Annotated in this window: 57 protein-coding genes, 5 tRNA genes, 1 other RNA gene and 1 riboswitch (2 of these 64 only partly in view); of the genes, 21 read left to right on the top strand and 42 right to left on the bottom strand. The window is 54.5% G+C overall.

Annotated elements, in window-relative coordinates:
• From dusC to EHV07_RS07095, 3 genes are all read right to left on the bottom strand, one after another.
• A protein-coding gene (gene dusC / locus EHV07_RS07105; RefSeq protein ID WP_147196421.1) for a tRNA dihydrouridine(16) synthase DusC crosses the window boundary here: on the bottom strand, positions 1-314 show its start. Its footprint begins 649 nt before the window's first position; the window shows 314 of its 963 coding nt (coding positions 1-314); it begins with the start codon at positions 312-314; the stop codon falls past the left edge of the window.
• Positions 315-377: 63 nt separating this feature from the next.
• Entirely contained in the window at positions 378-1,814 is a 1,437-nt protein-coding gene (rhlE, locus tag EHV07_RS07100; RefSeq protein WP_147196419.1) for an ATP-dependent RNA helicase RhlE, read from the bottom strand.
• Between the two features lie 203 nt (positions 1,815-2,017).
• On the bottom strand, positions 2,018-2,407 hold the full coding sequence (locus EHV07_RS07095; protein ID WP_147196417.1) for a YbhQ family protein: 390 nt from the start codon (positions 2,405-2,407) through the stop codon (positions 2,018-2,020).
• A gap of 181 nt (positions 2,408-2,588) precedes the next feature.
• Here EHV07_RS07095 and EHV07_RS07090 point away from each other — a divergent pair, with 181 nt between their 5' ends.
• From EHV07_RS07090 to EHV07_RS07080, 3 genes are read left to right on the top strand one after another with little or no spacing between them, the layout of a single operon-like run.
• Entirely contained in the window at positions 2,589-3,350 is a 762-nt protein-coding gene (locus EHV07_RS07090) for an endonuclease/exonuclease/phosphatase family protein (protein ID WP_147196415.1), read from the top strand.
• Positions 3,347-4,597, top strand: coding sequence for a cardiolipin synthase ClsB (clsB, locus tag EHV07_RS07085; protein WP_147196413.1), 1,251 nt, complete (start codon positions 3,347-3,349; stop codon positions 4,595-4,597). The genes EHV07_RS07090 and clsB overlap by 4 nt, the downstream gene beginning before the upstream one ends.
• Positions 4,597-5,565, top strand: coding sequence for a lysylphosphatidylglycerol synthase domain-containing protein (locus tag EHV07_RS07080; protein ID WP_147196411.1), 969 nt, complete (start codon positions 4,597-4,599; stop codon positions 5,563-5,565). The genes clsB and EHV07_RS07080 overlap by 1 nt, the downstream gene beginning before the upstream one ends.
• 222 nt (positions 5,566-5,787) lie before the next feature.
• On the opposite strand, the gene EHV07_RS07075 is transcribed toward EHV07_RS07080, so the two are convergent.
• On the bottom strand, positions 5,788-6,498 hold the full coding sequence (locus EHV07_RS07075) for a Bax inhibitor-1/YccA family protein (protein WP_147200553.1): 711 nt from the start codon (positions 6,496-6,498) through the stop codon (positions 5,788-5,790).
• 226 nt (positions 6,499-6,724) lie between these two features.
• Between EHV07_RS07075 and EHV07_RS07070 the strand changes: the two genes are divergently transcribed.
• Complete coding sequence (locus tag EHV07_RS07070) at positions 6,725-8,668, top strand: methyl-accepting chemotaxis protein (protein WP_147196409.1); 1,944 nt, start codon at positions 6,725-6,727, stop codon at positions 8,666-8,668.
• Between the two features lie 192 nt (positions 8,669-8,860).
• On the opposite strand, the gene EHV07_RS07065 is transcribed toward EHV07_RS07070, so the two are convergent.
• From EHV07_RS07065 to moaA, 6 genes are all read right to left on the bottom strand, one after another.
• Positions 8,861-9,949 carry a DUF1615 domain-containing protein gene (locus EHV07_RS07065; protein WP_147196407.1) on the bottom strand — a complete coding sequence of 363 codons (1,089 nt, stop codon included), beginning with the start codon at positions 9,947-9,949 and terminating at the stop codon, positions 8,861-8,863.
• An 83-nt stretch (positions 9,950-10,032) separates the two neighbouring features.
• Positions 10,033-10,485: a molybdopterin synthase catalytic subunit MoaE gene (moaE, locus tag EHV07_RS07060; RefSeq protein WP_147196405.1), complete on the bottom strand. Its 453-nt coding sequence runs from the start codon at positions 10,483-10,485 to the stop codon at positions 10,033-10,035.
• Between the two features lies 1 nt (position 10,486).
• On the bottom strand, positions 10,487-10,732 hold the full coding sequence (moaD, locus tag EHV07_RS07055; RefSeq protein ID WP_147196403.1) for a molybdopterin synthase sulfur carrier subunit: 246 nt from the start codon (positions 10,730-10,732) through the stop codon (positions 10,487-10,489).
• Positions 10,729-11,205: a cyclic pyranopterin monophosphate synthase MoaC gene (gene moaC / locus EHV07_RS07050; protein WP_147196401.1), complete on the bottom strand. Its 477-nt coding sequence runs from the start codon at positions 11,203-11,205 to the stop codon at positions 10,729-10,731. Before moaC ends, moaD begins: the two co-directional genes overlap by 4 nt.
• 4 nt (positions 11,206-11,209) lie before the next feature.
• On the bottom strand, positions 11,210-11,725 hold the full coding sequence (moaB, locus tag EHV07_RS07045; protein WP_147196399.1) for a molybdenum cofactor biosynthesis protein B: 516 nt from the start codon (positions 11,723-11,725) through the stop codon (positions 11,210-11,212).
• Positions 11,726-11,742: 17 nt separating this feature from the next.
• Positions 11,743-12,732 (bottom strand): GTP 3',8-cyclase MoaA, encoded by a 990-nt coding sequence (moaA, locus tag EHV07_RS07040; protein WP_147196397.1) that lies wholly within the window; start codon positions 12,730-12,732, stop codon positions 11,743-11,745.
• Positions 12,719-12,853: riboswitch (molybdenum cofactor riboswitch) on the bottom strand. It overlaps the preceding gene by 14 nt.
• A 180-nt stretch (positions 12,854-13,033) precedes the next feature.
• Between moaA and yvcK the strand changes: the two genes are divergently transcribed.
• Complete coding sequence (yvcK, locus tag EHV07_RS07035; protein WP_147196395.1) at positions 13,034-13,957, top strand: uridine diphosphate-N-acetylglucosamine-binding protein YvcK; 924 nt, start codon at positions 13,034-13,036, stop codon at positions 13,955-13,957.
• 70 nt (positions 13,958-14,027) lie between these two features.
• On the opposite strand, the gene uvrB is transcribed toward yvcK, so the two are convergent.
• Positions 14,028-16,052, bottom strand: coding sequence for an excinuclease ABC subunit UvrB (gene uvrB / locus EHV07_RS07030; RefSeq protein WP_147196394.1), 2,025 nt, complete (start codon positions 16,050-16,052; stop codon positions 14,028-14,030).
• Between the two features lie 918 nt (positions 16,053-16,970).
• Between uvrB and EHV07_RS07025 the strand changes: the two genes are divergently transcribed.
• Complete coding sequence (locus tag EHV07_RS07025) at positions 16,971-17,690, top strand: ABC transporter ATP-binding protein (protein ID WP_147196392.1); 720 nt, start codon at positions 16,971-16,973, stop codon at positions 17,688-17,690.
• A 30-nt stretch (positions 17,691-17,720) separates the two neighbouring features.
• Here the strand turns inward: EHV07_RS07025 and bioD are convergent, their stop codons facing one another.
• From bioD to bioB, 4 genes are read right to left on the bottom strand one after another with little or no spacing between them, the layout of a single operon-like run.
• Positions 17,721-18,395, bottom strand: coding sequence for a dethiobiotin synthase (bioD, locus tag EHV07_RS07020; protein WP_147196390.1), 675 nt, complete (start codon positions 18,393-18,395; stop codon positions 17,721-17,723).
• The gene (gene bioC / locus EHV07_RS07015; RefSeq protein WP_147196388.1) at positions 18,388-19,143 is read right to left on the bottom strand and encodes a malonyl-ACP O-methyltransferase BioC; all 756 of its coding nucleotides are present in this window, start codon (positions 19,141-19,143) and stop codon (positions 18,388-18,390) included. The genes bioD and bioC overlap by 8 nt, the downstream gene beginning before the upstream one ends.
• Positions 19,127-20,278, bottom strand: a complete 1,152-nt coding sequence (bioF, locus tag EHV07_RS07010) for an 8-amino-7-oxononanoate synthase (protein WP_147196386.1) — start codon at positions 20,276-20,278, stop codon at positions 19,127-19,129. The genes bioC and bioF overlap by 17 nt, the downstream gene beginning before the upstream one ends.
• Positions 20,279-21,310 carry a biotin synthase BioB gene (bioB, locus tag EHV07_RS07005; protein ID WP_147196384.1) on the bottom strand — a complete coding sequence of 344 codons (1,032 nt, stop codon included), beginning with the start codon at positions 21,308-21,310 and terminating at the stop codon, positions 20,279-20,281.
• An 88-nt stretch (positions 21,311-21,398) separates the two neighbouring features.
• On the opposite strand from bioB, the gene bioA reads away from it, so the two are divergent.
• The 4 genes from bioA to EHV07_RS06985 all read left to right on the top strand — a co-directional run bounded on the left by bioA (position 21,399) and on the right by EHV07_RS06985 (position 25,021).
• Entirely contained in the window at positions 21,399-22,688 is a 1,290-nt protein-coding gene (gene bioA / locus EHV07_RS07000) for an adenosylmethionine--8-amino-7-oxononanoate transaminase (protein ID WP_147196382.1), read from the top strand.
• A 107-nt stretch (positions 22,689-22,795) separates the two neighbouring features.
• Positions 22,796-23,839 carry an NADP-dependent oxidoreductase gene (locus EHV07_RS06995; protein ID WP_147196380.1) on the top strand — a complete coding sequence of 348 codons (1,044 nt, stop codon included), beginning with the start codon at positions 22,796-22,798 and terminating at the stop codon, positions 23,837-23,839.
• Positions 23,840-23,849: 10 nt separating this feature from the next.
• Positions 23,850-24,530, top strand: a complete 681-nt coding sequence (locus tag EHV07_RS06990; protein ID WP_147196378.1) for a type 1 glutamine amidotransferase domain-containing protein — start codon at positions 23,850-23,852, stop codon at positions 24,528-24,530.
• 14 nt (positions 24,531-24,544) lie between these two features.
• On the top strand, positions 24,545-25,021 hold the full coding sequence (locus EHV07_RS06985; RefSeq protein WP_147196376.1) for a kinase inhibitor: 477 nt from the start codon (positions 24,545-24,547) through the stop codon (positions 25,019-25,021).
• Positions 25,022-25,210: 189 nt separating this feature from the next.
• Here the strand turns inward: EHV07_RS06985 and pgl are convergent, their stop codons facing one another.
• Positions 25,211-26,206: a 6-phosphogluconolactonase gene (gene pgl / locus EHV07_RS06980; RefSeq protein WP_147196374.1), complete on the bottom strand. Its 996-nt coding sequence runs from the start codon at positions 26,204-26,206 to the stop codon at positions 25,211-25,213.
• 147 nt (positions 26,207-26,353) lie between these two features.
• On the opposite strand from pgl, the gene EHV07_RS06975 reads away from it, so the two are divergent.
• Entirely contained in the window at positions 26,354-27,172 is an 819-nt protein-coding gene (locus tag EHV07_RS06975; RefSeq protein WP_147196372.1) for a pyridoxal phosphatase, read from the top strand.
• On the opposite strand, the gene modC is transcribed toward EHV07_RS06975, so the two are convergent.
• The 4 genes from modC to EHV07_RS06955 form a co-directional block, all read right to left on the bottom strand.
• Positions 27,173-28,231, bottom strand: coding sequence for a molybdenum ABC transporter ATP-binding protein ModC (modC, locus tag EHV07_RS06970; protein WP_147196370.1), 1,059 nt, complete (start codon positions 28,229-28,231; stop codon positions 27,173-27,175).
• The gene (modB, locus tag EHV07_RS06965) at positions 28,219-28,920 is read right to left on the bottom strand and encodes a molybdate ABC transporter permease subunit (protein ID WP_147196369.1); all 702 of its coding nucleotides are present in this window, start codon (positions 28,918-28,920) and stop codon (positions 28,219-28,221) included. The genes modC and modB overlap by 13 nt, the downstream gene beginning before the upstream one ends.
• On the bottom strand, positions 28,917-29,687 hold the full coding sequence (gene modA, locus EHV07_RS06960) for a molybdate ABC transporter substrate-binding protein (protein ID WP_147196367.1): 771 nt from the start codon (positions 29,685-29,687) through the stop codon (positions 28,917-28,919). Before modA ends, modB begins: the two co-directional genes overlap by 4 nt.
• 144 nt (positions 29,688-29,831) lie before the next feature.
• Positions 29,832-29,987 carry an AcrZ family multidrug efflux pump-associated protein gene (locus tag EHV07_RS06955; RefSeq protein ID WP_147196365.1) on the bottom strand — a complete coding sequence of 52 codons (156 nt, stop codon included), beginning with the start codon at positions 29,985-29,987 and terminating at the stop codon, positions 29,832-29,834.
• A 142-nt stretch (positions 29,988-30,129) separates the two neighbouring features.
• Here EHV07_RS06955 and modE point away from each other — a divergent pair, with 142 nt between their 5' ends.
• From modE to gpmA, 6 genes are all read left to right on the top strand, one after another.
• Positions 30,130-30,909: a molybdenum-dependent transcriptional regulator gene (gene modE / locus EHV07_RS06950; protein WP_147196363.1), complete on the top strand. Its 780-nt coding sequence runs from the start codon at positions 30,130-30,132 to the stop codon at positions 30,907-30,909.
• Between the two features lie 75 nt (positions 30,910-30,984).
• Positions 30,985-32,442: a molybdate ABC transporter ATP-binding protein ModF gene (gene modF, locus EHV07_RS06945; RefSeq protein ID WP_147196361.1), complete on the top strand. Its 1,458-nt coding sequence runs from the start codon at positions 30,985-30,987 to the stop codon at positions 32,440-32,442.
• A 248-nt stretch (positions 32,443-32,690) separates the two neighbouring features.
• Entirely contained in the window at positions 32,691-33,743 is a 1,053-nt protein-coding gene (galT, locus tag EHV07_RS06940; RefSeq protein WP_147196359.1) for a galactose-1-phosphate uridylyltransferase, read from the top strand.
• Complete coding sequence (gene galK / locus EHV07_RS06935) at positions 33,740-34,888, top strand: galactokinase (RefSeq protein ID WP_147196357.1); 1,149 nt, start codon at positions 33,740-33,742, stop codon at positions 34,886-34,888. Before galT ends, galK begins: the two co-directional genes overlap by 4 nt.
• Entirely contained in the window at positions 34,882-35,919 is a 1,038-nt protein-coding gene (galM, locus tag EHV07_RS06930) for a galactose-1-epimerase (RefSeq protein WP_147196355.1), read from the top strand. Before galK ends, galM begins: the two co-directional genes overlap by 7 nt.
• A 157-nt stretch (positions 35,920-36,076) precedes the next feature.
• Positions 36,077-36,829: a 2,3-diphosphoglycerate-dependent phosphoglycerate mutase gene (gene gpmA / locus EHV07_RS06925; RefSeq protein ID WP_147196353.1), complete on the top strand. Its 753-nt coding sequence runs from the start codon at positions 36,077-36,079 to the stop codon at positions 36,827-36,829.
• Between the two features lie 61 nt (positions 36,830-36,890).
• Here the strand turns inward: gpmA and aroG are convergent, their stop codons facing one another.
• Positions 36,891-37,943, bottom strand: a complete 1,053-nt coding sequence (gene aroG, locus EHV07_RS06920; protein ID WP_147196351.1) for a 3-deoxy-7-phosphoheptulonate synthase AroG — start codon at positions 37,941-37,943, stop codon at positions 36,891-36,893.
• A gap of 294 nt (positions 37,944-38,237) precedes the next feature.
• Here aroG and EHV07_RS06915 point away from each other — a divergent pair, with 294 nt between their 5' ends.
• Positions 38,238-38,594 (top strand): protein YbgS, encoded by a 357-nt coding sequence (locus tag EHV07_RS06915; RefSeq protein ID WP_147196349.1) that lies wholly within the window; start codon positions 38,238-38,240, stop codon positions 38,592-38,594.
• Positions 38,595-38,819: 225 nt separating this feature from the next.
• Positions 38,820-39,755, top strand: coding sequence for a CDF family zinc transporter ZitB (gene zitB / locus EHV07_RS06910; protein ID WP_147196347.1), 936 nt, complete (start codon positions 38,820-38,822; stop codon positions 39,753-39,755).
• 3 nt (positions 39,756-39,758) lie between these two features.
• Here zitB and pnuC read toward each other — a convergent pair whose 3' ends face one another.
• The 3 genes from pnuC to EHV07_RS06895 form a co-directional block, all read right to left on the bottom strand.
• Positions 39,759-40,475: a nicotinamide riboside transporter PnuC gene (gene pnuC, locus EHV07_RS06905; RefSeq protein ID WP_147196345.1), complete on the bottom strand. Its 717-nt coding sequence runs from the start codon at positions 40,473-40,475 to the stop codon at positions 39,759-39,761.
• A 20-nt stretch (positions 40,476-40,495) separates the two neighbouring features.
• Positions 40,496-41,536: a quinolinate synthase NadA gene (gene nadA / locus EHV07_RS06900; RefSeq protein ID WP_147196343.1), complete on the bottom strand. Its 1,041-nt coding sequence runs from the start codon at positions 41,534-41,536 to the stop codon at positions 40,496-40,498.
• 151 nt (positions 41,537-41,687) lie between these two features.
• The gene (locus EHV07_RS06895) at positions 41,688-42,200 is read right to left on the bottom strand and encodes a methylated-DNA--[protein]-cysteine S-methyltransferase (protein WP_147196341.1); all 513 of its coding nucleotides are present in this window, start codon (positions 42,198-42,200) and stop codon (positions 41,688-41,690) included.
• Positions 42,201-42,375: 175 nt separating this feature from the next.
• On the opposite strand from EHV07_RS06895, the gene EHV07_RS06890 reads away from it, so the two are divergent.
• Together EHV07_RS06890 and EHV07_RS06885 are read left to right on the top strand one after the other, a co-directional pair.
• A complete protein-coding gene (locus EHV07_RS06890; protein ID WP_147196339.1) occupies positions 42,376-43,833 on the top strand; it encodes an AlkA N-terminal domain-containing protein in 1,458 nt (485 codons plus the stop codon).
• Positions 43,834-43,839: 6 nt separating this feature from the next.
• Positions 43,840-44,052: a hypothetical protein gene (locus EHV07_RS06885; protein ID WP_147196337.1), complete on the top strand. Its 213-nt coding sequence runs from the start codon at positions 43,840-43,842 to the stop codon at positions 44,050-44,052.
• 387 nt (positions 44,053-44,439) lie between these two features.
• On the opposite strand, the gene EHV07_RS06880 is transcribed toward EHV07_RS06885, so the two are convergent.
• From EHV07_RS06880 to sucC, 18 genes are all read right to left on the bottom strand, one after another.
• Positions 44,440-44,563: non-coding RNA, RtT sRNA (locus EHV07_RS06880), on the bottom strand.
• 31 nt (positions 44,564-44,594) lie between these two features.
• A tRNA-Lys gene (locus EHV07_RS06875) sits at positions 44,595-44,670 on the bottom strand.
• Positions 44,671-44,674: 4 nt separating this feature from the next.
• Positions 44,675-44,750 (bottom strand) — tRNA-Val (locus EHV07_RS06870).
• Positions 44,751-44,839: 89 nt separating this feature from the next.
• Positions 44,840-44,915: transfer RNA gene (locus EHV07_RS06865), tRNA-Lys, on the bottom strand.
• A gap of 58 nt (positions 44,916-44,973) precedes the next feature.
• Positions 44,974-45,049, bottom strand: a tRNA-Lys gene (locus tag EHV07_RS06860).
• Between the two features lie 31 nt (positions 45,050-45,080).
• Positions 45,081-45,156, bottom strand: a tRNA-Lys gene (locus EHV07_RS06855).
• 164 nt (positions 45,157-45,320) lie between these two features.
• On the bottom strand, positions 45,321-46,109 hold the full coding sequence (gene cpoB, locus EHV07_RS06850) for a cell division protein CpoB (protein ID WP_147196335.1): 789 nt from the start codon (positions 46,107-46,109) through the stop codon (positions 45,321-45,323).
• A gap of 9 nt (positions 46,110-46,118) precedes the next feature.
• On the bottom strand, positions 46,119-46,649 hold the full coding sequence (gene pal / locus EHV07_RS06845; protein WP_147196333.1) for a peptidoglycan-associated lipoprotein Pal: 531 nt from the start codon (positions 46,647-46,649) through the stop codon (positions 46,119-46,121).
• A 39-nt stretch (positions 46,650-46,688) separates the two neighbouring features.
• Complete coding sequence (tolB, locus tag EHV07_RS06840) at positions 46,689-47,981, bottom strand: Tol-Pal system beta propeller repeat protein TolB (protein ID WP_147196331.1); 1,293 nt, start codon at positions 47,979-47,981, stop codon at positions 46,689-46,691.
• A 121-nt stretch (positions 47,982-48,102) separates the two neighbouring features.
• The gene (gene tolA, locus EHV07_RS06835; RefSeq protein ID WP_147196329.1) at positions 48,103-49,497 is read right to left on the bottom strand and encodes a cell envelope integrity protein TolA; all 1,395 of its coding nucleotides are present in this window, start codon (positions 49,495-49,497) and stop codon (positions 48,103-48,105) included.
• Between the two features lie 29 nt (positions 49,498-49,526).
• Entirely contained in the window at positions 49,527-49,958 is a 432-nt protein-coding gene (gene tolR, locus EHV07_RS06830; protein WP_147196326.1) for a colicin uptake protein TolR, read from the bottom strand.
• 14 nt (positions 49,959-49,972) lie between these two features.
• Positions 49,973-50,650, bottom strand: a complete 678-nt coding sequence (gene tolQ, locus EHV07_RS06825) for a Tol-Pal system protein TolQ (protein WP_174822379.1) — start codon at positions 50,648-50,650, stop codon at positions 49,973-49,975.
• 5 nt (positions 50,651-50,655) lie between these two features.
• A complete protein-coding gene (gene ybgC, locus EHV07_RS06820) occupies positions 50,656-51,060 on the bottom strand; it encodes a tol-pal system-associated acyl-CoA thioesterase (RefSeq protein WP_147196322.1) in 405 nt (134 codons plus the stop codon).
• Positions 51,061-51,381: 321 nt separating this feature from the next.
• The gene (gene cydX / locus EHV07_RS06815; RefSeq protein WP_147196320.1) at positions 51,382-51,492 is read right to left on the bottom strand and encodes a cytochrome bd-I oxidase subunit CydX; all 111 of its coding nucleotides are present in this window, start codon (positions 51,490-51,492) and stop codon (positions 51,382-51,384) included.
• A 15-nt stretch (positions 51,493-51,507) separates the two neighbouring features.
• Positions 51,508-52,647 (bottom strand): cytochrome d ubiquinol oxidase subunit II, encoded by a 1,140-nt coding sequence (cydB, locus tag EHV07_RS06810; protein ID WP_147196318.1) that lies wholly within the window; start codon positions 52,645-52,647, stop codon positions 51,508-51,510.
• A 15-nt stretch (positions 52,648-52,662) separates the two neighbouring features.
• Positions 52,663-54,231, bottom strand: coding sequence for a cytochrome ubiquinol oxidase subunit I (gene cydA / locus EHV07_RS06805; protein ID WP_147196316.1), 1,569 nt, complete (start codon positions 54,229-54,231; stop codon positions 52,663-52,665).
• Between the two features lie 572 nt (positions 54,232-54,803).
• Positions 54,804-55,676: a succinate--CoA ligase subunit alpha gene (gene sucD, locus EHV07_RS06800; RefSeq protein ID WP_147196314.1), complete on the bottom strand. Its 873-nt coding sequence runs from the start codon at positions 55,674-55,676 to the stop codon at positions 54,804-54,806.
• A protein-coding gene (gene sucC / locus EHV07_RS06795; protein WP_147196312.1) for an ADP-forming succinate--CoA ligase subunit beta crosses the window boundary here: on the bottom strand, positions 55,676-55,991 show its end. Its footprint extends 851 nt past the window's final position; only the last 316 of its 1,167 coding nucleotides appear in the window; the start codon falls outside the window, past its right edge; its stop codon occupies positions 55,676-55,678. Before sucC ends, sucD begins: the two co-directional genes overlap by 1 nt.

The following is a 55,991-nucleotide window of genomic DNA, read 5'->3' as shown; positions in this document are numbered from 1 at the left end:
CCGTTAACGGTTTTGGAGGGGCAACCGCAGTTCAGATCGACGCCCCAGGAACCCAGCTCAACTGCGCGGGCTGCGTTTTCGGCCAGCCATTCGGGATACTGCCCTAACAGCTGAATACGAACCAGCGTACCAGAAGGCGTGCGGCTGGCATGAAGGAGTTCAGGGCACAGGCGATAGAAAGATTTGGCCGGCAAAAGCTGATCGACAACACGCAGAAATTCGGTGATGCAGAGATCGTAGTCATTGACTTCGGTGAGCAGTTCGCGCACCAGTGAGTCCAGCACGCCCTCCATCGGGGCAAGTAAAACGCGCATGTCAAAAACCGTTGGTAGCGTGAGGAAAGGGGATCGGGCGATCCCCCTTAGAAACTGTTACTGTCAGGCCGGATTAGAACGGCGCTGACGGGTCTTGTTGCGTGGCGCACCGTTGCTGCTGCCTTCGGTACGCGCCGCGCCGGCACCTGCGCCCTGACGGCGCTGGCCATTGCTCTGGCTACGTTCGCCCGCAGACTGGCTGCGTTCGCCGTTACCATTGCCACGGCTTTGGCTGCGTTCACCGCCACCGTTACCACGCGCGCCCTGCCCACGTTCACCACCGCGACCACGGCCTGCGCCACCGCCAGCACCGCCACCACGCTGCTGACGACCATTCTGGATCGGCTCAGCCTTGATGGAAGGGTCCGGCTCATAGCCTTCAATAGCGATACGTGGGATCTCACGCTTCAGCACGCGCTCAATGTCACGCAGCAGTTTGTGTTCGTCCACGCAGACCAGTGACAACGCTTCGCCCGTTGCTGCTGCACGACCGGTACGACCAATACGGTGTACATAGTCTTCCGGCACGTTTGGCAGCTCGTAGTTCACCACGTGCGGCAGTTCGGAGATGTCGATACCACGCGCAGCAATGTCGGTCGCGACCAGCACACGAATATTACCGTCTTTAAAATCGCTCAGCGCGCGAGTACGAGCGCCCTGACTTTTATTGCCGTGGATGGCGGCAGACGTAATGCCGTCCTTGTTCAGCTGCTCGGCAAGATGGTTAGCGCCATGCTTGGTGCGGGTGAACACCAGAACCTGCTGCCAGTTATCACGGCCAATCAGGAACGAAAGCAGTTCCCGCTTGCGTTTCTTATCAACGAAATGCACGTGCTGGGTGATCTGCTCGGAAGCGGTGTTGCGACGCGCCACTTCAACCTGCTCAGGATTGTGCAGCAGCTTTTCTGCCAGACCTTTGATCTCATCAGAGAAGGTCGCGGAGAACAGCAGGTTCTGACGTTTCGCAGGAAGTTTAGACAGCACGCGGCGGATGTCATGGATAAAGCCCATATCCAGCATGCGGTCCGCTTCATCCAGCACCAAAATTTCTACTTTAGAAAGATCCAGCGCGTTCTGATGCTCCAGATCGAGCAGACGACCCGGTGTGGCAACCAGCACATCGACGCCGCCACGCAGTTTCATCATTTGCGGGTTGATGCTGACGCCACCAAATACCACCAGCGAACGCAGGTCGAGGTATTTGCTGTAGTCATGAACGTTTTCCCCGACCTGAGCTGCCAGCTCACGGGTGGGGGTTAAGATCAGCGCACGAACCGGGCGACGACCTTTTGGATGCGGGTTAGCGCTGCTTAACAGCTGCAACAATGGCAGGGTAAAGCCGGCCGTTTTGCCCGTACCGGTTTGCGCGCTGGCCATCAGGTCACGACCTGACAGCACGACCGGAATAGCCTGGCGCTGAATTGGCGTCGGCTCGTTATAACCCTGTTCGGTGACTGCACGCAAAATATCGGCATTAAGGCCGAGAGAATCAAATGACATAAAGTTGACTGACTCCGTCCGCCCTGACCGCGACAAGCGGTGTAGTTTCCAGGGGGACAAAATGACGCCAGGCTTCGCCTGACGTTGAAAGGGAGCACAAACCACGGTGCGTAAGGTGCGGATTATAACAGATGTTATGACAATGCTGAGAAATATTCTCGCGCTGGAATAAAACAGGCCACCCGAAGGTGGCCTGTATCGCTTTAGCGATGACGCTGGCGAGCGCGGACGGGCTCTTTAGCCAGCAAGGAGACCACAGCGGGTCCGGTCAGCATCAGAACGCCCACGCATCCTAATAGCAGGTTGTTATGGATAACGCGTGAGAGCAGGTACAGCACCAGCATAGCGGCTCCGAAATAGTACGTGGTAGTCACGTCTTCCAGAAAGTCGCCAACGCGGCGCAAACGAGGCAGGCGCTGAGTCATCAGCATTACGGTGAACACGCTGGCATACATCGCCAGTAAAACCGTGCTGACCTGTAGCAGCGCCCGATGCTGCCATCCCCACACCAGTGCGGCAATCAGCAACAGGTGCAGCGCGATATGTACACAGGTTTGTCCGGTGACAATCTGGATACGGTTAGACCATTTCATTTTTATCTCCTGGCAGACCTAACGGAGGTCGCCCAGTGTTGTTACCACAGTAAGTGATAACGGATTTCCTCAGACTAACGTAGTTTTCACAAATTGCAGTAAACATCTCCGCTTCAAGGCACTCTTTTGTGACTGAGACTACACTTTGTTTTTTGCAGTCGAAAAGGAGAGCGCGCACAGTATGTCACAAAAATCACAAGGATTTTCAATAAAAGTCCTGACGATCAATACGCATATGGGTTTTAACGCTTTTAACAAACGCTTTATTTTGCCGGAACTGCGCGACGCGGTAAGAGCTACAACTGCTGATATTGTGTTTTTACAGGAAGTCATGGGCTCTCACGCCCTGCATTCCCTAAAGGTGGAAAACTGGCCGGCAAAACCGCATTACGAGTTTCTTGCCGATACCATGTGGAATGATTTTGCTTATGGCCGCAATGCAGTCTATCCCGAAGGACATCATGGGAATGCGCTGCTTTCCCGCTTTCCTATTGTTGAATATGAGAACCGCGACGTTTCTGTGGAAGGCACAGAAAAACGGGGTCTTCTATACTGTAAGATAACGATCCCCGATAAAGAGATAACGTTACACACGGTCTGCGTGCACCTGGGACTGCGTGATGCACATCGCACCGCGCAATTACATATGCTCTGCGAGCTACTCAATACTCTGCCGCCGGATGCACCGGTAGTGGTGGCGGGCGATTTTAATGACTGGCAGCAGAAAGCGAATAAGATTTTATTCCAGGGAGCCGCGATGGAAGAGGTTTTTAGCCGGAAATCCGGCCGTCCCGCACGTACATTCCCTGCCCGCTTTCCGCTGTTACGACTGGACCGTATATACGTGCGTAATGCAGGGATTAGTCACCCTCAAACGATACCGCTGCGACCCTGGTCGCACCTGTCCGATCACGCGCCTCTGGCTGTGGAGATTCACCTATGAAAACGGAATGGCGTGATGGCAACCGTCTGCGTTTGCTGGCCAATGGCGAGCAATATTTTCCGCGCGTTTTTGGCGCCATACAGCGGGCAACCGAAAGTGTGATGCTCGAAACGTTTATCCTTTTTGAAGACGATGTGGGTAAAGAATTGCAAAAAGTGATTCTTGAAGCGGCCAATCGGGGTGTTAAGGTTGAAATGCTGCTTGATGGCTACGGATCAAATAACCTTTCAGGTGAATTTATCCGCAGCCTGACCGCTGCCGGCGTGCGCTTTGTCTTTTACGATCCACGTCCGCTGGTGTTAGGCGTACGAACAAATGTCTTCCGCCGTATGCATCGCAAAATTGTGGTTTGTGATGGCGAAATTGCTTTTGTCGGAGGGATTAATTTCTCCGCTGAACATAATTCCAGCTATGGCCCGGAAGCCAAGCAGGATTATGCCGTCGAGGTCAAAGGACCCGTGGTGCAGGATATTACGCTCTACGTACAGCAGGCGATCAACAGCAAAGGATTGAACCGACGCTGGTGGAATAATCACCGAAGCCGCGTGGCGCGCAATCATGCGCCGGGCGATGCGCAAATCCTGTTTGTCTGGCGGGATAACGATCAGCATACGGATGATATTGAACAAAATTATCTGGATATGCTGCGGGAAGCGAAAGAAGAAGTGATCATTGCCAACGCCTATTTTTTCCCGGGCTATCGCGTACTGCGAGAGATGCGTTCCGCGGCCCAACGTGGCGTGTCGGTAAAACTGATTGTTCAGGGCAAACCTGATATGCCAATTGTTAAAGTGGGCGCCGAGCTGCTTTATAATTATCTGGTGGATGGTGGCGTGGAGATTTACGAATACATTCGTCGCCCTCTTCACGCCAAAATTGCCGTACAGGATAATTTCTGGTCGACGGTTGGCTCCAGCAATTTGGATCCCCTGAGCCTGTCACTGAATCTTGAGGCCAACCTGATGATCCACGATCACACCTTTAATAAGGTGATTCGTGGCGAGCTGATCCGCCTGATGTCGCAGGATTGCGAACGCGTTGATGAAAGCAGGCTCCCGAAACAGAACTGGTGGCAGTTCGGTAAAAGCGTGGTGGTCTTCCACTTCCTGCGTCACTTCCCTGCTATCGCCGGCTGGCTGCCTGCCCACACGCCAAAACTGGCGCAGGTTCCGCCTCCGGTGCAGCCCGAAATAGAAACGCAGGATCGCGTCGAGTCAGATTCCGAAAAAGAGAGGGCTAATCCCTGATGTCTGATAAACATCCGCGCTGGAAATGGGTGAAAAAAATATTCACCTGGCTGTTTTTTATTGCGGTGATTGTGTTGCTGGTGATCTACGCCCGCAAGGTTAACTGGCATGACGTCGTTGAGGTCATTGCCAATTACAATCGTACGGCAATCGGTGTTTCGATCGCGCTGGTGGTGGTGAGCTATCTTACCTATGGCGTTTATGATCTGATTGGTCAGGCCTACTGTGGCCATAAGCTGCAAAAGCGCCAGGTGATGCTGGTTTCTTTTATCTGCTACGCCTTTAACCTGACGCTCAGTACCTGGGTCGGCGGCGTAGCAATGCGCTACCGGCTCTATTCACGGCTAGGTCTTAGCGGGAGTACCATCACGCGGATTTTTTCGCTGAGCATTGCAACCAACTGGCTGGGATATGTCCTGGTCGCAGGTGTGGTCTTCAGTAGCGGGATGGTGCCGGTGCCCTCTGGCTGGTTTATCGGCGAAGGCACGCTACGAACGATTGGTGCTGGATTACTGATTTTTGTCGCGGTCTATCTTGCGCTTTGCGCCTTTTCAAAACGCCGCCGCTGGGTGGTTAAAGGCCACAAGCTGGCGCTGCCGTCGTTTCGCATGGCGATCCTGCAATTTGCCGTTTCCAGCGCCAACTGGCTGGTGATGGGCGCGATTATCTGGCTGCTGTTGGGCGAAAAAGTGGATTACCCACAGGTTCTGGGCGTGTTGCTGATCAGCAGTATTGCCGGCGTCATTATTCATATTCCTGCCGGGATCGGCGTGCTGGAAGCCGTGTTCCTTGCCCTGCTGGGTGGCGAGCATCTGGCTCACGGTAGCATTATTGCCGCCCTGCTCGCCTATCGGGTTATTTACTTTATTGCTCCTCTGCTGCTGGCGCTGGTGCTCTACCTGTGGCTGGAAAGTCAGGCAAAAGCGCTGCGGCATAAAAATCAGCAGGATATGCAGAATCAAAGCTGAGCGTGTAACAGATAAATAAAAGGGGCGAATTTTCGCCCCTTTTCAGACGGCAGACAGACTCAAAGCGCGAGGAACACAGGCCTGGAACAAAGCGTCCTGGGCCGAGCCGGCACGGACGCCGTTTTTGCGTCTTTGTGGAAGGCCTGTGTTCCTCGTGCCTGTACAATGTTAATTCACTACGAATACGAAAAAGGGGCGAATTTTCGCCCCTTTTTTTATTGCTTAACGACGGTTGCCGAAAATACGCAGCAGCATCAGGAACAGGTTAATAAAGTCCAGATAAAGCGTCAGTGCGCCCATAATTGAGTAGCGACGCAGGTTCTCTTTATCATCAACATTGATATTCTCGCCGATATTCTTCAGCTTCTGCGTGTCGTACGCCGTCAGTCCGACAAACACCAGCACGCCAATATAGGTCACCGCCCACATCAGTGCCGTACTTTTCAGCCAGTAGTTCACTACTGACGCCAGCACAATACCGATCAGCGCCATAAACAGCAGGCTGCCCATGCGGCTTAAATCGCGTTTGGTGGTGTAACCCCAGAAGCTCATCACCCCGAACATGCCGCCCGTCACCACAAAGGTACTGGCGATAGAGGAGTACGTATAAACGAGGAAAATACTGGCCAACGTCAGTCCGGTTAGCGCCGAGTAAAGCATAAACAGGCCGGTTGCGACCGCACCGCTCAGCTTATGCACCATCCCCGACAGCACGAACACCAGACCTAATTGCACAATAATCAAGCCAAAAAAGGTAATGCGGTTGGCAAAAACCAGCTCCATTACCGCTGGGGTATTTGCCGCAAACCAGGAAACAAAGGCGGTCAGCAGCAGGCCGCAGGTCATCCAGCCATAAACCTGAGCCATATAAGTTTGCAGGCCGGTTGTGGCCCCGGTCACGATTGAGCCATTCGAACGCGGATATCGATCCATCATGCTCTCCTTTTAACAAATGAATGGGTTGCGATAAGTCTGGCACAGTCCGATGAGGTTAAGCCAGTGCCGCCGGTGGCTTTTTACCTTATGAGCAGCGAGGCGCTGCACAAATAAGGTACGCCACTGCATAAAGATCGACCAGATTGTGCCGATAGTCTCACTATAGGGAGTACGCTTGACCTGGAAGTCTCAGCTTATTTTATTACTTTTCCGGGGTAGCCTGATGACCACAACAAACCACAAGCGAAAAATAAGTACTCGCACGGTGATGCTCCTGACGGGGGCTTTAACCATCACCCTCGGCTTCACTATTACAATCGGTTTGTTGAGCTGGCAGTCCAGCCAACAGCAGCGCAAGCTGGCCGAAGACTATCTGGGGCAAATTGCCGAAAGCAATGCGTTAAGCGTACAGCAAGATCTGGACTATGCCCGCACTATCGCCAGAGATGTCGGCCAGAGCATTTTAGCTTTGCCTGCGGCGGGCATTACCGATCGCAAAGTGGCTGACGAGCAGCTGAAATACTCCCTGAAACAAAATCCAGACTACCTGTCAATTTCCGTTACCTTTGAACCCAATGCGTTCGATGGTAAAGATGCAGAATTCGCTCATCAGCCAGATGCCGCGCCTGAGGGGCGTTATGCTTATTTTGTCGATCGCGACAGCAGCGGCAATTTTGCCATGCATCCGCTCACGTCCATACTGACGCCGGGCCAGGGGGATTACTATCTTATCCCACGCCAGCTAAGAAAAGATGTGCTGATTGAACCTTACAGCTACGCCTATAACGGCGTGCCGACGCTGCTCACCTCCGTTGCAGCGGTAATTATGGATGGTGACCAGCTGAAAGGCGTCGCAACGGCGGATATTTCTCTGGCATCGCTGCAAAAACGCGTGGGTGATATCAAGCCGTGGCAGGGAAGCGGCTACGCGCTGCTGCTGTCTAATAAAGGGCTGGTTGTCTCAAGCCCGGTCAAAGCCGAGGCGGGTAAACCTTATAAAGGCATAACCGACAGTTTTACTCAGGGTGTTGTTGAGCATTATGACAGCGTACTGGGCGAAGACGTGCTGGAAACCTGGCGTCCGGTTAAAATTGGCAACAGCGACCTTCCGTGGTATCTGGGCATCGTTACGCCGGTAAAAGCAGTCATGGCTGAAGCTAACCGCCAGCTGATTCATGCGCTGATTATGATGGTGCTGAGTATCGTCATCGTCTGTACGGTACTGGGCCTGATGTTTAGCCGTAAGATTTCTAAACCGGTGGGCGGCGAACCTTCGCAGGCGGCGGAAATCGCGCTGGGCGTGGCGGAAGGCAATCTGTCAGCAGATATTCCGGTCGCCGCACGGGATCGGGAAAGTATCTTCTTTGCCATGCAAACCATGCAGCAACAGCTGCGAACCATGGTGGGCGAAATCATTTCTGCCAGCGACTCGGTGCGCCAGGGCGCGGAAGAAATTGCTTCCGGCAACCTTGATTTGGCCTCGCGTACTGAACAGCAGGCTGCCGCGCTGGAAGAAACCGCAGCCAGCATGGAACAGTTAACCGCCACCGTGAAACACAACGCCGATAATGCGCATAACGCCACGGAACTGACCAACAACGCCACCGATATTGCGAAGCGCGGTGAGCAACTGGTGCAGCAAGTTGTGCAGATTATGCAACAAATCGACGACAGTTCTCGTAAGATTGGCGCCATCACCAGCATCATTAACGGTATTGCATTCCAGACCAATATACTGGCGCTGAATGCAGCCGTCGAAGCCGCCCGCGCGGGCGAACAGGGCCGTGGCTTTGCGGTGGTTGCCGCCGAAGTGCGCAGCCTGGCGCAGCGAAGTGCGAATGCGGTAAAAGATATCTCCGCACTGATTGGCGAATCCACGCAGCGTGTCGATTTGGGCGTATCACTGGTGCAGGATGCGGGCAGAACCATGCAGGAAATGACCACGGCGGTGAACTCGGTAAAAACCATTATCGGGGAAATCGTACATGCGTCCGATGAGCAGTCTCAGGGCATCGGCCAGGTAACCGTAGCGGTGAACCAGATGGATGGCGCAACGCAACAGAACTCCGCGCTGGTGCAGCAGATGTCGGCAGCAGCGGCCTCGCTGGAAGAACAGGCGAAGCAGCTGGCACAAACCGTACAGCTGTTCCGGCTGGAAGCGGTGTAACGCAGTTTACTTAGCGCAGGCAAAATTGTTCCCTGAGCGGCAAACCTACCGCCAGGGAACGAAAAACCGGCTGAAAAGACCCGTTTTCGAGGTTGTTAACATAGTGCTGGCACAAGGAACATGAGCCTTGCGCTTTGAGTGTGTTAGCAGGCTGAAAGCGGCTTACGAGGTTATTTCTTCATTCGTAACAGGCTATTTACCCCGAGCCAGACAGCTCTGGTAGCGGCCATCAACCCGTTGAGCAAACCAGGCTGTAGTCAGGTTACGAGTGATTTTCGGGCTTTCCAGCTTGATACCGGGCAGCATTTCACGTGGCGTTCGGGCATTTTTATCCGCCAGCGCAAACACCTTCTGCCACAGCTCGGTTTTTTCGAAATCCAGCGTCTCGCCCTTTTCCAGCGCGTTACGAATTTCCCGATTGCTCATATCCATGCGTTTCGCCAATGTGCGCACCGCCAGCTCGGTTGATCCTGCCGCATCGGAATCGTACTGAATCAAATCCCCATCCAGCGCCAGCTTAATGCCGGTCAGACGAGACACGGCCGCCTGAAACGCCGCGTTGCGGCTGGCGTACCAGCCTGCGTTAAAGTCGGCGAAGCGATAAATCTGTTTGCTGTAGTGAGCCGGATAGCCCAGCAGATGCATTGTGCCAAACCAGACGCCGCCGCGACGGGAAAAGACTTCACGTCGTATGCTGCCATCAATCGGGTAAGGATAGCCTTTAGCATGTGCCTCAGCGAAAGCGATACTGACCTGCATCGGCCCGCCGGTATGGATCGGGTTCAGGTTGCCAAACAGCTTCTGCCCCATCGGCACCATATTGATAAAGTCGTCGAAAATCGCGCTTAGCTCTTTCTCACTGCGCACGCTGTCGAGCCGCTCGGTATAGCTTTTGCCGTTCGGCGAGGTGATCATCAGCGCTGTACGCACCAAAAAAGAAGGGATATGCAATTTGCCTGCCCGACGGTCGATTTCGCCCCAGGCAATTTTTGGCAGGCCCGGCACGTTCGCATCGGCGCTAAAGGTAGATTCCTGGTCCGCCACGGCAATCACCGAACAGAGATTTGCCACCGACGCGTCGAGGCCCTGACCGTTAAAGGTCGCGAATATGTCATTAGTCCAGCCCTGGCGATCGCTGACTTTCGCCGGCAACAGGCGATTGATTTGCGCTTTAACATCGGCCGGACGCCGTTCAGGAAGCGGGTGCTCAGGTTGATTACTACAGCCAGCCAGCACCAGCAGAGCCAACAGCGAAACGCGCTTGAATGCAGAGTAAGTCATTACTTTCCTTGTTATTTGATGTCCTGTAAAGGGTACACAGCGCGTTGATTTTCCGCTATCGGAGTTACCTGTTTTCGGCAGAACTATTCCCAGCGCGCAGCGGCCTGCTGGTCGCTCTCTTTAGATTCCACCCAGCGATTACCTTCCGGCGTCGCTTCCCGTTTCCAGAAAGGCGCACGGGTTTTAAGATAATCCATGATAAATTCGGCAGCGGCAAAGGCGGCACCGCGATGAGCGCCACTGACGCCAACCAGCACGATTTCATCACCGGGGAACAGATCGCCAGTACGATGGATCACGGTGACCCGCTGCATTGGCCAGCGCGTGCGCGCTTCCGCCACAATCTCTTCCAGCGCTTTTTCGGTCATTCCCGGATAGTGTTCCAGCGTCAGCGCCGAAACGTCATCGCCCAGGTTATGATTACGCACCTTGCCGGTAAAAGTGACGACCGCGCCATCTTCATCACAGGCGGCCAGCCAGCGGTACTCTTCCGCCATATCAAAAGGTTCATGCCCTACCCTGATCCGCGTGGTCATCTTAACCTCCGGTAACCGGCGGGAAGAACGCCACTTCGTCACCGGCTTTAAGCGGATGATCGAAGGAGACCAGCGTTTGGTTCACCGATGCCAGCAGCTTGTCTGGCGAAAGCGCCAGCGCCCAGCGGTCGCCCTTAGCAGCCAGCACGGCGCGCAGTTCTTCCACCGTCGCGTAATCTTTCGTCATCGTAAAGCTGCCCGTGCCAACCAGCTCACGCACCTGAGCAAAAAACAGAACGTTAATCATAACGCGTTGAAATCTCCTGATTTACCGCCGCTTTTACTCAGCAGGCGACAATGTTCAATACTGATATCTTTCTGCACCGCTTTGCACATGTCATAGATAGTCAGCGCGGCAACCGATGCTGCGGTCAGCGCTTCCATCTCCACACCGGTTTTGCCGGTCAGGCGACATAGCGATTCAATGCGTACGCGGCTGTTGGCCGGATCGGCAGTCAGCGTCACCTCGACTTTACTTAACAGCAGCGGATGGCACAGCGGGATCAGTTCCCATGTGCGTTTAGCCGCCTGAATACCGGCAATGCGCGCCGTCGCAAAAACATCCCCTTTATGATGGCTGCCATCAAGGATCATTTGCAGCGTGTCGGGATGCATGACCACAAAGGCCTCGGCTCGCGCTTCACGTACGGTTTCACTTTTGGCGGAAACATCCACCATGTGCGCCTCGCCTGAGGCATTGATATGGGTAAGTTGCGGCATAACGTTAGGGCTTCTTCACATGCGAAACAAAATTACAGGGACGGGTGCGGGCATCCAGCTGATCCTGAATGATGCGTTCCCAGGCGCTCTGGCAGGCGCCGGTAGAACCGGGCACGGCAAAAATCAGCGTCTCATTTGCCATTCCGGCCACGGCCCGCGACTGGAGCGTCGAGCTACCAATATCTTCATAAGAGATCATGCGGAACAATTCGCCAAAGCCGTCGATTTCACGGTCAAACAGCGGCAACAGCGCTTCAGGCGTGCTGTTTTTGCTGTTAAAACCGGTACCGCCGTTCACGATCACCACCTGAATATCAAGGCTGGCGATCCAGCTGGAAACCACCGCGCGGATCCGGTAACGGTTATCTTTCACAATGGCGCGATCGAGCACCTGATGTCCTGCTTCGGTTAACGCTTCCCGCAGATAGTCACCGGAGCTGTCGCTGGCCGCATCGCGGCTGTCGGATACGGTCAGTACTGCAACATTTAGCGGCACAAATTCCGCCGTCGATTTTCCCATTGATCACATCCTTAGCGTTAGCCGCCGATATAAGACAGATTCTGCGTAATACCCGTATTGCCCTGATGGAGAAAATGCGTCTGCTTTTTCGTACGCAGGCTGGCGGCAATACGCGCCTGCAACGCATCCTGCTGGTCGTCATCCTGCAACAGGTCGCGCAGCGAAACGCCACCGTCGCCAAACAGGCAAAGATGGAGCTTACCGGTAGCAGAGACCCGCAGACGGTTGCAGCTGGCGCAGAAATCTTTTTCGTAAGGCATAATCAGGCCAATTTCGCCCTGGTAGTCAGGATGGCAGAAAACCTGAGCCGGGCCGTCGCTGCGCCCGCGCACCTTCCTGATCCAGCCTTGTGCCACCAGCCGATCGCGGATAACCTCGCCAGAAATATGGTGTTTACGAAACAGCTCGCCACCGTCGCCGGTTTCCATCAGCTCAATAAAGCGTAGTTGGATTGGGCGATTTCGGATCCAGTCGAGGAAGGTTTCCAGATGATGATGATTAATATCGCGCATCAGCACGGTGTTGACTTTAACCGTGCTGAAACCGGCCGTGAAGGCAGCGTCAATGCCGTCCATCACCTGGTGAAATTTATCCTGGCCGGTAATAGCATGAAACTGGCGAGCATCCAGGCTGTCGATGCTAACATTGAGCGCCGTCAGGCCTGCTTCGCGCCATTTCGCTACGTCACGTGCCAGCCGATAACCGTTGGTGGTCACGGCGAGCTGACGTATTGCGCTATTTTCACGCACGGCAGCGATGATTTCGGTAAAATCGCGTCGCAGGGAAGGTTCTCCACCCGTCAGGCGCACTTTTTCCGTCCCCGCAGCCGCAAAGGCACGGGTAACACGCCGGATCTCATCCAGCGACAGGAAACTTTTATTCGCAACGCCCTGCGGTTTATAACCGTCAGGCAGGCAGTAATTGCAACGGAAGTTGCAGACATCAGTGATCGACAGACGCAGATAATAAAAGCTGCGGTCGAAATTATCAGTAAATTGTGGCACCAGAACACCTTTCCAAAATAACGGGAGATGCAGGCATTTCTTTCTGCACCCTGGCAACTCGGGGTTGCGGCCGGGGCACCTTATCCGGAGACTTAGGCGCCAGGGCTAAGTGTGATTTACCCTTAACTGCGTAAATCATGGTGGGGAAATTCTACCGCTTATCAGGCAGCGTTGCCAGAACAGAGTTTCGCTATGTATTTTGATATATAACGTTTTTTCGCCGCATTTTCGCGCCACATTCGCGTAAAATAAGGCAAAACTGGCCGACAGGTTTATCGCCGTATTAACATATTGAAGGAATTTTATGCGTAATCGCACACTGGCCGATCTCGATCGCGTCGTCGCTATAGGCGGCGGGCATGGCCTGGGCCGCGTGATGTCGGCGCTTTCTCCTCTGGGATCGCGCCTGACGGGCATTGTAACCACCACCGACAACGGCGGGTCGACGGGACGTATTCGCCGTGCCGAAGGCGGTATTGCCTGGGGCGATATGCGCAATTGCCTGAACCAGCTGATTACCGAGCCCAGCGTCGCGTCTGCGATGTTTGAATACCGCTTTGGCGGTCAGGGTGAGCTGGCTGGCCACAATCTGGGCAACCTGATGCTGAAAGCGCTGGATCATTTGAGCGTGCGCCCGCTGGAAGCGATCAATTTGATTCGTAATCTGCTGAAGGTAGATGCGTTTCTGATCCCCATGTCCGAGCAGCCGGTTGATTTAATCGCCCGTGACAATGAAGGCCAGTTCATTTATGGCGAAACGGCCATCGATCAGATGTCCGCTCCGCCGCAGGAACTGATGCTTTCTCAGGGTGTGAAAGCGACCCGGGAAGCCATTCAGGCCATTGCCGAAGCGGATCTGATCCTGATCGGCCCGGGCAGTTTTTATACCAGCCTGATGCCGGTATTGCTGATGCCCGATATGGCTCAGGCGCTGCGTCGCACGCCAGCAACCATGGTGTTTATTGGCAATCTTGGTAAGGAGTTAAGCCCGGCAGCCGCGCAGCTGACGCTGGCGGACAAGCTGGCCATCATGGAAAAGTATATCGGCAGGAAAGTGATTGACGCGGTGGTTGTCAGCCCGCGGATCGATACGCACGGTTTAACCGACCGCCTGGTGATTCAGGAACCGCTGGAAGCTGGAGATATTCCTTATCGTCATGACCGCCAGCTGCTGCACAGCGCGCTGGAGCATGCGGTGCAGGCATTTGGGCAAAAACGAGGCGATTAAAGCCCGAGAGATGAACGAAGGAGGCCCAGCCTCCTTCCGTTTTATGACGACTAAAAGGGCGATTCCGCCATTACGAAGCCGCGATAAACAGCTCGCGCACCTCGTGCAGCTGGTCACGCACGTGGGCAGCCTCTTCGAATTCCAGATTCTGCGCATGCTCCTGCATTTTGGCCTCCAGCTCGCGGATGCGTTTTTGCAAGCCTTTCGGTGACAAATCGATAACCGCCGCATCGTCTTCCACAATGCGCAGCGGCGTTTTGCCCCTTCCCTTGGTTTTGTTCTTGTTGATCCCCTGCCCCAGCTCAAGAATATCGGCGATTTTCTTGTTCAGGCCCTGCGGTACAATCCCTTTTTCCTTGTTATAAATTTCCTGCTTCTCGCGACGGCGCTCCGTCTCACCAATTGCGCGCTCCATTGACGGGGTGATTTTGTCGCCGTAAAGGATCGCTTTGCCGTTAACGTTACGTGCCGCACGGCCAATAGTCTGGATCAGTGAACGCTCGGAACGCAGGAAGCCTTCTTTATCCGCATCAAGGATCGCCACCAGCGAAACCTCAGGCATATCCAAACCTTCTCGCAGCAGGTTAATACCGACCAGCACATCAAATTTACCCAGTCGCAGGTCACGAATGATTTCCACGCGCTCTACCGTGTCGATATCCGAGTGCAGATAACGGACGCGCTCACCGTGCTCGGTAAGATACTCCGTTAAATCCTCCGCCATGCGCTTGGTCAGTACCGTGACCAGCACGCGTTCATTGATTGCCACACGTTTACGGATTTCAGAAAGCAGGTCGTCCACCTGCGTTGCGACCGGCCGCACTTCAATCAGCGGATCCAGCAGCCCCGTCGGACGCACCACCTGATCGATCACTTCTCCGCCAGATTTTTCCAGCTCGTATTTGCCGGGCGTGGCGGAAACGTAAATAGTCTGTGGTGCCAGCGACTCAAACTCTTCGAACTTCATCGGGCGGTTATCCAGCGCTGATGGCAGTCGGAAACCATATTCCACCAGCGTTTCTTTACGCGCGCGGTCGCCGCGATACATGCCGCCAATCTGCGGAATGGTAACGTGCGATTCATCGATCACCAGCAGGCCATCCGCCGGCAGATAGTCGAACAGCGTGGGCGGCGCTTCACCCGGCCCACGGCCGGAAAGGTAGCGCGAATAGTTTTCAATGCCTGAGCAGTAGCCAAGCTCGTTCATCATTTCGAGATCAAACTGTGTGCGCTGGGAAATGCGCTGCTCTTCCAGCAATTTGTTATTATCCAGCAACGTCTTACGCCGCTCGCCCAGCTCGATTTTAATGTCTTCCATTGCCTGCAAAATACGTTCGCGAGGCGTGACGTAGTGCGTTTTAGGGTAAATGGTGTAGCGAGGAATGACCGAATCAATCTGCCCGGTCAGCGGATCGAAAATCGATAACCGCTCCACCTCTTCGTCAAACAGTTCAACCCGCAGCGCGTAGTCATCCGATTCTGCCGGGAAAATATCAATCACCTCGCCACGCACGCGGAACGTCCCGCGCTGGAAGGCCTGATCGTTGCGGGTATATTGCAGCTCCGCCAGCCGCCGTAAAATAGCACGCTGATCGATAACCATTCCGCGCGACAGATGCAGCATCATTTTCAGATAGAGATCGGGGTCGCCAAGGCCGTAAATGGCCGACACTGAGGCCACCACGATCACATCACGCCGCTCCAGCAGCGCCTTGGTTGCCGACAGTCGCATCTGTTCGATGTGTTCGTTTACCGAGGCATCCTTTTCGATAAAGGTGTCCGAGCTGGGCACATAGGCTTCCGGCTGGTAGTAGTCATAGTAAGAGACAAAATATTCCACCGCGTTATCAGGAAAAAATTCTTTCATCTCTCCGTAAAGTTGCGCTGCTAAGGTCTTATTCGGCGCCAGAACCATCGTGGGACGGTTGAGATCGGCAATCACGTTTGCCACGGTAAAGGTTTTACCCGACCCCGTTACCCCAAGCAGCGTTTGATGCGCCAGCCCATCTTCAAGGCCTTCTTCGAGGCGGCGAATGGCCTCCGGCTGATCGCCAGAAGGTTTGAAATCGGAGTTGAGTTTAAAGACTTTGCTCATTGCATGGCTACCTGGTGATAAAAAAGCACGGACTGGAGAGTAATTTTACTCCGCTATGCCGAATTTGCCAGCAAAAAAGACTGGATATATCTACAGTTATTTTGCAGGATGTGTAGGTGAATGCCCGGCCCGCGTTTCGTCAGGACCGCTCGATGCTTAAGCATTAGGCATGGCGGAAGGTTATCCCCAGGCGGGATGAAAGTTTAACATTTGTCAATACGTGCTGACAAAATGCTGCACCTGGATTATGCCGCCCATTTCAGCAGCTTGATTTTCGTTAACTAGCTGATTTTATGTGGAATGAAAATTCAGATGAGTTTCGCAGCAACCCGTGCTCAGGCCGCGTCCGCTCTCGCCTCAGGCAGGTTTTCATCCTGTCATGCACACGGTTATCCACAGGAATAGTGGATAACTGATTGTAACGCCCGAGCCGTCTGCTGTGTATAAATCTTCAGTCGGGCATGAGTGCGTACGCAAATATTTTTTTTTGCTTTTTTTTTGTCGTTTAAGAACCTCTTTCCTGCCGGTCAGGCACACTTATTTTGCCAGCGCCAGCCTTTTTCACCCTTTATTTTCTGTCTGCCAGCACCCCATCTTTGCCTCCCATTCAGGCAATTGCACCACTGATGATAAGTCACGAGCACTGACAGAGTGCAAAAGACAGTTTCACCGGTAAATTATTAACATTTCCTGACCAATAACTGGTGCTAATTTCCTCACAACGGCCATTTTGTCACCGCCCCTTTTAAGTTGGCCTGTGAATTGCAAGGTACTCAGACCGCCTCACGCTTTCAAAACACCAGAGCGAGAAGCACAAAGCCGCAGACGTTTCGCAGGAAACGTTGACGACTGCTTGCCACACGACGTAGAGCGGATGCAATCAGGTGCGATCGAAAACTGTCTGGAGGAGAGTGTCAGATGCTGAGCTTACGTTCTGTTAACCAGTTTTACGGGCAGAATCATATCTTGTGGGATGTCGATCTGGATTTGCCGCCGGGCACCTGTACGGGCGTGCTGGGGCGGCCAGGGATGGGAAAAACCACGCTGGTCAACTGCATTATGGGTCACCTGCCCATCAACAGTGGCTCGATGATCTGGCAGGAAGACAACGGTCCGCCGCAAAACCTCCTTATGCAGCCTGTTGAACAGCGTGCTGCGCTGGGAATTGGTTATGTGCCGCAGGGCCGCCACCTTTTTTCACAGCTAAGCGTCGAAGACAATCTGCAAATTGCCCTGCTGGCAGGCGCGGGTCAGCAACGGCACCCTGCCATTCCGCCGATGGTGTTTGAACTGTTTCCGCTGCTCTACTCGCTGCGACATCAGCGCTGCGGCGAGCTGCCGGTCGATCAACAACAGCAGCTGGCGCTGGCACGAGCACTGGTTTTGCAGCCGAAATTGTTGATTCTGGATGAGCCAACCGAAGGCATGGCGCCGTGGCTGGAAGAGGAAATGGGCAATCTGATCCACCGGCTTAACCACGATTTTGGCTTAACGATCCTGCTACTTGAGCAGCGGATTTCGTTTATCCGTAAGGTGGCCGACTACTTCCTGCTGCTCCATCGCGGGCGCAACGTGGCGCACGGTAAGGTCGCGCAGCTGGATGAAAGCATGGTGAACACCTGGCTGACGGTGTCCTGAATTTGTGGCGGAATCCCTTCCGCCACGCGGCTATTCAGGCAGGCGCAGATACTGCCCTAAGTGGTCGAAATCTTTACCGTCGTGCAGATAAGGGATTTCGCCCAGCAGCGGTGCAGGCAAACGCTGCGTCAGGGTAGCCATATATTCCTGATGCCGCTTGCCCCGGGGCTGGATGTCGTTTGCAATCCAGCCCGCCAGACGCAGTCCGCTGGCCTGAATTGCCTGCGCCGTCAGCATGGCATGATTGATACAGCCCAGTTTCACCCCAACCACCAGCACCACCGGCAGCTGTTCCAGCTGTACCCATTCGGCAAAGGTGGTGGTTTCAGAAAGCGGTGTAAACCAGCCGCCTGCGCCTTCGGTCAGTACCCAGTCAGACTGGCTACTCAGCGTTGCCAGCCCCGCCGAAAGCTGGGAAAAGGTAATCGGTCTGCCTTCCTCCGCACTGACGATATGCGGCGAAGTGGGCTCGACGAAGGCCAACGGGTTAACCGTTTCATACGGCAGCGTCAGCACGCTGTTACGCTGTAAAGCCAGCGCATCGCTATTACGCACGCCCGCTTCCGTCACCTCACACCCGGAAGCGACCGGCTTGTACCCTACGCTGCAAAACCCTGCCGCTTTCGCTGCCTGTAACAGTGCGGTACTGGCTACGGTTTTACCGACTTCCGTATCCGTGCCGGTGATAAACCAACGCTTACTCACAATTTATTACTCCATAAACCAGTTGATAGCTGAGCAGATAGCCACGGTCATCACGCGGCCAGTGCTGCGCCAGCTGATGTAAATGCCGACGGCTCAGGCCACCGCTACGCCCCTCGTGCAGATGCGTCGCGCCGATGCCCTTTAGCGATTTCAGGGCGCTGAGCACGTCGGCAAAAGCGAGCGTTAACGTTTGTTGTTCAAGACGTAATCCAAAAGGCTGGCCCGCCTGGTGAATAGCCTCCGTCGGGAGAAAACGGTTGACCGGTGCAGGCAGATCCAGCGAGCGCCAGGCGATATGCATCTCACTAAGCGATCCGGCCGCCAGCGTCGAGAACAGCACCTGTCCGCCAGGTCGGGTGACGCGCCGCAGTTCTTTCAGCGCCAGACGCAAATCGTCACACCACTGCACGGCCAGATTGCTCCAGCACAGATCGAACCGCCCGCCGGCAAACGGCAGCGCTTCGATGTCGCCCTGCTGATAATCATCGGCGGTGTTCTCTTCACGCGCCTGCGCCAGCATGGCAGAAGATAAATCCAGCGCCGTAACCCGATTGCCCGCGCTGCGCCAGCGCTGGCTGAACCAGCCCGGACCGCAGCCGGCGTCCAGAACATTCAGTCCCTGCTGACGCGCCGCATAAGATGCCAGCTTTTCGCCACACAGACGCTGTAGTTCCGCATGCTGGTTATAGCTTTGCGCTGCCCGGCCAAAAGCTTGAGCAACGGCATGTTTATTAACCCTTAGCGTCATCGAGCACCTCCAGCAGCCGTTGGATATCAGCGGGCAGATGCGCCGCGCTCAGGGTGATGCGCAGACGGGCGGTGCCTGGCGGCACGGTTGGCGGACGGATTGCCGTGACCCAGCAGCCCTGCTCGCGCAGGTTTTCCGCAAGCTCAAGTGCTCGCACCTCGTCGCCAACAATCAGTGGCTGAATCGCGGTCGTGGATGCGAGGGTTTTCAGCCCGCATTCAGCGGCGCCCTGACGGAACTGCTGAATATTTTGTTGCAGGCGCTGACGCAACTCGTCGCCCTGACGAACGCAGGTCAAGGCCGCCTGCAACGCGCAGGCCTGAGCCGGCGGCATCGCGGTGCTGTAAATCAGATGGCGAGCAAACTGAAGCAGATAGTCGGCGATCTCTTCGCTGCATAACACCGCCGCGCCGCTCAGTCCGAAGGCCTTGCCAAAGGTAACAACCAGCAGTTCGGGCTTCACCTGCTGTTGCCAGCAGCTGCCACGGCCCTCTTCGCCAACCGTCCCGATACCGTGCGCATCATCCACCATCAGCCAGCCATGGTGTTGATGCGTTAACTGATGCAGTTTGGCCAGCGGCGCGCTGTCGCCATCCATGCTGAATACGCCTTCCGTTACCACCAGCGTCTCGCCCTCTCCCCCTTTGCCTGCCAGCAGCTTTGAGAGCGACTCGGGCTGATTATGCGCAAAGCGACGCAGCGTGGCCGGGCTGAGCGAGGCTGCCTCCAGCAGTGAAGCATGGGCAAGCTTGTCGGCAAAGATGCGATCGTCTTTCGCCAGCATGGCGCCGATCACCGCCTGGTTAGCGGCAAATCCTGAGATAAACAGCAGCGCGCGCGGATAGCCCAGCCAGTCGGCCAGCTGATGTTCAAATTCCTGATGAGGTACGCTATAGCCGGTTACGTGTCCCGATCCCCCTGCGCCCACACCATAACGTTCCGCACCCTGTTGCCAGGCGGTTATTACCTGAGGATGGTGGCTGAGGCCCAGATAGTCGTTGGCGGAAAAGTTAAGGTAGCGCCGTCCATCTACCTGCAACAGGCGGGCGTTCCCCTGGTCAGTGACGCGGCGCTGACGGAACTGGCCTTTGGCCCGACGCTCTGCAAGCGCCAGGCTGATTCGTTGCCAGCCCATTTACACTGCCGCGTTGTAGAACTGTTCGGTATCGGCGTTGAGCAACTGGCCCGCCAGCGTTTGCTGCTGTTCGTTGTCGCCCGCTTCCGTGGTGGTGTGCTGAGGGTTCAGCCCCAGTTTGCGGAACAGCAGCATGTCTTTATCTTCTTCCGGGTTCGGCGTGGTCAGCAGCTTGCAGCCGTAGAAAATCGAGTTTGCCCCCGCCATAAAGCACATTGCCTGCGTCTGTTCAGTCATCGACTCACGACCCGCAGAAAGACGGACGTGCGACGTCGGCATCATGATGCGTGCCACAGCGATAGTCCGAATAAAATCAAAGGGATCGACATCGTCATTGTCCGCCAGCGGCGTTCCCTTGACCTTTACCAGCATGTTAATCGGCACGCTTTCCGGCGGCGTCGGCAGGTTCGCCAGCTGCACCAGCAGGCCCGCGCGATCGTTCACGGTTTCGCCAAGACCTACAATGCCGCCTGAGCAGACCTTGATGCCCGCATCACGGACTTTGCCCAGCGTATCCAGACGTTCCTGATAGCTGCGGGTGGTGATAATGCTGCCGTAAAATTCCGGCGAGGTGTCGAGGTTGTGGTTGTAGTAATCGAGACCAGCATGCGCCAGACGCGCCGCCTGATCGTTACTGAGCGTGCCCAGCGTCATACAGGTTTCCAGCCCCATCTCCTTTACGCCTTTTACCATCTGCTCAAGGTAAGGCATATCGCGCTCGTGCGGGTTTTTCCATGCTGCACCCATGCAGAAACGGTCAGAACCGGCCGCTTTTGCTTTGCGCGCGGAGATCAGGACCTCTTCCACCTCCATCAGACGCTCGGACTCCAGGCCGGTCTTATAACGGGCGCTCTGCGGACAGTATTTACAGTCTTCCGGACAGGCACCGGTTTTAATCGACAGCAGCGTGCTGACCTGAACCTGACGCGGATCGAAATGTTGACGGTGGATCTGTTGCGCTTCGAACATCAGCTCTAAAAACGGCTTGTCAAAAAGGGCCTGGGCCTGGGCGATTGTCCAGCGAGTTGCCATTGCTTGCTCCAAAAATAATGCTGTTTTGTCGTTATTGCCTGGTTATACTTGTAAACTAAATTTTTTGAAAATGGTTTACAAGTTTTTTATGACCCCTTCCGATCTCGCCTTTGACCGCGACCATATCTGGCATCCTTACACCTCAATGAGCAAGCCGCTGCCGGTTTATCCGGTCACTAACGCCTTCGATACCACCCTGCAACTGGCCGACGGGCGACAGCTGACGGACGGGATGTCGTCGTGGTGGGCGGCGATTCACGGCTACAATCACCCGCGCCTGAACCAGGCAATGCGTGCGCAGATTGAACAGATGTCACACGTGATGTTTGGTGGGATTACGCATCCTGCCGCCGTGGCGCTGTGCCGTAAGCTGGTAGCGATGACGCCGGCCGGTCTGGAGTGCGTTTTCCTGGCGGATTCGGGATCGGTCGCGGTGGAAGTCTCGATGAAAATGGCGTTGCAGTACTGGCAGGCGCGCGGCGAAAAGCGCCAGCGTTTTCTGACGCTGCGCAATGGCTATCACGGTGATACCTTTGCGGCGATGTCGGTCTGCGATCCGCAGAACTCCATGCACAGCCTGTACCAGGGCTATCTGCCGACGCATCTTTTTGCCGCCGCGCCCGCCTGTCGTTTTGATGACGAATGGCTGGAGAACGATGCGGATGATTTCACGCGGCTGATTGAGCAGCATACGAATGAGCTGGCCGCGGTGATTTTGGAACCGATCGTGCAGGGCGCGGGCGGCATGCGCTTTTACCATCCACGCTACCTACAGCGCGTTCGTGAACTCTGCGATCGCCATAACATCCTGCTGATTGCCGATGAGATCGCCACCGGTTTCGGCCGCACCGGCAAGCTGTTTGCCTGTGAACATGCAGGGATTGCGCCCGACATTATGTGCGTTGGCAAGGCGCTGACGGGCGGTACCCTGACGCTTTCCGCCACGCTGACCACGCGCGATGTGGCAAACACCATCAGCAACGGCGAAGCGGGCTGCTTTATGCACGGCCCTACCTTTATGGGGAATCCACTGGCCTGCGCCGTTGCCAGCGAGAGTCTGGCGCTGTTGCAGGAGAATCACTGGCAGCAGCAGGTGGCGAACATTGAAGCGCATCTGCGTTCCGCTCTGTTGCCTTTGCAGGATCTGCCGGAAGTGAAGGATGCCCGCGTGCTCGGCACCATTGGCGTCATTGAGACCCATCACCCGGTAAATATGGCTGCACTCCAGCGATTCTTTGTCGAACGTGGCGTCTGGATCCGCCCGTTTGGCAAACTGATCTACCTGATGCCGCCTTATATCATCCAGCCTGAGGCACTTCAGCAGTTAACAGACGCTATTGCAGCGGCGCTGGTCTGTCCCGCGCTGTTTATGGCCTGAGTTCCCCAGCCGCCTTTCTCCCCATGCGCCGCACGTGCGACCAGGCGAGAGAGGCGCTGATGCACTACGCTTTCTACCTACGAGCAGTAAATATAAGGAGAAAGATCATGCCGCAAGATAAACAGACTAACCGCCGCATTGTGCTGGCCTCACGCCCTCACGGTGCGCCAACCGAAGCGAATTTCCGTCTTGAGTCGCAGCACGTACCCACGCCAGGGAAAGGTGAAATTCTGTTGCGTACCGTCTGGCTTTCGCTGGATCCCTATATGCGTGGCCGCATGAGCGACGCGCCTTCTTATGTTCCGCCGATTGCAGTCAATGACGTGATGGGCGCAGGTACCGTCGCTATCGTTGAACAATCTAACCATGAAGACTATGCGCCGGGCGACTGGGTTGTCAGCCAGAGCGGCTGGCAGGATTTCGCCATTTCCGATGGCAAAGACCTGTTTAAACTGACCGGCCCGGTGCTGAAGCACCCTTCCTGGGCGCTGGGCATGCTTGGTATGACCGGCTTCACCGCCTATATGGGTCTGCTGGATATCGGTAATCCGCAGCCTGGCGAAACCGTGGTGGTGGCGGCGGCTACCGGCGCAGTGGGTTCCATGGTCGGACAGATAGCCAAACTGAAAGGCTGCTATGTTGTGGGCATTGCTGGCGGCGAAGAAAAATGCCGCTACGCCGAAGAAGTGCTGGGCTTTGACCGTTGCCTGGATCATCGCTCCGGCGATCTGGCCGAGTCGCTGAAGCGCTATTGCCGCGACGGCATCGATGTCTATTTCGAAAGCGTTGGTGGCCCGGTATTCCAGGCCGTTCTGCCGCTGATGAATACCAAAGGCCGCATCCCGGTTTGTGGCTTGATTGCCGACTACAACAGCACGGAAACCGCCCCTGGCCCGGATCATCTGCCACAGTTCCAGAGCGCAATCCTGCGTAAGCGCCTGCGCGTTGAAGGCTTTATCATCACTCAGGACTACGGCCATCGCTTTGGCGAATTCTTCCAGCAAATGAGCCAGTGGGTAGCCGAAGATCGCTTCGTGTTCCGCGAAGATATCGTCGACGGCCTGGACAATGCTCCGGAAACCTTTATTGGCATGTTAGAAGGCCAGAACTTTGGCAAAGTGCTGATCAGAGTCGCCGGCGACAAACCTTAAGGAGAGCGAGATGAAAATTTTAATGGTGCTGACCTCCCATGACCAGTTGGGCAACACGGGTAAGAAAACCGGTTTCTGGCTGGAGGAGTTCGCGGCACCTTACTACGTCTTTCGCGATGCGGGAGCTAATGTGGTACTGGCCTCGCCTGCGGGCGGCCAGCCACCGCTTGATCCGGTCAGCGACGCGCCGGATGCGCAGACGGTGGATACGGAGCGTTTCCGTAAAGACATCGTCGCCCAGCAGGCGCTGGCAAACACTCAACAGCTGGATAGCATTGACAGCACCACGTTTGATGCCGTGTTCTATCCCGGCGGTCACGGCCCGTTGTGGGATCTGGCTGAAAATCAGCACAGTATTGAACTGATTGAGAATTTCTATGCTAACGGCAAACCGGTTGGTACCGTGTGCCACGCGCCGGGCGTATTGCGCCATGCGAAAAAACCAGACAGCACGCCACTGGTTGCGGGCAAACGCGTCACCGGTTTCAGCAACAGCGAAGAAAGCGCCGTTGGGTTAACAGATGTGGTACCTTTTTTGGTTGAGGACGAGCTGAAAGCGCTGGGCGGCCACTATGAAAAGACCGACGACTGGGGAAGCTATGCCCTGACCGATGGTCATCTGGTGACCGGGCAAAACCCTGCATCGTCCGCAGCCGCAGCCGAGGAGCTGCTGAAACTACTGCATCTGTAACACCAGGAGGTGAAATGAAACTGTTCAGCCAGGATTTTAACGATGGCGATAAGCTGCCGGAACGCCAGGTATTTAACGGCATGGGCTACACCGGTGATAACCTTTCGCCGCATCTGGCTTGGGATGAGGTGCCGTCGGGCACCAAAAGTTTTGTGGTAACCTGCTACGATCCCGATGCGCCAACCGGTTCCGGCTGGTGGCACTGGGGCGTGGCGAATCTGCCTGCTGACACGCGTGTTCTGCCACAGGGCGCGGGTTCTGGCGTGGCCGACCTGCCTTCCGGCTCGGTGCAAACGCGCACCGATTTTGGTAAAGCGGGATACGGCGGCGCGGCACCACCAAAAGGTGAAAGCCATCGCTATATCTTTACCGTCTATGCCTTAGACGTGGAGACGCTGGAAGTGGATGAAAACGCCAGCGGGGCGATGCTGGGCTTTAATGTCCATTTCCATCAGCTGGGCAGCGCATCGATTACCGCTATCTACAGCTAACTGCAATAAATAAGGGCGGGCTTACCCCTGCCCTTATTGCAGACGGTGAATAAGTCAAAGCATGAGGATCATGGGACGGGAACAAAGCGTCCTGGGCCATGCATGGAGCCGGCAGGGACGCCGCTTTTTGCGTCTTTGTGGACGGCCCATGTTCCTCATGCCAGCACTATGCTGCCAATCTCATCGCCTTCAAAGCGCCGCGATCGTCACCCACATTGGGCCCTGACCCACCGCGTAGCGCGCCAGCGGCGTCAGCAACCCTTGCTCACCGGTAATTTTGTACACTTCGATGTGATGCGATTTCTGTCCTGAGGCAATCAGGTAGTTACCGCTGTGGTCGATATTAAAACCACGCGGCTGCGTTTCGGTTGGCTGATAGCCTTCAATCGTGAGCAACCCACCATCTTCGCTAACGCTAAACACGGTAAGAATGCTGGCCGTGCGATCGCAGCTGTAAAGATGACGACCATCTGGCGTCAGGCGAATATCGGCCGCCCAGCGCGTGTCGCTAAACCCTTCCGGCATCATATCCAGACTTTGTACGCGTTCGACTTCGCCATGCGCGTTATTCAGCTGCCAGACATCAACCGTACTGTCCAGTTCATTAACGCAGTAGGCATACTGCTGGTTTGGATGGAACACCATATGGCGCGGGCCGGCACCTTCAACCGTAGTCACCTGAGGTTGCTTATGCGCCACCAGCTCGCCGTTATCCTGCAAATCGAACAGGCAGATACGATCCTGTTTCAGTGCCGGGACAAACAGCGTTGTATTGCTGAGATCGATGTTGGCCGAGTGACAACCGTCCAGGCCGTGGATCACCGAGACGGGCGCGCCAGGCAGGCCATCCGCGCCGACCGGCGTAACGCTGACACAGGCATCGTTATAGGAGCCGACAAAGATAAAGCGCCCTTCCCGATCGGTCGAAATATGCGTAGGGCTGCCGGGCAGTGATGCGTGACCTGCTTCTGCCAGTTTTCCTTCCCCATCAATTTTGTAAGCGATCACGCGAAAATCGGGGCGCACGCCAACATAGAGAAAACCTTTATCAGGACTGACCACCATCGGTTGCACCTGGCCTGGCGCATCCACAACCTGCAACAGGGTTAACGCCCCGTTGTCGTTCAAATCCCAAACGTGAATTTGCTGGCTTTCCGGACTGGCGGTATAGACGACTTGTTTCATGAATTCTCCTTGTTCTGAGTTTCTGACCTGCTTCAGCGTAGCGCGTTTTGACAAAGCGGGTAGCGTGATTTGTGCCGGTCAATTTTGTTAACCCGGTCACACCGTGTACACTCATTAGCTCGTATTAAGTCACTTTCGGAACTGTTTATGAGTTATCGCATCATTGCTTTAGACCTGGACGGCACTCTGTTAACGCCGGGTAAAACTATTCTGCCGGAATCACTGGCCGCGCTGGAAAAAGCGCAGCAGGCTGGCGTGAAGGTGGTGATTGTGACCGGCCGCCATCATGTGGCCATCCATCCTTTTTATCAGGCGCTGGCGCTCGATACACCTGCAATTTGCTGTAACGGCACCTATTTGTATGATTATCATGCAAAAAAGGTCTTAAAAGCCGATCCGCTGCCAGCGACGCAGGCGCTCAGGGTGATTGAGATGCTGAATGAAGCCGCGATCCACGGACTGCTGTATGTGGATAATGCGATGCTTTATCAGACCGAAACCGGCCACGTTACGCGGACGATTAACTGGGGACTTTCGCTGCCTGAACCTCAGCGCCCGGTGTTTAATCACGTCGACAGCCTGGCGAAAGCGGCCCAACAGGCTGACGCTATCTGGAAGTTTGCGCTTTCACATCCTGACACTCGCGCGCTTCAGCAGTTCGCGGAAAAAGTGGAAAATGAGATGGGGCTGGCCTGCGAATGGTCATGGCACGATCAGGTCGATATTGCCAAAGCGGGCAACAGCAAAGGTAAGCGCCTGGCAGAATGGGTCGAGTCGCAAGGTTATCAGATGCGCGACGTGCTGGCCTTCGGGGATAACTATAACGACCTGAGCATGCTGGAAAACGTCGGGCTGGGCGTGGCAATGGGCAATGCCGATGACGCCATCAAAGCCCGTGCCGGTCGCGTCATCGGTACCAATCTTGAACCGGGCATTGCCGACACTATCTACAAAGAAGTGCTGTAATCAGGTGACAATCGCCACGCTTTTGATTTGCGCATAAAGCCACATACCCGGTTTAATCATTAACTCATCGCGAGCCCAGGGCGTGATCCGCGCCCACAATTCGCTTTGACCGACCAGCAGCTTCACCTCAATTTGATCCTCAATTTCCAACAGTTCAGCAACCTTCGCCGGGATCACGTTGCGGATAGTGCTGTTAACCGGCGGCTGTAGGATCAGCGAAACGTCCGCCGCCTGAATACGAATGCGCAGCGGCGTCTTCTGCGGTGCATCGATGCGGCTGACCCAAATATGCTGATCGCCTAAGGACAGCGCGGTCATCGCATAATGAGGATGCTGCTCAAGCACCTGCACTTTCAGCACGGTGCTTTGCTCGGCGCGGGGCAACCAGGGCCGCATCGCGCTGCTGGCCCAGACTTTCTCCAGCGTGCCCAACGCTTTGACTTCACCGTTGTCCAGCACCAGCACATTATCCGCCAGCTGAATAATTTCATCCAGGCTGTGGCTGACGTAAAGAATGGGGATCTCAACCTGTTTTGCCAGCTTTTGCAGATAAGGCAGCAGCTCACGTTTGCGCGGCAGATCCAGCGAGGCCAGCGGTTCATCCATCAATAAGATCTCAGGCGCAGTCAGCAACGCACGGCCAATCGCTACCCGCTGCTTTTCACCGCCAGAAAGCGAGGCGGGAAAACGTGACAGCAGCTCGCCAATGCCCAGCAGCGCGACCAGCGAATCAAACTGCGGCCGCATGCTTTTCGCCATGCCATATTCCAGATTGCCCTTCACCCGATAGTGAGGAAACAGCCTGGCATCCTGAAATACATAGCCAATTCGGCGTTTCTCCGGCGGCAGGTTCAGGCCCGACGCGGCATCGCTGAGCAGACGATCGTTGAGCACAATCCGGCCTTCCTGCGGCTGCGTCAGGCCACCAATTGCGTTGATCAGGGACGTTTTTCCCGCGCCCGACACGCCAAAAATAGCGGTAATACCGCGGGCTGGCAGCTGTGCATTAATTTTCAGCGTATGCTCACCCAGCCGCTGCGTAAAATTCAGTTCGAGCATGTTCCCCCCAGCCTTTTGCGGCCCCAGCGTGCAAGCCATTCCGACAGCCAAAGCGAACAGAGCGCCAGCACAATAGCAATCACGCAGAGACGCGCCGCCGCGTTTTCCGCACCGGGTGTTTCAATCAGGGTATACATCGCGGAAGGAATGGTGCGGGTTTCGCCAGGAATATTCGACACGAAGGTGATAGTGGCGCCGAACTCGCCCAGCGAGCGGGCGAAAGCCAGTACCGTTCCGGCAATAATCCCGGGCAGCGTGAGCGGTAAAGTGATGGTGAAGAAGACCCGCCAGCGCCCGGCGCCCAGCGTGCGTGCCGCCAGCTCCAGCTTGCTGTCGACGCTTTCCAGCGCCAGACGGATTGCTCTGACCATCAGCGGAAAAGCGATAACCGCGGAAGCCAGCGCGGCTCCCCGCCAGCTGAAAGCAAAGGTAAAACCGAACCAGTCATACAGGTATTCGCCGATAAAACCGCGCCGCCCAAAGCCGATCAGCAGCAGATAGCCCACCACAACCGGTGGCAGCACCAGCGGCAGATGGATCAGGCTGTCGAGCAGGGTTTTGCCTGGAAAACGGCAACGCACCAGTATCCAGGCCATCAGGATCCCGAACGGCAGGCTGAACAATACCGCAACTGTTGAAACTTTCAGGCTTAACGCAATCGCCTGCCATTCGGGGTCACTGAGGATCATAGTACCGGTGTAAATCCGTAACGTTTGAAAACGGCCGCCGCATCTGGCCCTTTCAGATAGTTGTAGAAAGCGGTAACGCTGGCAGAATTACGATCTTTCAGCATCGCCATGGGATATTCCACTGGCTTGTGGCTGTCAGCGGGGAAGACGCCGGCCACGGTGACTTTTTTGCTGGCGATGGCATCGGAGCCATACACGATGCCGTAAGGCGTTTCGTTACGCTCGACCAGCGCCAGCGCAGCTCGCACACTGTTCCCCCGGGCCAGCAACGGCTCTAACTCAGACCATGCGCCAAGGTTTTGCAACGCTTCTTTCGCGTAAATACCGGCGGGTACATGATCGGGATCGCCCACCGACAAACGCTGGCCTTTCAGCAAGCTTTTCCAGTCGGTGGTTTTGTTAATCGCCACCTGCGGAGCCTTCGCGTCGGCCGTAACCAGCACCAAATCGTTACCCAGCAGCGTGACGCGGCTGGCATCATCCAGCGTTTTCTTCTGCGCAGCATAATCCATCCACTGCTGATCGGCAGAGATAAACAGATCCGCAGGCGCACCCTGCTCTATCTGGCGTGCCAGCGTCGAAGAGGAGGCAAACGAAGAGACGATTTTCACCTCTTTTCCCTGCTGATACTGCTGAGCAATATCCTGCAATGCATTCGTCAGCGACGCAGCCGCAAACACGGTGAGAGTTTCTGCCGCCACGGCATGGCCTGCCACGCTGGCCGTTAAAACTGTACCGATAAAGAAATGACGTAATTTCACAGACATGGTGTTCTCCAGAGGGTGTCGTTATGTAGGAGATACTATAACGAGAAAAAACCTTGTCACGTAGTTTATCGGCAGGAGAAGAGAGAAGTTGAGATCGCGCAAAAAAAACGCGCCCGGAAAATGCAGGCGCGGTATAAAGCTCTGTTACTGGCGGCTTTTCGCCGTCTGGTCCTTACGGTGACCAAATTTGGAGATAACGTTAAACACTTCGCCCAGGCCGTAAATCAGCCCGAGGATAATCGCCATCACCACCGGTACCATGAGGATTGCTTCCCCAAGACCCATCAGTAATTCCAGCATGGTTGTCTCCCTTGCTGACCAAAAGAAGTCATTGTATCTGTGGGAAGAAAAAGTGCACTGACCTTTTGTGCGTTTTACCTGTTTTTACGTCTGGCGCGCGCAACGGTGTACAATTCTGAAAAACCTTTTACCAGGAGCCGCTATGCAGGCCGACCTTTCCCTGATTCTGAAGCTGCAACAACGACTGTTTGCCGATCCCCGCCGCATCGAACTGCTGAAGCAGATCCGCCACACCGGCTCAATCAGCCAGGGCGCTAAGCTGGCAGGCATCAGCTACAAAAGTGCCTGGGATGCGATTAATGAAATGAACACGCTGGCCGACCGCACGCTGGTTGAGCGTGCCACCGGCGGCAAAGGCGGCGGCGGTGCGCAGGTGACGCCCTGTGGCGAGAGGCTGATCCAGTTGTTTGCCCTGCTGGAGCAGATTCAGCAAAAAGCGTTCGACGTTTTACAGGATGATGTACCGCTTGGCAGCCTGCTCGGCGCTATCGCTCGCTTTTCGTTGCAGACCAGCGCCCGTAATCAGCTTTTTGGCACCGTTGTACAGCGCGATACCGAGGCCATTCAGCAGCATGTAGAAGTCCTGTTGGCCGATGGCGCAACGCTCATCAACGTGGCGCTGACCGAGCAAAGCGCGAATCGTCTTGCGCTCACCGCCGGAAAAGAAGTGCTGGTGTTAATCAAAGCGCCGTGGGTCGATGTTACCCAAGGCGCTTCCGGGGCGGATAATCAGCTCAGCGGCACGCTCGCCCAGCTTGAACGAGGCGCCACGCACAGCGAAGTTTTAATTACCCTGGCCAGCAATGAAACGCTGTGCGCCACGCTTGATAACGATCGCGTCGATCGGCAAAAACTGCAACCCGGTCAGACGGTAACAGCACATTTTAATGCTGACCAGGTCATTATCGCCACGCTACTCTGAAATTAACTGCCGCATTTGACAGCGCGGCCGCTGGCGTTTATTAGTTGGGGTACAATGCATAAAATGGAATAAACAATGTCTGGGTTGCATATTTCGCAAGGCAAGTTTCATCTGAGCAGCACCCGTACCCTGACCTTAAACGATCTCTGCATCCAGGCGGGTGAAAGCTGGGCTTTTGTCGGCGCAAACGGCAGCGGTAAATCCTCGCTGGCTAAAGCCCTATCGGGCGAATTACCGGTGGCAAAAGGAAAGATGGCGACGCAGTTTGCCCGCCCTGTCCGTCTTTCTCTCGAACAGCTGCAAAAGCTGGTCTCCGAGGAGTGGCAGCGCAATAACACCGACATGCTCAGCGCCGATGAAGACGATACCGGCCGCACCACCGCGCAGATTATTCAGGCTGAAATCAATAACGCTGAGCGCTGTGAACAGCTGGCGGCGCTGTTTGGCATTACTTCCCTGCTCGACAGGCGATTTAAATACCTTTCAACCGGCGAGACGCGTAAGACGCTGTTATGCCAGGCGCTGATGGCCCAGCCTGATTTGCTGATCCTTGATGAGCCTTTTGATGGTCTGGATGTGGCCTCACGCGCTAATCTTGCGCAGGTGTTAGCCGGGCTGCATCAGCAGGATTACACCATTGTGCTGGTGCTGAATCGCTTTGATGATATTCCCGATTTTATCGATAAGGTTGGCGTGCTGGCTGAATGCACGCTGACTCACGTAGGTCCACGTGAGGAAATTTTGGCTGAAGCGCTGGTTGCACAGCTGGCCCACAGCGAAAGCTTACAGGGAATGGCATTGCCCGAGCCTGATGAGGCGCAGTCTGAACCGGCGCTACCGCTGATTTTACTGCGCGATGGCGTGGTGTCGTATGACGATAAACCCATTCTGAATCACCTGAGCTGGGAAGTGCAGCCGGGGCAACACTGGCAAATTGTTGGCCCGAACGGCGCGGGGAAATCGACGCTGCTCAGCCTGGTGACCGGCGATCATCCTCAGGGCTACAGTAACGATTTAACGCTGTTCGGCCGCCGTCGCGGCAGCGGCGAAACCATTTGGGACATCAAGCAGCATATCGGTTATGTCAGCAGTAGCCTGCATCTTGACTACCGCGTCAGCAGCAGCGTGCGCAACGTCATTCTTTCCGGCTATTTCGACTCCATTGGAATCTACCAGGCCGTTTCGGACCGCCAGCAGCAGCTTGCAGCGCAGTGGCTACAGCGGCTTGGCATGAGCAAAGCCGCCGATGTGCCTTTCCACAGCCTCTCGTGGGGTCAACAGCGGCTGGTATTGATCGCGCGCGCGCTGGTTAAGCATCCCGCTCTGCTCATCCTTGATGAACCGCTTCAGGGACTGGACCCGATTAACCGTCAGCTGGTGCGCCGCTTTGTCGACGTGCTGATTGGTGAAGGAAAAACGCAGCTGCTGTTTGTTTCGCACCATGCTGAAGATGCGCCGCAATGCATTACACACCGTTTAACCTTTGTGCCTGATGGCAGCGGCTATCGCTATCAGCAGGAAGAGGTGGTTTAACCTCAGAACTGAGCTGGCGCTGCTGAAATAGTACAGGCGCGAAATGCATTCTGTGTGTAACCGCTACCACTTTATGCTATTGCGCCATGCCTGTTTATCGATTATTTTCCCCTGAAGGCCGCTATTTCGGATTTTTCAGTTTGTGTAAACGATTCCATTTATCCACACTGGATCACGCTTTATTCTCTCGTACTGTGCTATTTTTCCTCCAGGGTTCGCTGGTATAAGTAAGGTTATCAGGACAAAACATGCAAAAATTTAATCCGGTCGATCATCCGCATCGCCGCTATAACCCGCTGTCAGATCAGTGGATTCTGGTCTCTCCCCATCGTGCTAAACGGCCATGGCAGGGTGCGCAGGAAACGCCTTCACAAGAAAAATTACCGGCTCATGATCCGGACTGTTTTCTCTGTCCTGGCAACACCCGCGTAACGGGCGATAAAAATCCCGATTACACCAGCACCTATGTGTTTACCAACGATTTTGCTGCGCTAATGACCGATACGCCGGATGCGCCAGAAAGCGAAGATATTCTGATGCGCTGCGAAAGCGCGCGCGGCACCAGCCGGGTTATCTGCTTTTCGCCGGATCACAGCAAAACGCTGCCAGAACTTTCCGTTTCCGCACTGGAAGAGGTGGTACGAACCTGGCAGGAACAGGTTGCCGATCTGGGTCAGCACTATCCGTGGGTGCAGGTGTTTGAAAACAAAGGCGCGGCGATGGGCTGTTCCAATCCCCATCCGCACGGACAGGTCTGGGCAAACAGCTTCCTGCCCAATGAAGCGAAGCGCGAAGACGATCTTCAGCGCGATTACTTTGCCAAACATGGTTCGCCAATGCTGGTGGATTACGCCACGCGTGAACTGAAAGACGGCAGCAGAACCGTGGTTGAAACTGAACACTGGCTGGCCGTGGTGCCGTGGTGGGCGGCGTGGCCATTTGAAACGCTGCTGCTGCCAAAAGCGCCTGTCAAACGGCTGGTTGATTTAACCGATGCACAGCGCAAGGATTTAGCCCTGGCGTTGAAAAAACTGACCAGCCGTTACGACAACCTGTTCCAGTGCTCTTTCCCCTATTCCATGGGCTGGCACGGCGCGCCGTTTAACGGCGAAGAAAACCAACACTGGCAGCTTCATGCTCATTTCTATCCGCCGCTGCTGCGTTCTGCGACGGTACGCAAGTTTATGGTCGGCTACGAGATGCTGGCAGAAACCCAGCGTGATTTAACGGCGGAACAGGCGGCTGAACGCCTGCGCTCCGTCAGCGACATCCATTTCCGCGAGACCGGAGCATCAGAATGACATTACAAACCGCTACCCAACAGCTTTTTGCCGACCAGTTTGGCTATGCTGCGACACAGACGTTCCAGGCGCCGGGCCGTGTGAATCTGATCGGCGAGCATACCGATTACAATGATGGCTTTGTGCTGCCTTGTGCGATTGATTATCAAACGGTCATCGCCTGTGCAAAACGCGACGACCGCGTGGTCCGCGTTATTGCAGCAGATTACGACAACGAGCAGGATAGTTTTTCACTGGACGACGCGATTACCTCACATGAAACGCAGATGTGGTCTAACTACGTGCGCGGCGTGGTGAAGCATCTGCAACTGCGCAACGGTGATTTTGCTGGCGTGGATATGGTTATCGCGGGCAACGTGCCTCAGGGCGCGGGACTGAGTTCTTCCGCCTCGCTGGAAGTGGCGGTAGGCACGGTTTTCCAGCAGTTGTATCAGCTGCCGCTGGACGGTGCCGCCATCGCCGTAAACGGTCAGGAAGCGGAAAACCAGTTTGTCGGCTGTAACTGCGGCATTATGGACCAGCTGATTTCCGCGCTGGGCGAGAAAGATCACGCCATGCTGCTCGACTGCCGGACGCTGGGTACACAACCTGTGCCAATGCCGGAAGATATTGCCGTGGTCATTATCAACTCCAACTTCCGCCGCAGTCTGGTGGGCAGTGAGTACAATACCCGTCGTCAGCAGTGCGAAGCCGGTGCCCGCTTCTTTGATAAAACGTCACTGCGCGATGTGGATTTGCAGCAGTTTGCGGCAAGGGAACAGGAGCTGGATCCGCTGGTCGCTAAACGCGTTCGCCATGTGCTAACTGAAAACGCCCGCACGCTGGAAGCTGCTAGCGCGCTGGCAAAAGGCGATCTGGCGCGGATGGCCGTGCTGATGGCGGAATCGCACGCTTCCATGCGCGATGACTTCGAAATCACCGTGCCGCCAATCGATACGCTGGTGGAAATCATTAAGGCGACGCTCGGCGAGCGTGGCGGCGTGCGCATGACCGGCGGCGGCTTCGGCGGCTGTGTCGTGGCGCTGATGCCGCTGGATTTGGTCGATAGCGTGAAGTCCGCCGTGGCGGAGCAGTACGAAGCCCAATCCGGCATTAAAGAAACCTTCTACGTCTGTAAAGCATCGGCAGGAGCAGGTCAATGCTAAGAGAAATCAACTCCCATGCGCCCGACGGCCAGCCGTGGCGTATCACCACGCTGCGCAACGCTGGCGGCATGGTTGCGACGTTTATGGACTGGGGCGCGACCTGGCTGTCGGCGCGTGTCCCGATGAAAGATGGCAGCGTACGTGAGGCTCTGCTGGGCTGCGCGACACCGTCCGACTACCTGAATCAGACGGCCTATCTGGGCGCGACCGTCGGCCGCTATGCTAACCGCATCGCTAACGCGACGTTGCAGAAAGACGACGTATCTATTCAACTGACGGCGAATCAGGGCGTGCATCAGCTGCACGGCGGCCCCGAAGGCTTCCATCATCGCCGCTGGCAGATCGTGCGTCAGGCAGAGCAGGAAGTGGAATACAAACTGGAATCTGTCGATGGCGATCAGGGTTATCCCGGCAACCTGTTGGTTTCGCTGCTCTACCGGCTGGAAGATGACAATACGCTGTCGATCCAGTATCAGGCAACGGTCGACCAGCCCTGCCCGGTCAATCTTACTAATCACGCCTATTTTAATCTGGATGCGCAGCACGATGATGCCCGTCATCATCGTTTACAGCTCAACGCCGATTACTATCTGCCGGTGAACCGCGACGGGATACCGAATGCCGATCTGACCGCGGTGACCGATAGCGGTTTTGATTTCCGTCAGCTGAAAAGCGTTGCGCAGGATTTCCTGCTGGATGCGGATCAGCGCGCGGTGAAAGGCTACGATCATGCTTTCCTGCTGAACGAAGTGGCGGATAACCAGCCCAACGCCGAACTGTGGTCTGCGGATGGCCGGTTAAAGCTTAGCGTCTTTACGACCGCGCCTGCGCTGCAGTTTTACTCCGGCAATTATCTGGAAGGCACACCGGCGCGCGAACAGGGCGTCTATACTGCCTTTCAGGGCATCGCGCTGGAAAGCGAGTTTCTGCCCGACTCGCCGAATCACCCTGAATGGCCACAGCCCGACTGCTGGCTACAACCCGGTGAATCGTATCAGTCGGTAACGCGCTATCGTCTGACGGCGGTTTGATTAAGCGCATGAAAAACGTGCATCGCGATGGCTACAGGCTTACGCGCTGCACAGATTTCCGTTATGGTAATGGCCTGTAGAAATTGCGACGGAATGCGTCGGGCAATTTTCGGTTTACCATTATCTCAGAAACGTCAGAAATTTAAGGAGTTAAGCTATGGCTGTAACTAAGCTGGTTCTGGTACGTCACGGCGAAAGCCAGTGGAACAATGAAAACCGCTTTACCGGATGGTACGATGTTGATCTTTCCGATAAAGGGCGTACCGAAGCGAAAGCGGCGGGTCAGCTGCTGAAAAAAGAAGGTTTTACCTTCGACTTCGCTTATACCTCCGTGCTGAAACGTGCCATCCACACGCTGTGGAACATTCTGGACGAAGTGGATCAGGTTTGGCTGCCGGTTGAAAAATCCTGGCGTCTGAACGAGCGTCACTACGGTGCGCTACAGGGTCTGGATAAAGCGGAAACCGCGCAGAAATACGGTGACGAGCAGGTTAAACAGTGGCGTCGCGGCTTTGCAGTGACTCCGCCAGAGCTGGATCGTGCCGATGAGCGTTTCCCTGGCCACGACCCACGTTACGCTTCGCTGACCGCTGAACAGCTGCCAACCACCGAAAGCCTGGCGCTGACCATCGATCGCGTGCTGCCTTACTGGAACGAGTCCATTCTGCCGCGCATGAAAAGCGGTGAGAAAGTGATCATCGCTGCACACGGTAACTCCCTGCGTGCGCTGGTGAAATACCTGGACAACATGAGCGAAGAAGAGATCCTCGAACTGAACATCCCAACTGGCGTACCACTGGTGTATGAGTTCGACGAAAACTTTAAGCCGATCAAACACTACTACCTGGGCGATGCCGACGAGATCGCTGCGAAAGCGGCTGCCGTGGCTAACCAGGGTAAAGCAAAGTAATTTGCTGATGTTCAGACAATAAAAAATCCGCCCTCGGGCGGATTTTTTTATGGCGCTTTACTTAGCCGCGACGGGCTTTTACCGCGTCCGCCAGCTGGCGCAGCACAGTTTCAGTGTCTTCCCAGCCGATGCAGCCGTCGGTAACGCTTTTGCCGTAAACCAGCGGCTCGCCGCTTTCCAGACTCTGATTGCCTTCGACTAAATGGCTCTCAATCATTACGCCGATAATCGCTTTGTCACCGCCCGCAATCTGCTGCGCGACATCGTCCGCCACCGTCAGCTGCTTTTTAAACTGCTTGCTGCTGTTAGCGTGGCTGAAGTCGATCATCACCTGCGGGTCCAGACCCGCTTTTTCCAGGCCGGCTTTTACGGCATTCACATGGTGCGCACTGTAGTTTGGCTCTTTGCCGCCGCGCAGGATGATATGGCAGTCGCCGTTGCCGCTGGTTTCGACAATGGCGGAATGGCCGTATTTGGTGACTGACAGGAAGCAGTGTGGTGCGCTGGCCGCGTTGATTGCGTCGATAGCGACCTTAATCGTGCCGTCGGTACCATTTTTAAAACCTACCGGACAGGAAAGGCCGGAGGAAAGCTCGCGGTGCACCTGGGACTCGGTGGTGCGCGCGCCAATTGCCCCCCAGCTCATCAGATCGGCCACGTACTGCGGAGTAATCATGTCCAGAAACTCACCGGCAGCCGGTAAGCCAGTATCGTTAATGTCCAGCAGCAGCTTACGGGCAATACGCAGGCCATCGTTAATCTGATAGCTGCTATCCATGTGCGGATCGTTAATCAGTCCTTTCCAACCCACCGTGGTACGCGGTTTTTCAAAATAGACCCGCATCACCACTTCCAGGGAATCACTCAGCGCTTCGCGCAGCTTCAGCAGGCGCTGAGCGTATTCTTTCGCGGCGGTAACATCATGGATGGAACAGGGACCAATGACGACTAATAAGCGGTCGTCGGTTTTTTGCAGAATATTGTGAATTGCCTGACGGGCCTCAGCGACTGTTTTCGCCGCCGTGTCCGTGGCCGGGAATTTTTCCAGTAAGGCAACAGGAGGAAGCAATTCTTTTATTTCTTTGATTCTCAGGTCATCATTCTGATAATTCATAATATTTCCAGATATTTTCATGGCAATACTGCACACCAGGCGCATCTCAGCCAATTTATCGCGTGCGCACGGGGCTGTAAATCAACTTTCCCTGAATAATCATCGGGCGAATTTGCTGTTCTGCTAATCCTTACTATACTTTTATCGGTCAACACTAAAAAAAAACGCATAGAGATCACAAGCTTCACGAATGTGAGCATTATGCGGGAGACGCTTGCGCCTCCTCCATTTCTTTATTCAAACCGCGTTTTCAGCAAGGTTTGGATCGTCAACACAAAACATTAACGGAGCATAATGATGAACAAGTTTGCGATCGTATTTCTGACAGCAGCGATGACTCTGGGCAGTGGCGCAGCAATGGCCGCTGGCGGCAACAACGGTACCGCTAACCAGGCGGCAGATGCGGGCGCAGCCGCGGGTGGAGCAAAAGAGAATTTGGCACCGAACAAAGTTGATAACAGCAAAATCAACAACACCGGTGATGCAACGGCCACGCACAACGGCACTAAGCATAAAACCACCAAACATCATTCAAAGATGACCGCCGACCAGATTGATAAAAATACCCAGTGTAAAGACGGTAAATGCCCGGATATCAATAAGAAAGTCGGACCCGGTGCAGATACCAAAACGGATGGCACCACGCAGTAATCCAAACGGGTATCTTACTGAAAGGGGAGCTTTGGCTCTCCTTTTTCATTTAGAGAATCTCCTCTCTGACGCTCATTTTTCACGTTCTGGTTTATTTCTCAAAAACTGACGCTTTAATAAGGCATCGCACTGCGGCAGAGAGCGTTATTAACGTTAAGTCTTTGTGTTTTGTCAGGTAAAATTATTGATATGATTAAGCATGCTTGATTTTAAAACTGGATAATTATGGCGCACTCGCATTCTCATACCGGTGGAAACCGCAATCGTTTACTGGCCGCATTTCTGGTCACTGCTATTTTTATGGTCGCTGAGATTGTCGGCGGACTGCTGTCGGGTTCACTGGCGCTGCTGGCCGATGCCGGACACATGCTGACGGATACCGCCGCACTGCTGATGGCGCTGTTGGCCGTACAATTTGCCCATCGCAAGCCCAACAGCCGCCATACCTTTGGTCTGCTGCGCTTAACCACGCTGGCTGCCTTTGTTAATGCCCTGGCGCTGATGGTCATCACTGCACTGATCGTCTGGGAAGCTCTACAGCGCTTTATGCACCCAGAGCCGGTTGCCGGTGGATTTATGCTGGTAATTGCAGTCGGTGGTCTGTTAGCGAACCTGCTGTCGTTCTGGCTGCTGCATCAGGGTAGCGAAGAAAAAAACCTTAACGTCCGTGCCGCCGCGTTACATGTGCTGGGGGACTTGCTGGGATCGGTGGGTGCCATCATTGCCGCGCTGATTATCATGTATACCGGCTGGACGCCTGTCGATCCGATTCTGTCAGTGGTGGTGGCGCTGCTGGTATTAAGAAGCGCATGGGCGCTGATGAAAGAAAGTTTTCATGAGCTGCTGGAAGGGACCCCGCCTTCGGTAGACGTGGATAAATTAAAACGGGCGCTGACGCGTGGCATTCCTGAAGTGCGAAACGTTCATCATCTTCATTTATGGCAGGTGGGCGAAAAACCGGTGATGACGCTGCATGTTCAGGTCATCCCTCCCTACGATCACGATGCCCTGCTGCACCGCATCCATGACTATCTGCATGAACATTATCAGATAGAGCACGCCACGGTGCAGATGGAGTATCAGAGCTGCGATGACGGCGACTGCGAACTCTCCTGGGGAAAAAGCGGGCACGATCATGCTCATGCCCATCATCATCACTAAAGGTTAAGAAAGCGCCCGGGAACCCTGTTCACGGGCGCTTTTGATCCACAGCCAGGAACCATTCAGTGCAATTAACGTCAGGATCGCATACTCCAACGCCATCGCATAAACTCCCTGCCGCGCAAAAATCATCACGCTTATCACATTGATCACTACCCACAGCAGCCAGTTTTCAACGTATTTGCGCGTCATCAGAATCATTGCCACAATCGACAGCACCATCAGGCAGGAATCCCAGAACGGGAAAGCATCCGGCTGAAGCTCCGGCATGGTTACCGCCAGTCCTGACGACTGCATGACGGTAACGGCAACCTGGGTCAGCCAGGCAAAGACCGGATTGATCCAGATCGTCATCAGGCCAATCGCGACCACGCAAACGCCCGCCCATCCCAGCGCCTTTTTCATGCTCAGCCAGCGGATCTGTAATACGTGCTGATTATTCGCATTCTGTCTGCTCCAGGCGTACCACCCGTAGATGTTTGCCACAAAGAAAAACAGTTGAAGCAGCAGACTGGCGTAGAGTTGGATTTGGAAAAATATCACCGCAAACAGCGTGACGTTAATCAGGCCAAAGGCGTAGTTAACCAGTTTTTCCAGGCTGGCAAGCCAGATGCAGAGCAGACCGGCGAGCGTGCCGATGGCTTCAATACACGACAGGTCGTAACCCCCCGTGCCAAGAGGGATGTGTACCAAAATATTGTGCGTGCTGAAAAAGTCCATATAAGTGTCGTTATCCTGATTTATTTTAACGTTGCCGCAAAGGTTAGCATACGGTTTAACGGTAGTAATGCGCCTTCACGGAGTTTGGCATCTACCTGTATTTCATGAGCACTTCCGCCCTGCTCCAGACCTTCTGCTATTGCTTTCAGGCCGTTCATCGCCATCCACGGACAGTGCGCGCAGGTGCGGCAGGTTGCGCCCTCACCCGCTGTTGGTGCCTCCAACAGCTCCTTATCCGGACAGGCCTGCTGCATTTTATAAAAGATACCGCGATCGGTTGCCACAATCATTTGCCGCTGCGGCAACTGTTTTGCCGCAGCGATTAACTGGCTGGTTGAACCGACGGCATCGGCCAGTTCTACAATCGCCTGCGGGGATTCCGGGTGCACCAGCACTGCCGCATCAGGATAGAGCGCTTTCATCCGCGCCAGCGCCTGAGTTTTAAACTCATCGTGCACGATACAGGCGCCCTGCCAGCAAAGAATATCTGCGCCCGTCTGACGGGTGACGTACTGCCCAAGATGGCGGTCGGGTGCCCAGATAATTTTTTCGCCCAGCGAGTCCAGATGTTCAATCAGCTCAACCGCTATACTAGAGGTCACTACCCAATCAGCGCGTGCTTTAACCGCCGCCGACGTATTGGCATAGACCACCACGGTACGATCGGGATGCGCATCGCAGAAGCGGCTGAATTCGTCAATCGGACAGCCTAAATCCAGCGAACATTCAGCCTGCAACGTCGGCATCAGAATGGTTTTTTCCGGGCTGAGTATTTTGGCGGTTTCACCCATAAATCGCACGCCAGCGACCAGCAGCGTGCTGGCGGCATGCTGGCTGCCAAAGCGAGCCATCTCCAGCGAGTCGGCCACGCAGCCACCGGTCTCCTCTGCCAGCGCCTGAATTTCCGGATCGGTGTAATAATGCGCCACCATCACCGCATTTCGTTCTTTCAGCAGCGTTTTGATCCTGGTACGGTAAAACTGTTTTTCGTCCGCCGACAGACGGGCAGGTTTAGGCGGGAAAGGATAAACGGCGGTTTCGGGATCGAACATCAGGCTCATGGCACCACTCTCGTTTGTTTAACTTAACCAAACCAGCTTCAGTCAGGTTACAAAAGCCATTACTGGCTTAATTTGTTTTATATGCTAAACACGATAGCTGAATTTTATGCCTCTGTCGCTGAAATTTTTACCACCTTCTTCAGCAGCATTTTCATTCACTGAGGGTGAATTCTTCAGCACTGTTTGCGGTGGCTTCGATTTTTAGCAGCAGGGCTTTAGCGGTCAGGCCACCGGCAAAACCGGTGAGTTTGCCATTGGATCCAATGACACGATGACAGGGCGCGATAATAGAGATCGGGTTTTTACCGTTCGCAGCACCGACCGCCCGAACAGCGGCAGGATGCCCAATCTGACGAGCAATTTCAGCGTAGCTGCGTGTCTCGCCAAACGGGATAGCTACCAGCGCGGCCCAGACTTTCTTCTGAAACTCGGTGCCGACAAAATCGAGCTTGACGGTAAAACAGCGGCGTTGACCGGCGAAATATTCCGCCAGCTGGCGCTCCGTCTCCAGCAAAATGGGATGAGAAGGATTTTCCTGAGGCATCATTGCTCTGACGCGCTTCGGGTTTTCATTTTCCCACAGAATAGCGGCCAGTCCGTTGTCGCTGGCGATAAGCGTCAGTTCGCCAACTGGCGACGGCAACAATTTAAAAAAATAGTCCATTGTTCTGCTCCCGGGGTTGTGGTCAGTTATCTGACAGAACTTATTATCCGCGTTGGTGGGCGATATACCCGCCGTTTTCGGTCATGCAAATAAATAAAGTTAGCTGACCGAAAACAGCGAGTTTCGTCGCATAAAACCGACCAGGCTGTGAACGTCAGCCTTACAGGATTATGCCATGATTGATGAAAAAATAGCTTATCAGGCGCTTACTTCCCGCGACAGTCGCTTCGACGGCGTCTTTTTCGTTGGCGTGACCTCAACCGGTATTTATTGCCGCCCCATTTGTCCGGTAAAAGCGCCGCTGGCTAAAAATTGTCTGTTTTTTGCCAGCGCCGAAGCGGCAGAGAAAGCCGCTTTCCGTCCCTGTTTACGCTGCCGTCCCGAGCTGGCGCCAGGCAATGCGCCGGTGGATAGCAGCCATCGTATCGCCACGTTGCTTGTTCAGCGAATTGAAGAAGGCGTATTGGAAAATACCAGCAGTCTCGAAAAAATCGCCTCGCAGTTTTCGCTCAGCCTGCGCCAGCTCCGACGCATCGTACACAAGGAGCTGGGCGTTTCACCGGTGGAGTTGAAACAAACGCGTCGATTGCTGCTGGCTAAACAATTGCTTACCGAAACCACACTGCCGATTACCGATATTGCTTTTGCCAGCGGTTTCGCCAGCTTAAGGCGCTTTAACGACGTTTTTAACACGCGTTATCGCATGCCGCCCAGCCGCCTGCGTAACTCTCTCACAGCAGATACGGTTGCGGTTGCCGGTGATACCTCTTCGCTGCTGCTAACCTACCGGCCTCCTTTTGACTGGGCAAGCCTGTTAAGCTTTTTAAGCAAGCGAGCGATTAAAGGCGTAGAGAGTGTCGATAACATCAGTTACGCCCGTACGGTGCGTCTGGGAGAGCATACGGGATGGATTCGTGTGGTACAGGTAACGAATGCGCTGAAAGTTGAGTTTACCCATTCACTGACGCCGGTTTTACCTGCGCTGCTCGGCCGCTTAAGAAATTTATTTGATTTGGATGCGCATCCGGCGTTGATCGTTGCCCATTTGCAGCAAGATCCGCGGTTAGGTGAAAGCCTGTCAAAAGATCCAGGCCTCAGGGTGCCTGGCGCGTTCGATAATTTTGAAATGGCGGTTCGGGCGATCCTCGGGCAACAGATTAGTGTTCAAGCGGCCACCACGCTGGGCGGGCGGTTTGCGGATGCTTTTGGCACGCCAATCGAAACGCCTTTTCCAGAACTCACTCATCTTTCGCCCATACCTGAACGTTTGATCACCGTTTCGGCGGATGAAATCGCCAGCCTGGGCATCGTTGGCGCACGTGCCCGGGCCGTGTTGGCGCTCGCCGAAGCCTGCGTGAGTAAAGCGCTGCTGTCTGATGTTGTGATGCAGCCCGATCGGGCGATTATGTTGCTGACGTCGCTGCCGGGCATTGGCGACTGGACTGCGCAGTATATTGCTATGCGTGCTCTGCGCTGGCCTGATGCCTTTCCTGCAAGCGATATCGTTGTGAGGAAAAATCTGGGCGGCGTGACGGCGAAGGAAGCGGAACAGCTGTCGCAGGCCTGGCGTCCATGGCGGAGCTATGCGGTGATGCATATCTGGAAAAATTTGACGCCGGGTAAAGTTGGGTAGCGGGTTGTGGGTGATGATTGCTGTGGATTAGGTGAGCGCTGTGGGCTGGGTGAGTGCTGTGGGCTGGGTGAACGCTGTGGGCTGGGTGAGCGCTGTGGGCTGGGTGAGTGCTGTGGGCTGGGTGAACGCTGTGGGCTGGGTGAGCGCTGTGGGCTGGGTAAGTCGCTTTGGCTCAGGCGTCTGCGAGGAAGGGCGGGCCGGAACTCGGACTCGCCGTAAATACCTCCCTGTAGGCTCGAGACGCGCGTCCCTGCGCGTCACGGTCCGCTTATCCGGCCCGCCCTTCCTGCTTTAAACAGCGGTGCTGCTGTCAAAATCGCTGTTGGACTGGTGCAGGGCTCTGCTTTTAAATAGCGGCTAACGGATAAGTTATAATGGGAATTGATTTGCGTACAGACGACACAATTGTTTGCGGGCGGCAGTAAGGGGCAGATAAGCCGGGTATCTGGCGCAGGGACGCGCCAGTTAAGCCTCCCGGGAGGGATTCACGGCGAGCCGGTATTCTGCCCCTTACTGGCGCCAGACTCGTAATTTGGTTTTTGGTTTTTTAGACGATGCTACAAACGCAGAAAAGCAAAAAGGCGCCTTTAGGGCGCCTTTCTACATTGGTGGGTCGTGCAGGATGACTCGGCTAAAGCCTCGCCCTTCGGGCCATTGCCTGCGGCAATGTTGTCTCCCTCTGGTCGACCCGACCTGCTGCAGGTTCGAACCCTGACGAATGACGCATAGCAAAAAGGCGCCTTTAGGGCGCCTTTCTACATTGGTGGGTCGTGCAGGATTCGAACCTGCGACCAATTGATTAAAAGTCAACTGCTCTACCAACTGAGCTAACGACCCGAAGTGGTGGGTGATGACGGGCTCGAACCGCCGACCCCCTCCGTGTAAAGGAGATGCTCTACCAACTGAGCTAATCACCCACTTCGGTACTTCTGATACTGCCGTGTTGAACAGAAACCTGAGAGAGGTTCAAATCCTTCACGCCTGACTACTGCTTTCACTTTTAAAGTGGTGGGTCGTGCAGGATTCGAACCTGCGACCAATTGATTAAAAGTCAACTGCTCTACCAACTGAGCTAACGACCCGCTGTGCGGTGCTCGCCGTTTTGATGCTATCGTTCAGCGCCTGAAACTTGCTGAATAATGGTGGGTCGTGCAGGATTCGAACCTGCGACCAATTGATTAAAAGTCAACTGCTCTACCAACTGAGCTAACGACCCGCATCGAGCGGTACTGCCTGAAACTTTAAAGTGGTGGGTCGTGCAGGATTCGAACCTGCGACCAATTGATTAAAAGTCAACTGCTCTACCAACTGAGCTAACGACCCACTTTTGCGCTGTCAAAACGTTTTAACATATGTCCCGGCAACGGCGGCATATATTACTGATTTACCGATTCAGCGCAACCACTATTTTCAGATAACCCGTTCAACTGTCTGACTTTCACCCGACTGGACCACAATTCATGCGATATCAGGCTAAAGTTCGACATTTAAAGCGCAGCAGCGCGTTTTTGCGCTTGTTTGGCTGTATCCGTGTTTGGATACTGTTTGACCACCTGCTGGAAAACCGCTTTCGCTTTCGCGTTGTCGCCTTTCTCCTGCATGATCACCCCAACCTTATACAGCGCATCGGCACTTTTCGGTGATTTAGGGTATTTTTTGACCACGGTGGCAAAATAGTAAGCCGCATCATCTTTTTTGCCTTTGTTGTAATTCAGCTGTCCCAGCCAGTAATTCGCGTTTGGCTGATACGTTGAATCCGGGTACTTCTTCACAAAAGCCTGAAAGGCAGCGATTGCCTGGTCAAACTGCTTTTTTTCCAATACTAATGCAACGGCGGCATTGTAATCGGTATTCGCATCCCCGCTTTGCGTTGGCGCCGCCGCGGCGTTATCAGCAGGTGCTGACGTTCCGCCTGCCGCAGGTGCACTGGCATCGCCAGAAGCGGCCTGGGACACGCTGGCACCGCTGCTGCTTAGCGTGTCTAGCTGCTGGTAAATATTTTTTTGCCGCTCGGTGACCTGGTTCAGCTGATATTGATTTTCCTGGATCTGACCACGGAGTGAGTCGATATCGCGCTGGGTGTCGGAGAGCTGTTGCTGAAGCTGTTGAAGAAGCTGTCCCTGAGCATTGGAGATACGCTCAAGCGTGGTGACGCGGTCATCGACCGAGCCTGAACCTACGTTACTGATTGACGCCTCGGCATTAGCGGCCCAGGGGGCCGCTACGCCAACCAGTAACGACAGACTCAGCAAGTGAAGTCTGAAGTTACTAATCATGTGATTCTCTTAGTATACCAGTACGGCACGACGGTTTTTGGCATAAGCCGCTTCGTCGTGGCCCAGTACAGCTGGCTTCTCTTTACCGTAAGAAACGATAGAGATCTGGTCAGCAGAAACGCCTTTACCTTGCAGGTACATTTTAACGGCAGTTGCACGACGTTCGCCCAGGGCGATGTTGTACTCTGGCGTACCGCGCTCATCCGCGTGACCTTCTACGGTCACTTTGTATGACGGGTTGTTACGCAGGAAAGTCGCGTGAGAATCCAGCATCTGTGCGAATTCAGACTGGATATCAAATTTGTCCAGGCCGAAGTAAACGATGTTGTTTCTCTGCAGTTCCTGCATTTGCAGGCGCGCCTGCTCGTCAGACGACATGTTGCCGCCGTTGCCGTTCATGCCGCTGTTCATGCTACCGTTTGCATCATCGCCCATACCGTTGGTCTGGTCGTTGTTGTTGTTTTTGTGTGAGCTACATGCAGCCACTGCGATAACTGGCAGTGCCAGCATTAAGCCTTTCAGCACTTTATTCAGTTGCATTTCTACAATCCTATTATTGTTTGCACATTTTTAAATGCATCACAGATACGGCGACCAGGCAGGAAATTTGACCTGTCCATCAGTTGCCGGAAGACGCGCTTTGAAACGCCCGTCAGTTGAAACCAACTGCAGTACGGAACCCATGCCCTGCGTAGAGCTGTAGATTACCATGGTGCCGTTTGGTGCCATGCTTGGCGTTTCATCCAGGAACGTGTCCGTTAATTGTTGAACGGCTCCCGTTTCCAGATCTTGTCTGGCGACGTGTTGCGCACCGCCGTTGGTGCTAATCATCACCAGTGATTTCCCATCAGAGCTGACATCGGCATCCTGATTCTGTCCACCTTCCCAGGTCAGACGTTGTGCCGCGCCGCCGTTAGCGCTGATTTTATAAATTTGCGGACGTCCTGCCTGGTCGGAAGTGTAGGCCAGACTCTGGCTATCCGGGAACCAGGTCGGTTCAGTACTGTTGTAGCGACCGTCGGTGATCTGGTTGATCTGACCAGAAGCCAGGTCCATCACGTACAGGTTCAGGCTGCCGCTTTTCGACAATGCAAATGCCAGTTTACTGCCATCTGGAGAGAACGAAGGCGCACCGTTATGGCGTGGGAAGGAAGCGACCTGCTTAATGGCTCCATTCGCCAGCGTCTGCACGACCAGCGCAGATTTACCGCTCTCAAAGGTAACGTAAGCGAGTTTGCTACCGTCTTTCGACCAGGCCGGAGACATCAGCGGCTGAGGCGAGCGATGGACGACAAACTGGTTATAACCGTCGTAGTCAGACACGCGCAGCTCGTATGGGAACTGACCGCCGTTAGTCTGCACCACATAGGCGATACGCGTACGGAATGCGCCTTTGATACCGGTCAGCTTTTCAAAAGATTCATCACTGGCGGTGTGCGCGGCAAAGCGCAACCACTGCTTAGTCACTTTGAACTGATTCTGAGCCAGCACAGCACCCGGATTGCCGGAGGTATCTACCAGCTGGTAAGAGACGGTGTAGCTGCCGTCTGCGCCAGGCTGAACCTGACCAACAACAACCGCATCAATACCCAGCGCAGTCCATGCAGCTGGCTGAACTTCTGCCGCTGTGGTGGGCTGCTGAGGTAAACGCGCACGATCCAGAGGATTGAATTTACCGCTGTTGCGCAAATCTGCCGCAACGATACCGCCAATGTCTTCCGGCGCTGCACCCGGGCCTGCCCATTTAAAAGGCACGACGCCGATAGGACGCGCGGTGTTAACACCCTGAGTAATTTCAATGCGAACTTCTGCATGCGCCACGGCGACAAACAGCATCATGAAACTTAGTGCAAAACGTAATGCCTGCTTCATCTTTTCTCCCTTATCTGAACGCAACGTCCACGATAACTAGCAGTGTTTCAACGAACCAATAGTGCATCTATAGAGTACGGCATGTTGACCTTAGTTCAACATGCCGCAAGTTACCGAATTCTTATGGTTTGAATTCGAGCACCGCATCTTTAGTCGCCTGATAAACCTCAGCACTTGGCGGCTTAGGAATTCTTGCCATGCGGGCGGCGTTAATCGCAGCCTGACATAAAGCAGAATCGCCCCCTGCCGGCGTGGCAGAAATCAGTAAGCCATCCGGTGCCAGTTTGATACGCACATCACAGGTTCTGCCTTTGAAGGTATCGGAGTCATAGAACTTACTCTCAATCGCCCCTTTCACCTGTCCAATATAGCTGTCAATTGCCGCGCCTGAAGCCCCGGCCTTCTTCTGGTTGCCCTGACCCGCCGCGCCGCCGGACTTGCCTTCTTTCGGCGCATTTTTGCCGGAAGTCAGCCCGCCCAGTAAATCGTCAACGTCACTGCTATCTTTCGCGGCCTCAGCTGCCGCTTTTTTCTTCGCATCTGCCGCCGCTTTGGCTTTTGCGGCAGCGTCCGCTTTGGCTTTCGCAGCTGCATCGGCTTTGGCCTTCGCCGCAGCGTCTGCTTTGGCTTTTTCAGCGGCTTCGGCTTTTTCCTTCGCAGCTTCAGCAGCCTTCTCTTTTGCTGCCTCAGCGGCTTTTTCTTTCGCGGCTTCGGCTTTTTCTTTCGCAGCCTGCGCCGCTTTCTCTTTCGCTTCCTGCGCCTGCGCTTTGGCATCCGCAGCGGCCTGGGCTTTCGCCTCCTGCGCGGCTTTCACTTTAGCGGCTTCGGCAGCGGCCTGTTTCGCTTCGGCTTCCGCCTGTTTTTTGGCATCGGCGGCGGCTTTTTTCGCTTCAGCGTCTGCTTTTTTCTGTGCATCAGCGGCGGCTTTCGCCTGCGCATCAGCCTGTGCTTTTGCATCAGCCTGCGCTTTCGCGGCGGCAGCGGATTTCGCCTGGGCAGCCGCCTGCGCTTTGGCTTCTGCGGCTTTAGCCTGCGCATCCGCCTGCGCTTTTGCCTCTGCTTTAGCTTGCGCCGCAGCGGCTTCGGCCTGCTTCTGCTCGGCCTGAGCCTGCTTCGCGGTCTCCTGCGCTTTTTTCTGTTCGGCAGCCTGTTGGGCCGCTTCTTTTGCTTCCTGCTGAGCCTGAAGGCGTTCTTTTTCCAGCGCTTTCAGACGCTGTTGATCGGCGGCCTGCTTCTGCTGCAACTCTTCCGCCTGCTGCTGAGCGGCTTTCTGGCGCTGCTGTTCCGCACGCTTACTGTCGCTTTGCTGATTCTGCTGGCGATTATACTGCTCAACTATCGCACCAGAATCGACCATCACAGCATCTATATCGCTACCGCCACCGCCGCCACTGCTGGCGTCGATGTGTTCGTTAAACGAGCTCCAGATCAGGAGTGCAATCAAGAAGATATGCAATATCACTGAAATGATAATGGCGCGTTTTAACTTATCGTTTTGCTCGGTTGCCTTCGACACTCTCGATTCCCAAAAACGGTTCGAATAAATTAAATCGGCTGCGTCATCAGTCCAACAGACTTAACGCCTGCCTGATGCAGCAAGTTCAGCGCCTTAATGATCTCATCATAAGGCACGTCCTTCGCGCCGCCGATCAGGAAAACCGTCTTCGGATTGGCTTCGATACGGCGCTGCGCCTCGGCCATAACCTGCTCAGGCGGCAGCTGCTCCATCCGATCGTGATCGACTACCAGGCTGTACTGCCCCACGCCCGCCACTTCGACAATGACGGGTGGATTATCATCACTGGAGACAGTTTTAGAATCCGTTGCGTCCGGCAGATCGACTTCCACGCTTTGCGTAATGATTGGCGCCGTTGCCATGAAGATCAGCAGCAGAACCAGCAGAACATCAAGCAGAGGAACAATGTTGATCTCGGACTTCATGTCGCGGCGACCGCCGCGACCACGCGTTCTGGCCATAATACTCTCCGCTCTTACTTGCTGTTCTCGCTGGAGAACGCCTGACGGTGCAGAATAGCCGTGAACTCTTCCATAAAGTTATCGTAATTCTGTTCCAGCTTGTTCACGCGTTGGTTAAGACGGTTGTACGCCATTACCGCAGGGATTGCCGCGAACAGACCGATAGCGGTAGCAATCAGCGCTTCAGCAATACCCGGCGCAACCATCTGCAAAGTCGCCTGTTTAACCGCGCCCAGTGCAATAAAGGCATGCATAATGCCCCATACCGTACCGAACAGGCCGATATAAGGACTAATAGAGCCCACGGTGCCAAGGAAAGGAATATGGTTTTCCAGCGTTTCCAGCTCGCGGTTCAGAGAAATACGCATCGCACGCGTTGCCCCTTCGACCACCGCTTCTGGCGCATGGTTATTAGCGCGATGCAGACGGGCAAATTCCTTGAAGCCTGCATAGAAAATCTGTTCAGAACCGCCTAACTCGTCACGGCGGGACTGGCTCTCCTGATAGAGACGCGACAGTTCAATACCTGACCAGAACTTGTCTTCAAAGGCATCCGCCTCGCGCCCGGCCGCATTTAAAATGCGCGTGCGCTGAATAATAATTGCCCAAGAGGCGATAGAAAATCCAATCAAAATCAACATGATAAGTTTGACCAGAAGGCTAGCCTTCAGGAACAAATCAAGAATGTTCATGTCAGTCACTGCATAAACTCCGCGACAATAGACTTGGGAAGCGCAATGGGCTTCATCAGATGTGGATTGATGCAGGCGATCAGAACCTCCGCTTCATTCAGCGTCCGTCCTTCTGCATTAACAATACGTTGTGTGAATGTCATAGTCGTTCTGGTCATTTTTGACACCTCACTCTGCACCTCAATTAAATCATCAAGGCGCGCAGGGGCAAGGTAATCAACCGTGATACGACGCACGACAAAGCCAACCTGCTGCTCAAGCAGCACCTGCTGGCTGAAATGGTGCTGACGCAGCATCTCAGTTCGTGCCCGTTCATAAAAAGCGACATAGCTGGCGTGGTAAACCACCCCCCCGGCATCGGTGTCTTCGTAGTAGACACGGACCGGCCATCGAAACAGCGTTGTACTCACTCTACATCCCGGTATGGCTTTTAAACGTTGCTACTATACGCAAGAGCATACGCCTTTGGAATGGATTGCCAGAGGGTAAATAAAATAATTATCCTTTGGAAACAACTTAGCTGTTTTCGGGAGAAATCTTAAACAAATCCTGACACAAGCGGCGAGCAAAGCAGCATTGAATGGCGGGAGGTCACGGTTAAAAATCGGGCAGTTTGTCCCCCTGCCCTGTCGGGATTGAAAAAGAGGTGACTTTTACTACCCGCAGTGGCACGGCGATAAAAAAAGAGCCCATGACGGGCTCTGTTTCAAAACTGACCGATGCCTTGATGGCTACGGTTTTTCCTGCGCGGCACTGTCTTCAATATGTTCAATCGCCAGCGCGGTAATGATGCCAAATGCACAGGCCAGTAGCGTGCCAAGGATCCAGGCGAAATACCACATAGTTCAGCTCCTCAATTAATAGAGAGAATGGGTGTTGTCTTCAATCTGCGCTTTGGTCAGTCGACCCGCCATTTTGTAGTAACACCAGGTTGTATAAGCCAGGATGATCGGCACGAAAATAATGGCGGCTACGGTCATGATTTTTAGCGTCAACAGGCTGGAGGTCGCATCCCACATTGTCAGGCTAACATCAGGCACCGTGCTGGAAGGCATAATAAACGGAAACATTGCTACGCCCGCAGTGAGGATCACGCAGGCCAGCGTCAGTGAGGAAAACACAAACGCCCAGCCCCCTTTTTTTAATCGTGAACAGAGGAGGGTCAGTAGCGGTAACACAACCCCCAGCAGCGGAATGCTCCACAGCACAGGCATCGCGTTGAAGTTCACCAGCCAGGCTCCCGCCTCACGACTGACGGTTTTCGTCAGGGGGTTGGACGCGGCGTTATGATCCAGTACCGAGGTCACCACATAGCCTTCAATTCCACGCATTACCCAGAGACCAGCCACTACAAAACAGACCAGCATCACGCAAGCTGAGATCTGCGCGGCAATACGGGAACGGAGGTGCAGTTCACCCACCGTACGCATTTGTAAATATGTCGCGCCCTGGGTCAGGATCATGGTGACGCTAACAATGCCTGCCAGCAGCGCAAACGGATTCAGCAGCTGGAAGAAATTACCGGTATAGAACAGACGCAGATATTCATCCGCATGAAAAGGTACGCCTTGCAGCAGGTTGCCAAAGGCCACGCCGATCACCAGCGGCGGCACAAAGCTGCCGATAAAAATTGCCCAGTCCCACATGCCGCGCCAGCGTGGATTTTCGATTTTTGAACGATAGTCAAAACCCAGCGGACGGAAGAAGAGTGAGGCCAGCACCAGGATCATCGCGACATAAAAGCCTGAGAAGGCTGCGGCATAGACCATTGGCCAGGCAGCGAATAACGCGCCGCCTGCGGTGATTAGCCAAACCTGATTGCCGTCCCAGTGTGGCGCAATGCTGTTAATCATAATGCGGCGTTCGGTATCCGTTCGCCCCAGAAGACGGCCAAGCATACCCACGCCCATATCAAAGCCGTCCGCGATGGCGAAGCCAATCAGCAATACGCCGATCAGCGCCCACCAGACGAAACGCAACAGTTCATAAGTTATCATTTTTTCTCTCCTGTTCTAACGTTTCTGGGGAGCAGCAATCGTCGATTGTTCATAGTGATAGCGGCCCGTTTTCAAACTGCTGGGGCCAAGGCGAGCAAATTTGATCATCAGGTACATTTCCGCAATCAGAAAAAGCGTGTACAGGCCGGCAATCAGGATCATTGAAAATAGAAGATCGCCGGTAGTCAGGGAGGAATTTGCCACGCCGGTTGGCAGCACTTCACCAATCGCCCATGGCTGGCGACCATATTCCGCAACGAACCAGCCCGTTTCGACAGCGATCCACGGCAGCGGAATGCCAAACAGCGCGCATTTCAACAGCAGCCTGCTTTTTCCAATACGGTTACGGACCACGCTCCAGAAAGCGCAGCCGATAATCAACAGCATCAGAACGCCGCAGGCGACCATAATGCGGAAAGAGAAATAGAGCGGCGCGACGCGGGGGATAGAATCTTTGGTCGCCTGACGGATTTGCGCTTCGCTGGCATCCGTCACATTTTCCGTATAGCGCTTGAGTAAAAGACCATAACCGAGATCTTTCTTCACTTCGTCAAAAGCATTTTTTACAGCCGGATCGCTGTTGCCTGCCCGTAATTGCTCAAGCAAATGATAAGCCTGCATGCCGTTACGAATACGGATCTCATGCTGATCCAGCAGATCCCGCAACCCGGTAACTTGTTGATCAACAGAGCGCGTCGCGATCAGTCCCAGCGCCCAGGGGATTTGGATTGCATAGTGGTTTTGCTGCGCGTCCTGATCCGGGAGGCCGAATAGCGTGAAGGCCGCAGGCGCCGGTTGCGTTTCCCACTCCGCTTCAATGGCCGCCAGCTTGGTTTTTTGTACGTCGCCCATTTCATAGCCGGACTCATCGCCCAGCACGATAACCGAGAGGATCGCTGCCATGCCAAAACTGGCGGCGATTGCAAAAGAACGCTTTGCAAAAGCGACATCGCGACCGCGCAGCAGATAATAAGCGCTGATGCCCAGTACAAACATTGCGCCGGTGGTATAGCCTGCCGCGACGGTATGCACGAATTTGACCTGTGCAACCGGATTCAGCACCAGCCCGGCAAAACTGACCATCTCCATACGCATGGTTTCGAAATTGAATTCTGACGCGACCGGATTTTGCATCCAGCCATTCGCAACCAAAATCCACAGCGCGGATAAATTCGAGCCCAGCGCCACCAGCCAGGTGACGGCCAGATGCTGACGCTTACTCAGACGCTCCCAGCCGAAAAAGAACAGGCCGACGAAGGTTGATTCAAGAAAAAAGGCCATCAGGCCTTCAATAGCCAGCGGAGCACCAAAAATATCGCCGACGTAATGGGAATAATAAGACCAGTTGGTACCGAACTGAAACTCCATTGTCAGCCCGGTTGCCACGCCAAGCGCAAAGTTAATGCCAAATAACTTGCCCCAAAACTTGGTCATATCCTTATAAATTTGTTTGCCTGAAAGCACATAAACCGTTTCCATTATGGCCAGCAGAAACGCCATCCCCAGCGTTAACGGGACAAACAGGAAATGATACATTGCAGTTAAAGCAAACTGTAAGCGCGACAGTTCAACAATATCTAACATTTTAACTCCTTGCTCATAAATTGGCGCAGACAGGCTGTGCAATCCAGCATTGCAGCCCAAAAGGTAAAGGGTTCAAAAAGGCATTGAAGCCTGATTGCAGGCCAGGCGCCGTCAGGACGTTCCCCAGGAATACGTTGTTCATAATTATTTTTTAGCGCGAGCGCGCGCCATGCTTTTGTCAAACAGTTCCGACAGCCGGAAAACGACAAAAACATTAATTTTTATTATTAAACAAATTCACTGTTTTGATGCAGGGCAATTTAATATGAAAACAGTTTTTTTATCCAGATCCCGCAATTGATATAAATCCTGTTTTTTTGATCTTAATTAAGTTCGTATGAAATGAAAGGCGCGTAATTTTCTTGATTGTTGCACATTTGTTTTTTAAATTAAGTTTGTTCTTTAATTATTCATAACAATATCGTTTATTTAACGCCTGTTCATACTGGCATAATAGTTAATTTTTTTAATCTGCATTGTTTATTAATGGCCCGAGAGTCGTGCGCTGAAACCCCTATTAACAGCAAAAAAAAAGCCACCCGAAGGTGGCCAGTTTCAGCGCTTACTCGTCGTTAAGCAGGCAGTACGGCTTTCACTGCATCGCCAATATCGGCAAGGCTGCGCACCGTTTTCACACCCGCAGCTTCCAGCGCAGCAAACTTCTCGTCTGCCGTGCCTTTACCGCCCGCGATGATCGCGCCTGCATGACCCATACGCTTGCCTTTCGGCGCGGTAACACCCGCGATATAGCCCACAACAGGTTTGGTGACGTGCTCTTTAATGAAGGCCGCGGCTTCTTCTTCTGCGCTACCGCCAATTTCACCGATCATCACAATCGCTTCGGTCTGTGGATCGTCCTGGAACAGTTTCAGGATATCGATAAAGTTTGAGCCAGGGATGGGGTCGCCGCCGATACCGACGCAGGTAGACTGACCGTAACCGATGTCAGTTGTCTGCTTCACGGCTTCATAGGTCAGCGTGCCGGAACGGGAAACGATGCCGATACGGCCTGGTTTATGAATGTGGCCCGGCATGATGCCGATTTTGCATTCGCCTGGGGTAATCACGCCCGGGCAGTTTGGACCAATCATCCGTACACCGGCTTCATCCAGCTTCACTTTTACGGTCAGCATATCCAGCGTAGGGATACCTTCCGTAATGGTGATGATCAGCTTGATACCCGCTTCAATCGCTTCCAGGATACCGTCTTTGCAGAACGGTGCCGGAACGTAAATCACGGATGCTGTTGCGCCCGTGGCTTCAACGGCTTCACGCACGGTGTTGAATACCGGCAGGCCAAGATGTTCGGTGCCGCCTTTACCCGGCGTTACGCCGCCTACCAGCTGCGTACCATACGCCAGCGCCTGTTCGGAGTGGAAAGTCCCCTGCCCGCCGGTAAAGCCCTGGCAGATTACCTTGGTGTTTTTATCGATTAAAATGGACATTATTTCCCCTCCGCTGCGGCAACAACGCGCTGTGCCGCGTCACTCAGGCTGGTTGCTGCAATAATATTCAAACCGCTGTCCGCCAGTTTTGACGCGCCCAGCTCGGCATTGTTTCCTTCCAGACGTACCACGACCGGTACGTTAACACCCACTTCTGCCACCGCGCCGATGATCCCATCAGCAATCAGGTCACAGCGCACGATGCCGCCGAAGATGTTAACAAAGACCGCTTTCACCGCGTCGTCAGACAGGATGATTTTAAAGGCTTCGGTCACGCGCTCTTTGGTCGCGCCGCCGCCAACGTCGAGGAAGTTC

It is taken from the genome of Pantoea sp. CCBC3-3-1, assembly GCF_007981265.1.
Taxonomy (GTDB): domain Bacteria; phylum Pseudomonadota; class Gammaproteobacteria; order Enterobacterales; family Enterobacteriaceae; genus Erwinia.
The sequence above is the reverse complement of the archived record's forward strand: the minus strand, read 5'-3'. Positions and strand labels throughout refer to the sequence as shown.

What these genes read in the sequence shown, in the direction of transcription:
- EHV07_RS07090 (WP_147196415.1), top strand. Translation starts at nt 2,589, where the DNA reads ATGTCACAAAAATCACAAGGATTTTCAATAAAAGTCCTGACGATCAAT.
- EHV07_RS07095 (WP_147196417.1), bottom strand. Translation starts at nt 2,407, where the DNA reads ATGAAATGGTCTAACCGTATCCAGATTGTCACCGGACAAACCTGTGTA.
- pal (WP_147196333.1), bottom strand. Translation starts at nt 46,649, where the DNA reads ATGCAACTGAATAAAGTGCTGAAAGGCTTAATGCTGGCACTGCCAGTT.
- EHV07_RS06895 (WP_147196341.1), bottom strand. Translation starts at nt 42,200, where the DNA reads ATGGACTATTTTTTTAAATTGTTGCCGTCGCCAGTTGGCGAACTGACG.
- EHV07_RS06975 (WP_147196372.1), top strand. Translation starts at nt 26,354, where the DNA reads ATGAGTTATCGCATCATTGCTTTAGACCTGGACGGCACTCTGTTAACG.
- moaC (WP_147196401.1), bottom strand. Translation starts at nt 11,205, where the DNA reads ATGCCGCAACTTACCCATATCAATGCCTCAGGCGAGGCGCACATGGTG.
- EHV07_RS06955 (WP_147196365.1), bottom strand. Translation starts at nt 29,987, where the DNA reads ATGCTGGAATTACTGATGGGTCTTGGGGAAGCAATCCTCATGGTACCG.
- EHV07_RS06915 (WP_147196349.1), top strand. Translation starts at nt 38,238, where the DNA reads ATGATGAACAAGTTTGCGATCGTATTTCTGACAGCAGCGATGACTCTG.
- moaB (WP_147196399.1), bottom strand. Translation starts at nt 11,725, where the DNA reads ATGGGAAAATCGACGGCGGAATTTGTGCCGCTAAATGTTGCAGTACTG.
- modE (WP_147196363.1), top strand. Translation starts at nt 30,130, where the DNA reads ATGCAGGCCGACCTTTCCCTGATTCTGAAGCTGCAACAACGACTGTTT.
- cydA (WP_147196316.1), bottom strand. Translation starts at nt 54,231, where the DNA reads ATGTTAGATATTGTTGAACTGTCGCGCTTACAGTTTGCTTTAACTGCA.
- nadA (WP_147196343.1), bottom strand. Translation starts at nt 41,536, where the DNA reads ATGAGCCTGATGTTCGATCCCGAAACCGCCGTTTATCCTTTCCCGCCT.
- bioB (WP_147196384.1), bottom strand. Translation starts at nt 21,310, where the DNA reads ATGGCAACTCGCTGGACAATCGCCCAGGCCCAGGCCCTTTTTGACAAG.
- clsB (WP_147196413.1), top strand. Translation starts at nt 3,347, where the DNA reads ATGAAAACGGAATGGCGTGATGGCAACCGTCTGCGTTTGCTGGCCAAT.
- galM (WP_147196355.1), top strand. Translation starts at nt 34,882, where the DNA reads ATGCTAAGAGAAATCAACTCCCATGCGCCCGACGGCCAGCCGTGGCGT.
- bioC (WP_147196388.1), bottom strand. Translation starts at nt 19,143, where the DNA reads ATGACGCTAAGGGTTAATAAACATGCCGTTGCTCAAGCTTTTGGCCGG.
- pgl (WP_147196374.1), bottom strand. Translation starts at nt 26,206, where the DNA reads ATGAAACAAGTCGTCTATACCGCCAGTCCGGAAAGCCAGCAAATTCAC.
- EHV07_RS06985 (WP_147196376.1), top strand. Translation starts at nt 24,545, where the DNA reads ATGAAACTGTTCAGCCAGGATTTTAACGATGGCGATAAGCTGCCGGAA.
- tolR (WP_147196326.1), bottom strand. Translation starts at nt 49,958, where the DNA reads ATGGCCAGAACGCGTGGTCGCGGCGGTCGCCGCGACATGAAGTCCGAG.
- modF (WP_147196361.1), top strand. Translation starts at nt 30,985, where the DNA reads ATGTCTGGGTTGCATATTTCGCAAGGCAAGTTTCATCTGAGCAGCACC.
- modA (WP_147196367.1), bottom strand. Translation starts at nt 29,687, where the DNA reads ATGTCTGTGAAATTACGTCATTTCTTTATCGGTACAGTTTTAACGGCC.
- EHV07_RS07070 (WP_147196409.1), top strand. Translation starts at nt 6,725, where the DNA reads ATGACCACAACAAACCACAAGCGAAAAATAAGTACTCGCACGGTGATG.
- zitB (WP_147196347.1), top strand. Translation starts at nt 38,820, where the DNA reads ATGGCGCACTCGCATTCTCATACCGGTGGAAACCGCAATCGTTTACTG.
- sucD (WP_147196314.1), bottom strand. Translation starts at nt 55,676, where the DNA reads ATGTCCATTTTAATCGATAAAAACACCAAGGTAATCTGCCAGGGCTTT.
- bioF (WP_147196386.1), bottom strand. Translation starts at nt 20,278, where the DNA reads ATGGGCTGGCAACGAATCAGCCTGGCGCTTGCAGAGCGTCGGGCCAAA.
- EHV07_RS07075 (WP_147200553.1), bottom strand. Translation starts at nt 6,498, where the DNA reads ATGGATCGATATCCGCGTTCGAATGGCTCAATCGTGACCGGGGCCACA.
- bioA (WP_147196382.1), top strand. Translation starts at nt 21,399, where the DNA reads ATGACCCCTTCCGATCTCGCCTTTGACCGCGACCATATCTGGCATCCT.
- EHV07_RS06890 (WP_147196339.1), top strand. Translation starts at nt 42,376, where the DNA reads ATGATTGATGAAAAAATAGCTTATCAGGCGCTTACTTCCCGCGACAGT.
- moaE (WP_147196405.1), bottom strand. Translation starts at nt 10,485, where the DNA reads ATGACCACGCGGATCAGGGTAGGGCATGAACCTTTTGATATGGCGGAA.
- tolQ (WP_174822379.1), bottom strand. Translation starts at nt 50,650, where the DNA reads ATGAACATTCTTGATTTGTTCCTGAAGGCTAGCCTTCTGGTCAAACTT.
- aroG (WP_147196351.1), bottom strand. Translation starts at nt 37,943, where the DNA reads ATGAATTATCAGAATGATGACCTGAGAATCAAAGAAATAAAAGAATTG.
- EHV07_RS06995 (WP_147196380.1), top strand. Translation starts at nt 22,796, where the DNA reads ATGCCGCAAGATAAACAGACTAACCGCCGCATTGTGCTGGCCTCACGC.
- pnuC (WP_147196345.1), bottom strand. Translation starts at nt 40,475, where the DNA reads ATGGACTTTTTCAGCACGCACAATATTTTGGTACACATCCCTCTTGGC.
- galT (WP_147196359.1), top strand. Translation starts at nt 32,691, where the DNA reads ATGCAAAAATTTAATCCGGTCGATCATCCGCATCGCCGCTATAACCCG.
- cydB (WP_147196318.1), bottom strand. Translation starts at nt 52,647, where the DNA reads ATGATAACTTATGAACTGTTGCGTTTCGTCTGGTGGGCGCTGATCGGC.
- moaD (WP_147196403.1), bottom strand. Translation starts at nt 10,732, where the DNA reads ATGATTAACGTTCTGTTTTTTGCTCAGGTGCGTGAGCTGGTTGGCACG.
- EHV07_RS06990 (WP_147196378.1), top strand. Translation starts at nt 23,850, where the DNA reads ATGAAAATTTTAATGGTGCTGACCTCCCATGACCAGTTGGGCAACACG.
- yvcK (WP_147196395.1), top strand. Translation starts at nt 13,034, where the DNA reads ATGCGTAATCGCACACTGGCCGATCTCGATCGCGTCGTCGCTATAGGC.
- modB (WP_147196369.1), bottom strand. Translation starts at nt 28,920, where the DNA reads ATGATCCTCAGTGACCCCGAATGGCAGGCGATTGCGTTAAGCCTGAAA.
- tolB (WP_147196331.1), bottom strand. Translation starts at nt 47,981, where the DNA reads ATGAAGCAGGCATTACGTTTTGCACTAAGTTTCATGATGCTGTTTGTC.
- uvrB (WP_147196394.1), bottom strand. Translation starts at nt 16,052, where the DNA reads ATGAGCAAAGTCTTTAAACTCAACTCCGATTTCAAACCTTCTGGCGAT.
- gpmA (WP_147196353.1), top strand. Translation starts at nt 36,077, where the DNA reads ATGGCTGTAACTAAGCTGGTTCTGGTACGTCACGGCGAAAGCCAGTGG.
- rhlE (WP_147196419.1), bottom strand. Translation starts at nt 1,814, where the DNA reads ATGTCATTTGATTCTCTCGGCCTTAATGCCGATATTTTGCGTGCAGTC.
- EHV07_RS07025 (WP_147196392.1), top strand. Translation starts at nt 16,971, where the DNA reads ATGCTGAGCTTACGTTCTGTTAACCAGTTTTACGGGCAGAATCATATC.
- modC (WP_147196370.1), bottom strand. Translation starts at nt 28,231, where the DNA reads ATGCTCGAACTGAATTTTACGCAGCGGCTGGGTGAGCATACGCTGAAA.
- cydX (WP_147196320.1), bottom strand. Translation starts at nt 51,492, where the DNA reads ATGTGGTATTTCGCCTGGATCCTTGGCACGCTACTGGCCTGTGCATTT.
- EHV07_RS07080 (WP_147196411.1), top strand. Translation starts at nt 4,597, where the DNA reads ATGTCTGATAAACATCCGCGCTGGAAATGGGTGAAAAAAATATTCACC.
- cpoB (WP_147196335.1), bottom strand. Translation starts at nt 46,109, where the DNA reads ATGATTAGTAACTTCAGACTTCACTTGCTGAGTCTGTCGTTACTGGTT.
- galK (WP_147196357.1), top strand. Translation starts at nt 33,740, where the DNA reads ATGACATTACAAACCGCTACCCAACAGCTTTTTGCCGACCAGTTTGGC.
- EHV07_RS07065 (WP_147196407.1), bottom strand. Translation starts at nt 9,949, where the DNA reads ATGACTTACTCTGCATTCAAGCGCGTTTCGCTGTTGGCTCTGCTGGTG.